At 68.1% G+C, this 54,090-nt stretch carries 64 protein-coding genes and 1 tRNA gene (2 of these 65 only partly in view); 38 read left to right on the plus strand and 27 right to left on the minus strand.

All coding sequences use genetic code 11. The features are described 5' to 3' along the window. The 4 genes in view from arsC to aroQ are tightly spaced (at most 60 nt apart) and all read right to left on the minus strand, a layout consistent with a single transcriptional unit that may run on beyond the window. Positions 1-267, minus strand: the 5' portion of a protein-coding gene (gene arsC, locus KF780_07545; GenBank protein ID MBX3561654.1) for an arsenate reductase (glutaredoxin). 75 nt of this gene lie to the left of the window's left edge; only the first 267 of its 342 coding nucleotides appear in the window; its start codon is at positions 265-267; the stop codon falls past the left edge of the window. Continuing rightward, positions 264-1,622 carry an acetyl-CoA carboxylase biotin carboxylase subunit gene (gene accC, locus KF780_07550; GenBank protein MBX3561655.1) on the minus strand — a complete coding sequence of 453 codons (1,359 nt, stop codon included), beginning with the start codon at positions 1,620-1,622 and terminating at the stop codon, positions 264-266. Before accC ends, arsC begins: the two co-directional genes overlap by 4 nt. Beyond that, complete coding sequence (accB, locus tag KF780_07555; GenBank protein MBX3561656.1) at positions 1,619-2,107, minus strand: acetyl-CoA carboxylase biotin carboxyl carrier protein; 489 nt, start codon at positions 2,105-2,107, stop codon at positions 1,619-1,621. Before accB ends, accC begins: the two co-directional genes overlap by 4 nt. Positions 2,108-2,167: 60 nt before the next feature. After that, the gene (aroQ, locus tag KF780_07560; GenBank protein MBX3561657.1) at positions 2,168-2,608 is read right to left on the minus strand and encodes a type II 3-dehydroquinate dehydratase; all 441 of its coding nucleotides are present in this window, start codon (positions 2,606-2,608) and stop codon (positions 2,168-2,170) included. Between aroQ and thiS the strand changes: the two genes are divergently transcribed. From thiS to KF780_07585, 5 genes are all read left to right on the plus strand, one after another. Beyond that, complete coding sequence (gene thiS, locus KF780_07565; protein ID MBX3561658.1) at positions 2,607-2,882, plus strand: sulfur carrier protein ThiS; 276 nt, start codon at positions 2,607-2,609, stop codon at positions 2,880-2,882. The two genes, aroQ and thiS, sit on opposite strands and share 2 nt — an antisense overlap. A 3-nt stretch (positions 2,883-2,885) precedes the next feature. Next, positions 2,886-3,656 (plus strand): thiazole synthase, encoded by a 771-nt coding sequence (locus tag KF780_07570; protein ID MBX3561659.1) that lies wholly within the window; start codon positions 2,886-2,888, stop codon positions 3,654-3,656. Between the two features lie 35 nt (positions 3,657-3,691). Continuing rightward, positions 3,692-3,844, plus strand: coding sequence for a hypothetical protein (locus KF780_07575; protein ID MBX3561660.1), 153 nt, complete (start codon positions 3,692-3,694; stop codon positions 3,842-3,844). Between the two features lie 302 nt (positions 3,845-4,146). Then, entirely contained in the window at positions 4,147-4,770 is a 624-nt protein-coding gene (locus KF780_07580) for a protein-L-isoaspartate(D-aspartate) O-methyltransferase (protein ID MBX3561661.1), read from the plus strand. 86 nt (positions 4,771-4,856) lie between these two features. Next, positions 4,857-5,027, plus strand: a complete 171-nt coding sequence (locus KF780_07585) for a CsbD family protein (GenBank protein ID MBX3561662.1) — start codon at positions 4,857-4,859, stop codon at positions 5,025-5,027. A 62-nt stretch (positions 5,028-5,089) separates the two neighbouring features. Here KF780_07585 and KF780_07590 read toward each other — a convergent pair whose 3' ends face one another. Together KF780_07590 and KF780_07595 are read right to left on the minus strand one after the other, a co-directional pair. Further along, positions 5,090-6,751: a thiamine pyrophosphate-binding protein gene (locus KF780_07590; protein MBX3561663.1), complete on the minus strand. Its 1,662-nt coding sequence runs from the start codon at positions 6,749-6,751 to the stop codon at positions 5,090-5,092. A 9-nt stretch (positions 6,752-6,760) separates the two neighbouring features. Continuing rightward, positions 6,761-7,450 carry a hypothetical protein gene (locus tag KF780_07595; GenBank protein ID MBX3561664.1) on the minus strand — a complete coding sequence of 230 codons (690 nt, stop codon included), beginning with the start codon at positions 7,448-7,450 and terminating at the stop codon, positions 6,761-6,763. Between the two features lie 196 nt (positions 7,451-7,646). On the opposite strand from KF780_07595, the gene KF780_07600 reads away from it, so the two are divergent. Beyond that, on the plus strand, positions 7,647-8,018 hold the full coding sequence (locus KF780_07600) for a hypothetical protein (protein MBX3561665.1): 372 nt from the start codon (positions 7,647-7,649) through the stop codon (positions 8,016-8,018). 131 nt (positions 8,019-8,149) lie between these two features. After that, entirely contained in the window at positions 8,150-8,455 is a 306-nt protein-coding gene (locus tag KF780_07605) for an SCP2 sterol-binding domain-containing protein (GenBank protein ID MBX3561666.1), read from the plus strand. A gap of 9 nt (positions 8,456-8,464) precedes the next feature. On the opposite strand, the gene KF780_07610 is transcribed toward KF780_07605, so the two are convergent. Beyond that, positions 8,465-9,517 carry a hypothetical protein gene (locus tag KF780_07610; GenBank protein ID MBX3561667.1) on the minus strand — a complete coding sequence of 351 codons (1,053 nt, stop codon included), beginning with the start codon at positions 9,515-9,517 and terminating at the stop codon, positions 8,465-8,467. A gap of 80 nt (positions 9,518-9,597) precedes the next feature. After that, positions 9,598-9,801, minus strand: coding sequence for a hypothetical protein (locus tag KF780_07615; protein ID MBX3561668.1), 204 nt, complete (start codon positions 9,799-9,801; stop codon positions 9,598-9,600). Between KF780_07615 and KF780_07620 the strand changes: the two genes are divergently transcribed. The 11 genes from KF780_07620 (at position 9,800) to grxD (ending at position 17,646) form a co-directional block, all read left to right on the plus strand. Continuing rightward, positions 9,800-10,537, plus strand: coding sequence for an isoprenylcysteine carboxylmethyltransferase family protein (locus KF780_07620; protein MBX3561669.1), 738 nt, complete (start codon positions 9,800-9,802; stop codon positions 10,535-10,537). The two genes, KF780_07615 and KF780_07620, sit on opposite strands and share 2 nt — an antisense overlap. A 76-nt stretch (positions 10,538-10,613) precedes the next feature. After that, a complete protein-coding gene (locus tag KF780_07625) occupies positions 10,614-11,321 on the plus strand; it encodes a CoA transferase subunit A (GenBank protein MBX3561670.1) in 708 nt (235 codons plus the stop codon). After that, complete coding sequence (locus tag KF780_07630; protein MBX3561671.1) at positions 11,321-11,584, plus strand: hypothetical protein; 264 nt, start codon at positions 11,321-11,323, stop codon at positions 11,582-11,584. The genes KF780_07625 and KF780_07630 overlap by 1 nt, the downstream gene beginning before the upstream one ends. Next, a complete protein-coding gene (locus KF780_07635; protein MBX3561672.1) occupies positions 11,584-12,240 on the plus strand; it encodes a CoA transferase subunit B in 657 nt (218 codons plus the stop codon). Before KF780_07630 ends, KF780_07635 begins: the two co-directional genes overlap by 1 nt. Beyond that, complete coding sequence (locus KF780_07640) at positions 12,237-13,868, plus strand: STAS domain-containing protein (protein ID MBX3561673.1); 1,632 nt, start codon at positions 12,237-12,239, stop codon at positions 13,866-13,868. Before KF780_07635 ends, KF780_07640 begins: the two co-directional genes overlap by 4 nt. Beyond that, positions 13,865-14,830, plus strand: coding sequence for an NAD(P)-dependent oxidoreductase (locus KF780_07645; GenBank protein ID MBX3561674.1), 966 nt, complete (start codon positions 13,865-13,867; stop codon positions 14,828-14,830). The genes KF780_07640 and KF780_07645 overlap by 4 nt, the downstream gene beginning before the upstream one ends. Positions 14,831-14,853: 23 nt before the next feature. After that, positions 14,854-15,687, plus strand: a complete 834-nt coding sequence (locus KF780_07650; GenBank protein MBX3561675.1) for an N-acyl homoserine lactonase family protein — start codon at positions 14,854-14,856, stop codon at positions 15,685-15,687. After that, positions 15,684-16,682, plus strand: coding sequence for an NADPH:quinone oxidoreductase family protein (locus KF780_07655; protein ID MBX3561676.1), 999 nt, complete (start codon positions 15,684-15,686; stop codon positions 16,680-16,682). Before KF780_07650 ends, KF780_07655 begins: the two co-directional genes overlap by 4 nt. Positions 16,683-16,745: 63 nt before the next feature. After that, a complete protein-coding gene (locus KF780_07660) occupies positions 16,746-17,072 on the plus strand; it encodes a DUF1476 domain-containing protein (GenBank protein MBX3561677.1) in 327 nt (108 codons plus the stop codon). 4 nt (positions 17,073-17,076) lie between these two features. Continuing rightward, entirely contained in the window at positions 17,077-17,310 is a 234-nt protein-coding gene (locus KF780_07665) for a BolA family transcriptional regulator (protein ID MBX3561678.1), read from the plus strand. A gap of 12 nt (positions 17,311-17,322) precedes the next feature. After that, positions 17,323-17,646 (plus strand): Grx4 family monothiol glutaredoxin, encoded by a 324-nt coding sequence (gene grxD / locus KF780_07670; GenBank protein MBX3561679.1) that lies wholly within the window; start codon positions 17,323-17,325, stop codon positions 17,644-17,646. Between the two features lie 165 nt (positions 17,647-17,811). Here the strand turns inward: grxD and KF780_07675 are convergent, their stop codons facing one another. Then, the gene (locus KF780_07675; protein ID MBX3561680.1) at positions 17,812-18,216 is read right to left on the minus strand and encodes a hypothetical protein; all 405 of its coding nucleotides are present in this window, start codon (positions 18,214-18,216) and stop codon (positions 17,812-17,814) included. Positions 18,217-18,323: 107 nt separating this feature from the next. Between KF780_07675 and KF780_07680 the strand changes: the two genes are divergently transcribed. The 6 genes from KF780_07680 to nadA all read left to right on the plus strand — a co-directional run bounded on the left by KF780_07680 (position 18,324) and on the right by nadA (position 23,748). Further along, a complete protein-coding gene (locus tag KF780_07680; protein MBX3561681.1) occupies positions 18,324-19,106 on the plus strand; it encodes a helix-turn-helix transcriptional regulator in 783 nt (260 codons plus the stop codon). A gap of 255 nt (positions 19,107-19,361) precedes the next feature. Beyond that, the gene (locus tag KF780_07685) at positions 19,362-19,730 is read left to right on the plus strand and encodes a BlaI/MecI/CopY family transcriptional regulator (protein MBX3561682.1); all 369 of its coding nucleotides are present in this window, start codon (positions 19,362-19,364) and stop codon (positions 19,728-19,730) included. Continuing rightward, positions 19,727-21,088 carry a hypothetical protein gene (locus KF780_07690; GenBank protein ID MBX3561683.1) on the plus strand — a complete coding sequence of 454 codons (1,362 nt, stop codon included), beginning with the start codon at positions 19,727-19,729 and terminating at the stop codon, positions 21,086-21,088. The genes KF780_07685 and KF780_07690 overlap by 4 nt, the downstream gene beginning before the upstream one ends. A gap of 67 nt (positions 21,089-21,155) precedes the next feature. Beyond that, a complete protein-coding gene (locus tag KF780_07695) occupies positions 21,156-22,022 on the plus strand; it encodes an MBL fold metallo-hydrolase (GenBank protein ID MBX3561684.1) in 867 nt (288 codons plus the stop codon). After that, positions 22,004-22,750 carry a DUF4230 domain-containing protein gene (locus KF780_07700; protein ID MBX3561685.1) on the plus strand — a complete coding sequence of 249 codons (747 nt, stop codon included), beginning with the start codon at positions 22,004-22,006 and terminating at the stop codon, positions 22,748-22,750. The genes KF780_07695 and KF780_07700 overlap by 19 nt, the downstream gene beginning before the upstream one ends. After that, the gene (nadA, locus tag KF780_07705) at positions 22,747-23,748 is read left to right on the plus strand and encodes a quinolinate synthase NadA (GenBank protein MBX3561686.1); all 1,002 of its coding nucleotides are present in this window, start codon (positions 22,747-22,749) and stop codon (positions 23,746-23,748) included. The genes KF780_07700 and nadA overlap by 4 nt, the downstream gene beginning before the upstream one ends. A 43-nt stretch (positions 23,749-23,791) precedes the next feature. Here the strand turns inward: nadA and KF780_07710 are convergent, their stop codons facing one another. The 8 genes from KF780_07710 to KF780_07745 form a co-directional block, all read right to left on the minus strand. After that, on the minus strand, positions 23,792-25,171 hold the full coding sequence (locus KF780_07710) for an FAD-containing oxidoreductase (protein MBX3561687.1): 1,380 nt from the start codon (positions 25,169-25,171) through the stop codon (positions 23,792-23,794). 7 nt (positions 25,172-25,178) lie between these two features. Further along, on the minus strand, positions 25,179-25,649 hold the full coding sequence (locus tag KF780_07715; protein ID MBX3561688.1) for a DUF4126 domain-containing protein: 471 nt from the start codon (positions 25,647-25,649) through the stop codon (positions 25,179-25,181). 130 nt (positions 25,650-25,779) lie between these two features. Continuing rightward, positions 25,780-25,855, minus strand: a tRNA-Lys gene (locus KF780_07720). An 83-nt stretch (positions 25,856-25,938) separates the two neighbouring features. Next, positions 25,939-27,057: a rod shape-determining protein RodA gene (rodA, locus tag KF780_07725; protein MBX3561689.1), complete on the minus strand. Its 1,119-nt coding sequence runs from the start codon at positions 27,055-27,057 to the stop codon at positions 25,939-25,941. Continuing rightward, positions 27,057-28,985 (minus strand): penicillin-binding protein 2, encoded by a 1,929-nt coding sequence (gene mrdA, locus KF780_07730; protein MBX3561690.1) that lies wholly within the window; start codon positions 28,983-28,985, stop codon positions 27,057-27,059. The genes rodA and mrdA overlap by 1 nt, the downstream gene beginning before the upstream one ends. Continuing rightward, positions 28,982-29,497, minus strand: coding sequence for a rod shape-determining protein MreD (gene mreD, locus KF780_07735; GenBank protein MBX3561691.1), 516 nt, complete (start codon positions 29,495-29,497; stop codon positions 28,982-28,984). Before mreD ends, mrdA begins: the two co-directional genes overlap by 4 nt. Next, the gene (gene mreC, locus KF780_07740) at positions 29,494-30,501 is read right to left on the minus strand and encodes a rod shape-determining protein MreC (protein MBX3561692.1); all 1,008 of its coding nucleotides are present in this window, start codon (positions 30,499-30,501) and stop codon (positions 29,494-29,496) included. Before mreC ends, mreD begins: the two co-directional genes overlap by 4 nt. A gap of 17 nt (positions 30,502-30,518) precedes the next feature. Then, positions 30,519-31,562 (minus strand): rod shape-determining protein, encoded by a 1,044-nt coding sequence (locus tag KF780_07745; GenBank protein ID MBX3561693.1) that lies wholly within the window; start codon positions 31,560-31,562, stop codon positions 30,519-30,521. A 153-nt stretch (positions 31,563-31,715) separates the two neighbouring features. Between KF780_07745 and mutL the strand changes: the two genes are divergently transcribed. Then, entirely contained in the window at positions 31,716-33,527 is a 1,812-nt protein-coding gene (mutL, locus tag KF780_07750) for a DNA mismatch repair endonuclease MutL (GenBank protein ID MBX3561694.1), read from the plus strand. Between the two features lie 2 nt (positions 33,528-33,529). Here mutL and KF780_07755 read toward each other — a convergent pair whose 3' ends face one another. Genes KF780_07755 through miaA form a run of 3 tightly spaced genes read right to left on the minus strand, consistent with a single transcriptional unit; the run spans position 33,530 to position 36,006 of the window. After that, entirely contained in the window at positions 33,530-34,078 is a 549-nt protein-coding gene (locus tag KF780_07755; GenBank protein MBX3561695.1) for a GNAT family N-acetyltransferase, read from the minus strand. Continuing rightward, a complete protein-coding gene (ilvC, locus tag KF780_07760) occupies positions 34,075-35,058 on the minus strand; it encodes a ketol-acid reductoisomerase (protein MBX3561696.1) in 984 nt (327 codons plus the stop codon). The genes KF780_07755 and ilvC overlap by 4 nt, the downstream gene beginning before the upstream one ends. A 9-nt stretch (positions 35,059-35,067) precedes the next feature. Next, on the minus strand, positions 35,068-36,006 hold the full coding sequence (miaA, locus tag KF780_07765; protein ID MBX3561697.1) for a tRNA (adenosine(37)-N6)-dimethylallyltransferase MiaA: 939 nt from the start codon (positions 36,004-36,006) through the stop codon (positions 35,068-35,070). Here miaA and serB point away from each other — a divergent pair. After that, a complete protein-coding gene (gene serB, locus KF780_07770) occupies positions 35,999-36,868 on the plus strand; it encodes a phosphoserine phosphatase SerB (protein ID MBX3561698.1) in 870 nt (289 codons plus the stop codon). The two genes, miaA and serB, sit on opposite strands and share 8 nt — an antisense overlap. On the opposite strand, the gene KF780_07775 is transcribed toward serB, so the two are convergent. Then, a complete protein-coding gene (locus KF780_07775) occupies positions 36,865-37,146 on the minus strand; it encodes a hypothetical protein (GenBank protein MBX3561699.1) in 282 nt (93 codons plus the stop codon). The two genes, serB and KF780_07775, sit on opposite strands and share 4 nt — an antisense overlap. A 103-nt stretch (positions 37,147-37,249) precedes the next feature. Further along, positions 37,250-38,194 carry an SEL1-like repeat protein gene (locus tag KF780_07780; protein ID MBX3561700.1) on the minus strand — a complete coding sequence of 315 codons (945 nt, stop codon included), beginning with the start codon at positions 38,192-38,194 and terminating at the stop codon, positions 37,250-37,252. Between the two features lie 237 nt (positions 38,195-38,431). Here KF780_07780 and KF780_07785 point away from each other — a divergent pair, with 237 nt between their 5' ends. The 5 genes from KF780_07785 (at position 38,432) to KF780_07805 (ending at position 43,101) form a co-directional block, all read left to right on the plus strand. Next, positions 38,432-39,151 (plus strand): ParA family protein, encoded by a 720-nt coding sequence (locus KF780_07785; protein MBX3561701.1) that lies wholly within the window; start codon positions 38,432-38,434, stop codon positions 39,149-39,151. 14 nt (positions 39,152-39,165) lie between these two features. Continuing rightward, positions 39,166-39,714 (plus strand): hypothetical protein, encoded by a 549-nt coding sequence (locus KF780_07790; GenBank protein MBX3561702.1) that lies wholly within the window; start codon positions 39,166-39,168, stop codon positions 39,712-39,714. Positions 39,715-39,736: 22 nt separating this feature from the next. Then, positions 39,737-41,167 carry an SPOR domain-containing protein gene (locus KF780_07795; GenBank protein ID MBX3561703.1) on the plus strand — a complete coding sequence of 477 codons (1,431 nt, stop codon included), beginning with the start codon at positions 39,737-39,739 and terminating at the stop codon, positions 41,165-41,167. Positions 41,168-41,513: 346 nt separating this feature from the next. Beyond that, complete coding sequence (locus KF780_07800; GenBank protein ID MBX3561704.1) at positions 41,514-42,155, plus strand: hypothetical protein; 642 nt, start codon at positions 41,514-41,516, stop codon at positions 42,153-42,155. Between the two features lie 166 nt (positions 42,156-42,321). Continuing rightward, positions 42,322-43,101, plus strand: a complete 780-nt coding sequence (locus KF780_07805) for a hypothetical protein (protein ID MBX3561705.1) — start codon at positions 42,322-42,324, stop codon at positions 43,099-43,101. A gap of 94 nt (positions 43,102-43,195) precedes the next feature. On the opposite strand, the gene KF780_07810 is transcribed toward KF780_07805, so the two are convergent. The 5 genes from KF780_07810 to KF780_07830 all read right to left on the minus strand — a co-directional run bounded on the left by KF780_07810 (position 43,196) and on the right by KF780_07830 (position 48,725). Beyond that, on the minus strand, positions 43,196-44,179 hold the full coding sequence (locus tag KF780_07810; GenBank protein ID MBX3561706.1) for an aspartate carbamoyltransferase catalytic subunit: 984 nt from the start codon (positions 44,177-44,179) through the stop codon (positions 43,196-43,198). Between the two features lie 108 nt (positions 44,180-44,287). After that, positions 44,288-46,231, minus strand: coding sequence for a S9 family peptidase (locus KF780_07815; protein ID MBX3561707.1), 1,944 nt, complete (start codon positions 46,229-46,231; stop codon positions 44,288-44,290). Between the two features lie 76 nt (positions 46,232-46,307). Beyond that, complete coding sequence (gene ruvX / locus KF780_07820; GenBank protein MBX3561708.1) at positions 46,308-46,772, minus strand: Holliday junction resolvase RuvX; 465 nt, start codon at positions 46,770-46,772, stop codon at positions 46,308-46,310. After that, positions 46,769-47,908, minus strand: coding sequence for a DUF3089 domain-containing protein (locus tag KF780_07825; protein MBX3561709.1), 1,140 nt, complete (start codon positions 47,906-47,908; stop codon positions 46,769-46,771). Before KF780_07825 ends, ruvX begins: the two co-directional genes overlap by 4 nt. Before the next feature lie 46 nt (positions 47,909-47,954). Next, the gene (locus KF780_07830) at positions 47,955-48,725 is read right to left on the minus strand and encodes a helix-turn-helix transcriptional regulator (protein ID MBX3561710.1); all 771 of its coding nucleotides are present in this window, start codon (positions 48,723-48,725) and stop codon (positions 47,955-47,957) included. Positions 48,726-48,781: 56 nt separating this feature from the next. Between KF780_07830 and KF780_07835 the strand changes: the two genes are divergently transcribed. From KF780_07835 to KF780_07865, 7 genes are all read left to right on the plus strand, one after another. Continuing rightward, a complete protein-coding gene (locus KF780_07835; protein MBX3561711.1) occupies positions 48,782-49,165 on the plus strand; it encodes a VOC family protein in 384 nt (127 codons plus the stop codon). 75 nt (positions 49,166-49,240) lie between these two features. Beyond that, a complete protein-coding gene (gatC, locus tag KF780_07840) occupies positions 49,241-49,528 on the plus strand; it encodes an Asp-tRNA(Asn)/Glu-tRNA(Gln) amidotransferase subunit GatC (protein ID MBX3561712.1) in 288 nt (95 codons plus the stop codon). Between the two features lie 181 nt (positions 49,529-49,709). Beyond that, entirely contained in the window at positions 49,710-51,191 is a 1,482-nt protein-coding gene (gene gatA, locus KF780_07845) for an Asp-tRNA(Asn)/Glu-tRNA(Gln) amidotransferase subunit GatA (GenBank protein ID MBX3561713.1), read from the plus strand. After that, complete coding sequence (locus tag KF780_07850) at positions 51,188-51,787, plus strand: hypothetical protein (GenBank protein MBX3561714.1); 600 nt, start codon at positions 51,188-51,190, stop codon at positions 51,785-51,787. Before gatA ends, KF780_07850 begins: the two co-directional genes overlap by 4 nt. Next, entirely contained in the window at positions 51,784-53,253 is a 1,470-nt protein-coding gene (gatB, locus tag KF780_07855; protein MBX3561715.1) for an Asp-tRNA(Asn)/Glu-tRNA(Gln) amidotransferase subunit GatB, read from the plus strand. The genes KF780_07850 and gatB overlap by 4 nt, the downstream gene beginning before the upstream one ends. A gap of 106 nt (positions 53,254-53,359) precedes the next feature. Next, the gene (locus tag KF780_07860; protein MBX3561716.1) at positions 53,360-53,749 is read left to right on the plus strand and encodes an SRPBCC family protein; all 390 of its coding nucleotides are present in this window, start codon (positions 53,360-53,362) and stop codon (positions 53,747-53,749) included. A gap of 210 nt (positions 53,750-53,959) precedes the next feature. Further along, on the plus strand, positions 53,960-54,090 hold the 5' portion of the coding sequence (locus KF780_07865) for a porin family protein (protein ID MBX3561717.1). Its footprint extends 541 nt past the window's final position; 131 of the gene's 672 nt are visible here — the first part of the coding sequence; it begins with the start codon at positions 53,960-53,962; its stop codon lies off the right edge, out of view.

Raw genomic sequence — 54,090 nt, forward strand, 5'->3', positions numbered from 1 at the left:
GATCAGGATCGGATCGGCGATCATCGCATCGAGGATCGCATCGTCCGAAACATTGTCGGCGACCAGCGCCCTGGCGCGGTCCTCGCGCATCCGCAGCCCCTCGCGCGGGGTGATGCCGGCGGCGGCGTAGAGGCGCTTCAGCTCGTCGTGCGCGGGCGAGGTCTTCAGATATTCGATCACCGTCACCTCCACGCCTTCATCGCGCAGCAGATCGAGCGTCTTGCGCGAGGTGGAGCATTTCGGATTGTGCCAGATCGTCGCCTTCACGCCTCCGGCTCCTCGCGCGCCAGCCATTCCTCCAGCCACTTGATCGTATATTTGCCCTCCTGGAATTCGGGATCGTCGAGCAGCTTCTGGTGGAGCGGGATGGTGGTCTTCACGCCCTCGATCACGAACTCCTGCAGCGCGCGCCTGAGACGGCGCATCGCGCCCTGGCGGGTGGTACCGTAGACGATCAGCTTGGCGATCATGCTGTCGTAGTAGGGCGGCACGCGATAGCCGGAATAGAGCCCGCTATCGACGCGCACGTTCATCCCGCCCGGCGCGTGGTAATGGCTGACCAGGCCCGGCGAGGGCGCGAAGGTGACGGGGTCCTCGGCGTTGATCCGGCATTCGATCGCATGGCCGCGGAACACCACGTCCTGCTGGCGCAGGGTGAGCGGATGGCCCTCGGCGATGCGGATCTGCTCGCGCACCAGATCGAGGCCGGTGATCGCCTCCGTGACCGGATGCTCGACCTGGAGGCGGGTGTTCATCTCGATGAAGTAGAACTCGCCGTCTTCCCACAGGAACTCGATCGTGCCGGCGCCGCGATAGCCCATTTCGGCCATCGCCCTGGCGACGAGGCTGCCCATCCGCTCGCGCTCCTCGGTGGAGATGATCGGGGAGGGGGCTTCCTCCAGCACTTTCTGGTGGCGGCGCTGCAGCGAGCAGTCGCGCTCGCCCAGATGGATGGCATTGCCATTGCCGTCGCCGAAAATCTGAAATTCGATATGGCGCGGATCGCCGAGATATTTCTCGATATAAACGGTGGCGTCGCCGAAGGCGGCCTTGGCCTCGGAGCCGGCCTGCTTCATCAAAGTCTCGAGCTGGTCCTCGCTCGTGCAGACCTTCATGCCGCGCCCGCCGCCGCCGGATGCGGCCTTGATGATGACGGGATAGCCCGCTTCGGCGGCGATGCGCTTGGCCTCCGCGACATCCTCGACCGGGCCGTCCGAGCCGGGGACCAGTGGCAGGCCGAGCTTGGCGGCGGTGCGCTTCGCCTCGATCTTGTCGCCCATCGTGCGGATATGCTCGGGCTTGGGACCGATCCAGGCGATGTCGTGCCGCTCGACGATCTCGGCGAAACGGGCATTCTCGCTGAGGAAGCCGTAGCCCGGATGGATCGCGTCGGCGCCGCTGATCTCGGCCGCCGAGATGATGTTGGGGATGTTGAGATAGGAGTCGGCGGCGGGCGGCGGGCCGATGCAGATCGCCTCGTCGGCGAGGCGGACGTGCATGGCATCGGCATCGGCGGTCGAATGGACCGCGACCGTCTTGATGCCCATCTCGTGACAGGCGCGATGGATGCGAAGGGCGATCTCGCCGCGATTCGCGATCAGAACCTTGCTGATCGCCATTATTCGATGACGACCAGCGGCTGATCGAACTCGATCGGCTGCGCGTCCTGGACGAGGATTTGCTTGACGGTGCCGGCCTTGGGCGCGGTGATCGGATTCATCACCTTCATCGCCTCGATGATCAGCAGGGTGTCGCCGGCATTGACCTGGGCGCCGGCGGCGATGAACGGCGCGGCGCCCGGTTCGGCCGAGAGATAGACGGTGCCGACCATCGGCGATTTGACCGCATCGGCCGGCGCGGCGGCGGCGGGCGCTTCGGCGGCGGGAGCCGCTGCGGCGGGGGCCGGAGCAGCGGCCGGAGCGGCGGGCGCGGCGACATAGGTGGCGGGCGCGGCGGCGGCGTTCAGCTTGCGCTTCACGACGATGCGGCGGTCGTCATCCTCGACCTCGATCTCGCTCAGATCCTTCTCGGTCAGCAGATCGGCGAGCTGCCGGATCAGGTCGGTATCGACCCGAATCGGCGTGCCGCTATCCTTGTCTTCGCTCATCGGAACCTCGATTTTCCGCCCCGTTTCCGGGGCGCCCCACTGAAAAAAGGCGCTTCTGTGTCAGAGACGCGCCGCCGCGTCCAGAGCCAGCTCATAGCCCGTGGCGCCGAATCCGGCGATGGTGCCGACGGCAACGCTCGCCACCCGCGAACGGTGCCGGAAGCTCTCGCGCGCCTGCGGATTGGACAGGTGCACCTCGATCACCGGCACGGCGACGGCCTTGATCGCATCGTGCAGCGCGACCGAACTGTGCGTGTAGCCGCCGGCGTTCAGGATCACCGCCTTGGCGCCGCGCCCCTGCGCCTCGTGCAGCCAGTCGATCAGATGGCCTTCATGGTTGGACTGGCGCATGTCGATGGCGAGGCCGAGCGCCTTCGCCTTGTCCTCCAGCCGCGCGGCGATGTCGTCGAGCGTGTCGGCCCCGTAAATCTCCGGCTCGCGCGTGCCGAGCAGATTGAGGTTGGGTCCGTTGAGGACGTAGATCAAAGGTGGCGTCGCCATGGCGGACCCCTATATGACGCTCGCGCGCAGGCTGCAAAGGCAAGGTTTCGATGGCATGAGCGAAGACGGCACGATCACGATCCGCGTCAATGGCGGCCATCGCCGCATCCGCGACGGCATGACGATCGCCGACCTGGCACTGGAGCTCGGGCTGGAGCCGACCAAGGTGGCCGTGGAGCGCAATCTGGAGATTGTGCCCCGCTCGACGCTGCGCGATGTCGTGATAGAGGACGGCGACGATTTCGAGATCGTGACGTTCGTGGGCGGAGGCTGAGTTTTGGACGACAATTGGACAGTCGCGGGCAGGACCTTCACGTCGCGCCTGATCGTCGGCACCGGCAAGTATAAGAGCTACGAGCAGAATGCGGCGGCGCTGGCGGCGTCGGGCGCGGAGATCGTCACGGTCGCGGTGCGGCGGGTGAACGTCTCCGATCCGGGCCAGCCGCTGCTGACCGATTTCATCGACCCGAAGACGTTCACCTATCTGCCCAACACGGCCGGCTGCTTCACCGCCGACGATGCGGTCCGCACGCTGCGGCTGGCGCGCGAGGCCGGCGGCTGGGACCTGGTGAAGCTGGAGGTGCTGGGCGAGGCGAAGACGCTTTATCCCGACATGCGCGAGACGCTGAAGGCCACGGAGACGCTGGTCAGGGAAGGCTTCAAGCCGATGGTCTATTGCGTGGACGATCCGATCGCCGCGAAGCAGCTGGAGGAGGCCGGCGCGGTGGCGATCATGCCGCTGGGCGCGCCGATCGGCTCCGGGCTCGGCATCCAGAACCGGGTGACGATCCGGCTGATCGTCGAGGGCGCGGGCGTGCCGGTGCTGGTCGATGCCGGGGTCGGCACCGCCTCCGACGCCAGCGTGGCGATGGAGCTTGGCTGCGACGGCGTGCTGATGAACACCGCGATCGCCGAGGCGAAGGATCCGATCGCGATGGCGCGGGCGATGAAGCTGGCGGTCGAGAGCGGCCGGCTCGCCTATCGCGCCGGGCGGATGGGGCAGCGACGCTATGCCGATCCGTCAAGCCCGCTTGCGGGGCTGATCTGAGGGAACGCTGCATCTTGCCCGGCCGTTGACGCGGCATGGACAAGGTTTCCGCCCCCAAGGCCAAGCCCGATCCCGCTGCCCATCACAAGATCGGCGACGACAAGGGCGAGGGCGGCCAGCGCGACATCCCCGTGGACAAGGTGGAAACCGGGCAGGCCGGCGACGGCGGCGCGCCGGCTTCTCCTTGACAGGCGCGCGGCCGCATGATGCCCTTCGCGCTCCTTGGTCGTGAAGGAGGGTGAGTCGATGAGTGACAAGCAATCAGGCGAGAAGAAACCGGGCGAGTGGGCGCCGGACACCGCGCCCGCCGATGGCAAGGGCGTCGGCTCCAAAGGCGACGCGCCCGCCGACAGCGGTCCGCCGCCGGGCAAGAAGTAACGGACCGCCGGACCTTCCGGCGCGTCGATGAAGGGGCCGCCGCCGGCTTGCCGGCTGCGGCCCTTTTGCATGAGGAGGGGCGGTGCGCGATTTCGCGGCCCTGCGCGAGGAGATGGTCGCCCGGCAGATCGCGGCGCGCGGCATAGTCGAGCCGCATCTGCTCGCCGCGATGCGCGCCGTGCCGCGCGAGGCGTTCGTGCCGGCGGAGATGGCCGATCTCGCTTATGAGGACGGGCCGCTGCCGATCGGCGCCGGGCAGACCATTTCCCAGCCCTATATCGTCGCGCTGATGATCGAAGCGGCCGGCGTGAAGCCGGGCGACCGGGTGCTCGAGATCGGCGCGGGCTCCGGCTATGCCGCGGCCGTGATGGGGGGGATCGCGGCCGAGGTGATCGCGATCGAGCGGCATGGCGAGCTGGCCGGGCAGGCGGCGGAGCGGCTGCGGCGGCTGGGCCACGCCAATGTCGAGATCGTCGAAGGCGATGGTTCGGCGGGCTGGCCGGCGCGCGCGCCCTATGACGCGATCCTGGCGGCGGCAAGCGGGCGCCATGTGCCGCCGGCGCTGCGCGACCAACTGGGCGTTGGCGGGCGGCTGGTCATGCCGCTCGGCGCGCCGGGCGAGGCGCAGGAACTGGTCCGGGTGGAGTGCGTCGGCATAAGCGAGTTCCGGCAGGACAGCCTGGGCGCGGTCCGCTTCGTGCCGCTGATCGGCGCGGCGGGCTGGCGGGAGGATTGAGCGGAACCCGCACGGCGCGGTTTCGTTTCTGCTTCAACGGCTTGAAGGCACCCAATTCGGGTGCCGCGCCTTGCAGGAGACCAGTCATGGGTGAGCTCACCGACAAGATCAAAGGCAATGTCAACGAGGCGATCGGCAAGGCCAAGCAGCACAGCAAGGACCCCGAGACCCGCGACGAGGGCAAGGCCCAGGAATTGAAGGGCAAGGGCCAGCAGTTCACCGGGAAGGTGAAGGGCGCGCTCGGCGACGACATCTGATTTCCCAAGAGCTGGGAAGGGAGGCCGCTCCGGTTCGCCGGGGCGGCCTTTCGTTTGGGCGGTCAGCCCTTCGCCTTCTTCCGCAGCGCCGCGATCGTGGTCGCGTTGGTGATCTGCTCGACGTCGGTCCTGAGGTGGAGGAGGCGGAGGCCCGTTTCGGCCAATGCGCGGTCGAGGGCGGGGGCGAAATCGGCGGTGGCGGTCACCGTTTCGGCCCAGCCGCCATAGGCGCGGGCCAAAGCGGCGAAATCGGGATTGACGAGCTGCGTGCCGGAGATGCGCGTCGGATAGTCGCGCTCCTGATGCATGCGGATCGTGCCGTAGCTGCCATTGTCCACGACGAGCACGATCAGATTGGCCTGGTGCCGGATCGCGGTGGCCAGCTCCTGCCCGTTCATCAGGAAATCGCCGTCGCCGGCGACCGCGACGACCATGCGCTCCGGGAAGCGCAGGGCGGCGGCGATGGCGGCGGGCGGGCCGTAGCCCATCGAGCCGTTGGTCGGGGCGAGCTGGCTCGGGCAGGGTCCGTAGCGCCAGAAGCGGTGCCACCAGCCGGAGAAATTGCCGGCGCCGTTGCAGACGATCGTGTCGGCCGGGAGCTTCTCGCGCATCGCGGCGACGCACTGGGCGAGATCGAAGGTGGCGCCCTCGCGGGGCTTCGGCGTCGCCCAGGCCTGCCATTCGGCATGGGCCTCGGCCCCCGCGCCGAAATGGATGACCTCGTCGTCCCAGTCGGCGCAGAGCTCGGCGAATTCCATCACGTCGGCGCAGATCGGCAGATCGGTGCGATAGACCCGGCCCAGCTCCTCCGGATCGGGATGGACGTGGACGAGGATCTGGCCGGGATGATCGGGCGTGATCAGGGTGTAGCCATCCGTCGTCGCCTCGCCGAGCCGGGCGCCGACGGCGAGGATCAGATCGGCGTTCCTCACCCGCTCGACCAGCTTCGGATTCGGGCCGTAGCCGAGATTGCCGGCATAGACCGGGCTGTCGTTGGGGATCGAATCCTGCCGGCGGAACGCGACCGCGACGGGCAGACCGATCCGCTCGGCCCATTCGGTGAAATGATGGGCGGTGCCCTTGCACCAGCCCGCGCCGCCGACGATTGCGACGGGCGCGGCGGCGTCCTTGAGCAGGTCCATCAGCGCATTGACGGCGAGCGGATCGGCGGCCTGGGCGAAGCGGGGGTTGCGCGGCCGGTCTTCGGCCTCGACCTCGTCCTTCAGCATGTCCTCAGGCAGGACCAGCACGACCGGGCCGGGGCGGCCGGCCATGGCGGTGGCCCAGGCCCGGGCGACATATTCGGGGATGCGGCGGGCATCCTCGATCCGCTCGACGCGCTTGGCCAAAGGACCGAACATCGCGCCGAAATCGACCTCCTGAAAGCCCTCCCGGTCGCGGTCGCCGCGCGCCACGTCGCCGATCAGCAGCAGCATCGGCGTCGAATCCTGATGCGCGACATGGACGCCGACCGCGGCGTTGGTCGCGCCCGGCCCGCGCGTGACGAAGGCCACGCCCGGCCGCCCGGTCATCTTGCCGTCGGCCTCCGCCATATAGGCGACGCCGCCCTCCTGCCGGCAGACGACGAGATCGATCGCCGGACTGTCGTGGAGGGCGTCCAGCGCGGCGAGGAAGCTTTCGCCCGGGACGGTGAAGATGCGGTCGCAGCCCTGCGCCAGCAGATTGTCGATCAGGATGCGGCCGCCGGTGCGCTTGCTGGTCATGGACACACCCTAGGGCTCTTCCGCGCGGCGGGGAAGATTCGGATCGGAAGTTGACGAACCTGACGCCCCGTCGGGGAGGGGCGCCCCCTCCGCGACGCGGGCGCATTCGGGCCGATCCTCCTCCCCGAAGGGGTCGTCCGCGTCGAGATCATCCCCGTCGCCCGGCTTCCGGAAATGGCGGAAATCCTCCCAGCCGTCATCGTCGTCGGGATCGGGAATATTGTCGAAGGTCAGGCGCGGGCGGCCCGCTTCCTCGTTCAGCGCGTCGCTGCGCACCCATGCGAGCAAGTCGCGCAGGTCGAGGGCGATGCGCTCCGGATTGCCGGCGCGCGCGACCCGGTCGAGATGCCGGCCGTAACGGCCCGGATCGCGATAGCGCATCAGGAACATGGCGAGCCCGTCATTGTAGCGGCGATGCTCGCCGACCTGCTCGCCCTTGTAGAAATGCGGGACGGCGACGCCGTGAATGCAGCGGTTGAACGCCTCGTCGGAAATGCGGCGCACGGCGTTGTCGAGCGCGTTGTCCCAGGCATAGCGGAAGCTTTGCGCCTCCGGCCGCCGGGCCAGCGCATAGGCGCTTTCCGGCGACATGCCGACGCGGCGGCAGGCATCGCGCACGCAGCCGCATTCCGCGAGGACGCGGATGAAATCGGTCTGGCGCTCCGGCGTCCACCCGTCGCGGCGGGAACGGAGTGGCACGGGGGCGAAGCGGGAAGCGGGGTGCGCCTTCTTGCCGGCGCGAGGCGATCGTTTCGTGGTCATCCGCGGATTAGAACATATACGGTATGCTGTAGGAAAGTATTTTTACCGATTTGGTTTAAAAATGGATCGTGGACTGGTGTGATAATGCCCGTTCAGGGTGGATTGCGGACGGCAGAGGTGGCAAAATGGGACGATGAGATCACGGTCCGAAAAGCTCCCGAAAGGACGCAGCTACCCGCTCAAGCCTTCGCTATTGGAAGCGGCAGTGGCGGATAGCGGGCTTTCCCTGCCGGTTGAGCTCACCCAATGGGATCGGTTCGATCATGCGTTCCAGGCCGACTTTCTGCCCAATGGATGGCCGAAGCGCGCTGAGCATGAGCTCATTTGGGTGCATTGCCGTGCCGTGCCGTCCGAGCGCGCGGCGGAATCGCGGGCCAAGATGGAGCAGGAGATCATTCCGCGCTTCATTCAGTGGGCCCAAGATATAGAAGCCCACGATTTGGCTTCCCCGGTTCGGCGAGAAAAGCAGATTTTTCGGGCGTCACTCGACGATTGGCTGCGCTAGCGCCCACGGCCGCAACGGGTCGAACGCAGGCAAACCATAGCGAGAACGGCGCATCATATTGACAACAATGTAAGTCCTTGACCTGTATCGCGGCCGGGCTAAGGCTTGGCGGCGAACCTCAAGGGAGAGCGATGATGACGACCAAGAGCGAGATGGCGACCAAGCTCAACGCGGCCGGCGCCTATCTGCCGGGCAAGAAGGTGAAGCTCGACTTCGGCGACGAAGGCGCGGTTATGCTCGACGGCATGGCCGGCAATGTCAGCGAAGATGCCGGCGATGCCGACACGACGATCAAGGTCGCCTGGTCCGACTGGCAGGACATGGCCGACGGCAAGCTCGACGGCATGACCGCCTTCATGCAGGGCAAGCTGAAGGTCGAGGGCGACATGTCCAACGCGATGCAGCTCCAGGGCGTGCTGGCGAAGATCCGGTCCTGACGGACCGCTTCATTCATCGTCCCGCGTCGCCGGCTCGTCGGCGGCGGCCGGCTGCGGTTGAACGGCATCCTCGGGCGCCGCCCAGCCCCCGAATCTGAGCCTCGGCGAGAAGGTCAGTTCCCGGCACGCTTCGTAACGCGCGCGGATTTTACCGGCGGCGACGTTGTTCGTGCCCGTCGTCGGAATCGCACTGGCGATTTCGATGTCGATGGGCAACAGGCCGCAGGACGTACGGATGATACCGTACAGGACGCGGAACGGGGCCTGCCCTATCCGATCCGGAAACCGGACAAGGCCTTCGTTGGGATTGTCGAACAAGGATGTCCTTGACAGCCCCAGGCAATCGACGGCGTTCTCGACGGTGCGGATGGAAGTTATCGTACCGCTCGGCCCGGGCGCGCATGCGGGCCCTTCGGGGGCTTGCGCTTCCGACAGAATGGTGAGCGCAAGTACCTCCTGGCTCGAACGATAGACCGCCGCGCCGCGATGCAGGCCGTCGATCGACGCGGCGGCGAGTCGCAGGAAATGCCACGCCGCCGATGCCAGGTTTCCCGACCTGGCCGATCGGGCGAATTGCGCGGCATGCTCCCGCGGCAAGGCCGCCAGCACCAATCGCGCGACCTTGTATTCCAGTTGCGGCAGATCGGATTCGAACAAAGCCGCATAGGTGTCGCAATTCTGGTCCGCGTCCTCGGGCCAATCTGCGCCGCGGACCGAAGGGGCCAGTTCGGAACAAATATTCCATTCATTGTCGCCGGTTTCATCGCGGTCATATAGATGAGCTGCCAAATAGTTGATTTCGCTGGATGCATTTTGCAGATAGCTGATGAACGCATCGGCCTCTTTTCCATCCTGGATGGTCGCGTTGCCGACCCGCGACGCCAAGGCGACGATCATGGTAAGACGAAGCAGTTGCAGCTGTTTGGAATTGCTTGCATCGAAGAGACGGCGGTCCATCAGTTGACCTGGATAGCCGCCGCTGTGACGCAGCTCTCTCAAAGGTATGGTGCAGGCCTGTGCCAAAAGCGCGGCAATGATGATCATCCCTGCCCGGAATTTCATGATGATTCTCCCCCGCCATCCAGAATATCATGAAAATACGCAGTGAAAACACATCTTGTCAGGCGAAAAGACTATTGCCTTCATTTCCGACGAGTTTGACTTCGGTTCTCCCTGTCTTGGGAGGAGAGGAAGGAAGGTTGTTGCCGCAATGCGGCGGCATATGCCGGGCGAAGCATGTCGCGGGGACGAGTTGGCGAAATCGGAATATGTGCCGCCGGTATCGCTTTTTCCGTCAGCTTCATTTTGATAAGATCGCCATTCTCCAGGCGAAGGAACGATGCCATGACTCGTGGCCTCTATCTGCTGTTCGCGGTGGTTGCGTATTCCGTCTTCTTTGCGACGTTTCTCTATCTGATCGGGTTCGTCGGCAATCTTCCCCAGTTGCCGCGAACGGTCGATCACGGGCCGGCAAGTCCCCTGGCCATGGCGGCGATGGTCAATATCGCCCTCATCGCCTTGTTCGGCCTTCAGCACAGCGTGATGGCGCGTCAGGGTTTCAAGCGGGCCTGGACACGGATCGTGCCCGAGCCGATCGAGCGCAGCGTCTATGTGCTGCTCGCCAGCGCCGCCCTGATCCTGCTGTTCTGGCTGTGGCGGCCGATGCCGGCGGAGGTGTGGCGGGTCGAGAATGGGGCGGTCGCGGCCGTGCTGTGGGGCCTGTTCGGCCTGGGCTGGCTGATCGTGCTGCTCAGCACCTTCCTCATCAACCATTTCGAGCTGTTCGGGCTGCAGCAGGTCTACCTGCACGCGCGCGGCCGGACGGGGCAGGCGCCGCGCTTCCGCACGCCCTTCTTCTACAAGGCGGTGCGTCACCCGCTTTATGCCGGCTTCTTCCTCGCTTTCTGGGCGACGCCGGCGATGAGCCAGGGCCATCTGCTGCTCGCGCTCGGCATGTCGGCCTATATGCTGATCGCCATCCGCTACGAGGAACGCGACCTGGTCGGCCTGTTCGGCGCGGATTACGAGACCTACCGGCGCGACGTGGGGATGCTGACGCCCCGGCTGCGCCGCCGGACCTGAAAGCCGGTTCGACTTCCCTTGACCGGACCGGGCGGCGCTGACTATCGCGAAGGTCCGGTTCAAGGGAGCGCGATCCATGAAGAAAATCTATCCCGACGCGGCGGCGGCGCTGGACGGGCTGCTGTTCGACGGCATGACGATCTGCGCGGGCGGCTTCGGCCTGTGCGGCATTCCCGAGCGGCTGATCGACGCGATCCAGGCGAGCGGCGTCAGGGATCTCACCATCGCCTCCAACAATGCCGGGATCGACGGCGAGGGGCTCGGCAAGCTGCTCCGATCGCGCCAGGTGAGGAAGATGATCTCGTCCTATGTCGGCGAGAACAAGGAGTTCGAGCGGCAATATCTGGCCGGCGAGCTGGAGGTGGAATTCTGCCCGCAGGGGACGCTGGCCGAACGCTGCCGCGCGGGCGGCGCGGGCATTCCCGGCTTCTACACCAGGACCGGCGTCGGCACGCAGGTCGCCGAGGGCAAGGAGGTCAAGACTTTCGACGGGCAGGATTATATCCTGGAGCGCGGCATCCGCGCGGACCTTTCGATCATCAAGGGCTGGAAGGCGGACGAAAGCGGCAACCTCATCTTCCGCAAGACCGCGCGCAACTTCAACGCGCCGATGGCGACGGCGGGCAAGATCTGCGTGGCGGAAGTGGAGGAGATCGTGCCGGTCGGCAGCATCGATCCCGATCACGTCCATTTGCCCAGCATCTATGTCAAGCGCCTGATCCTCGGCGCGCCCTACGACAAGAAGATCGAATTCCGACTGACCCGCGAAAGGGAGGCCGCCTGATGGCTCAGCCGTGGTCCCACTATCAACGCGTGATCATCGAAACCTACAAAGCGAGAAAAGCTGGGAAGTCATCGCTGATCCACGCGCGCCCGATCGGGGGTCAACCCTTTCCTACCGACATGGATGTCGAATGTTCTCGTGAAATGAGGAAGCGTCATCCCGTTGGCACAAAGTTTCGCATTTATGCGAAAGAGACTGATCGCGAAGGTGGAAAGCCGTTTCTTTATACTCACTTTAGCTGGCCATATGAGGTGGTAGAATAATGCCCTGGGACCGCAACCAGATGGCCGCGCGCGCGGCGAAGGAGCTGCGCGACGGCTATTATGTCAATCTCGGCATCGGCATCCCGACGCTGGTGGCGAACAACATTCCCGCCGGCATGGAAGTGACGCTGCAGAGCGAGAACGGGATGCTCGGCATCGGACCCTTCCCTTATGAGGACGAGGTCGATGCCGACCTGATCAACGCCGGCAAGCAGACGATCAGCCAGCTGCCGTCGTCGTCCTATTTCGGCTCCGACCAGAGCTTCGCGATGATCCGGGGCGGGCATATCGACCTCACCGTGCTCGGCGCGATGGAGGTCGCGGAAAATGGCGACATCGCCAACTGGATGATCCCCGGCAAGATGATCAAGGGCATGGGCGGCGCGATGGACCTGGTCGCCGGCGTCAAGAAGATCATCGTGGTGATGGAGCACACGTCCAAGAACGGCGATCCCAAGTTCATCCCGGAATGCACGCTGCCGCTCACCGGCAAGAATGTCGTGGACATGATCGTCACCGATCTCGCCGTGTTCCAGCGGCCGGACCATGACAGCCCGTTCCGGCTGATCGAGCTGGCGCCGGACGTGACCGCCGAGGACGTCGCGGCCAAGACGACCGCCCGCTACGCGCCGCTCGCCGCCGCAGCCGACGCATGATGGCGGCGGAGGACTTCACTCCGAAGCTCCTCACCACGTTACGCGAAGGCTATGGCGCGGCGCGGCTGCGCGCCGATCTGGTCGCGGGCCTGACCGTCGCCATCGTCGCGCTGCCGCTCGCCATGGCGCTCGGCATCGCCAGCGGCGCGAGCCCGCGCGAAGGGCTCGTGACCGCGATCGTCGCCGGTTTCCTGATCTCGGCGCTCGGCGGCTCCCGGGTCCAGATCGGCGGGCCGACCGGCGCCTTCGTCGTCATCGTCGCCGGCGTGATCGCCATGCACGGTTATGCCGGGCTGGTGCTGGCGACGCTCATCGCTGGGCTGATCCTGATCGCGGCGGGCTATTCGGGGGTCGGGCGGCTGATGCGCTTCGTGCCCATGCCCGTCATCACCGGCTTCACCGCCGGCATCGCGGTCATCATCGCCTCCAGCCAGGTCGGCGACTTTTTCGGGCTCGACGCGGGCGAGGTGCCGGCCGAATTCGTCGAGAAATGGATCGCCTATGCCCGCGCGCTCGGCACGCTGAACTGGGCCGCGCTCGGCATCGGCGCGGGCACGCTGGCGTTGATCCTCGCGCTCCGGCGCTTCGCGCCGCGCGTTCCCGCCTATCTGGCGGCGATCATCGCCAGCGCCGTCGCGGTCTGGGCATTCCATCTGCCGGTCGAGACGGTGGGCAGCCGTTTCGGCGCGATGCCGGTCGGCCTGCCCTGGCCGCGCCTGCCCGATCTGTCGCTGGCGATGATCCGCGACGTGCTGCCGAGCGCCTTCACGATCGCCTTCCTCGCCGGGATCGAGGCATTGCTCTCGGCGTCCGTCGCCGACGGCATGACCGGATACCGCCACCGGCCGGGGCAGGAGCTGGTCGGCATGGGCGCCGCCAACATCGCCTCCGGCCTGTTCGGCGGCCTGCCCGCGACCGGCGCGATCGCGCGCACCGCCACCAATATCCGCGCCGGCGGGCAGACGCCGATGGCGGGCATTTTCCACGCCATCTTCCTGTTCCTCTTCTTGCTGATCGCCGCCAGGGCGATCGGCCATGTGCCGATGGCGGCGCTGGCCGCCGTGCTGCTGATGGTCGCCTGGGGGATGAGCGAAAGCGAGCGCTTCGCCGCGCTGCTGCGCAGCGATCCCGGCGAGCGCGCGCTGCTGCTGCTCACCTTCGCGCTCACCGTCTTCGTCGACCTGACCGTGGCAATCGGGGTGGGGGTCACGCTGGCGGCGCTGTTCTTCATGCGCCGGATGAGCGAAACGGCGGGCCTCGTCGCGGTCGATCCGGACGAGGATCCGCAGCAGCGGGCCAGGCTGCCGGAGGGAGTCGAGGTGTTCCGCTTCACCGGGCCGATCTTCTTCGGGGTGGCGAGCGAGATGCTGGAGGCGTTCCGGCGGATCGGCCGTAGCCCGCGCGCCGTGATCCTGCGGATGGAGGAAGTGCCCTATATCGACGCGACCGGCGCTTCGGCGCTGGAGACGTTCGTGCGCCAGGCGAAATGGTCGGGGACGGAGGTCTGGCTGTGCGGCCTGAGGCGCGGGCCGCTCGACTTCCTGGCCCGGATGGAGCCCCGATATGCCGGTGCGCGGCGCACGCTGACTTACGCAGGCGCGATCAGGCGGCTAAGCGCGGCAGCGTGAAACTATTGCTGACAGGCTCGTCCGGCTGGCTCGGCCGGTTCCTGGCGCCGCGATTGCGGCGGGACGGCCATGCGGTCGTCGGCCTCGACGTGGCGCCCGGCGCGGACACCGACATCCTGGCATCGGTCGCCGACAAGGCGGCGGTGGAGCGCGCCTTCGGCGAGCATGGCATCGAGGCGGTGATCCATGCCGGCGCGCTGCACAAGCCGGACATCGCGCGCTATCCGGAACAGGCGTTTATCGACGTCAACGTGAGCGGCACGCGCAACCTGCTCGAAGTGGCGGTGGCGGCCGGGCACGACCGCTTCGTCTTCACCTCGACGACCTCGCTGATGATCTGCGAGGCGATCCGCGCCGGCAAGGCGGGCGGCGCGACCCGCGCGGCCTGGCTGACCGAGGAATTCGGCCCGTTGGAGCCACGCAACGTCTACGGCGTCACCAAGCGTTCGGCCGAGCAGCTCTGCGCCATGTTCCACCGCGAGCACGGCATCGCCGTCGCGGTGCTGCGCACGGGGCGCTTCTTTCCCGAGGAGGACGACACGCTGCGCGATCTTGCCGGGCCGAACGTCAAGGCGAACGAGTTCCTCAACCGCCGGCTCACCGTCGAGGACGCCGCCGAGGCCCATGTCGCCGCGCTGGAGCAGGCGCCGGCATTGGGATTCGACACCTTCATCCTGTCCGCGCCGCCGCCCTTCGGCGAGGCGGAGGCGGAGGAGCTGGTGCGCGACGCCCGCGCCGTCATCGCCCGGCACTTTCCCGAGGCGCAGGAGGTTTACGCGCGGCGTGGTTGGACGCTGCCGGCCCATATCGACCGGGTCTACGATCCCTCTCGCGCCGAACGACGGATGGGCTTTCGCTGCCGCACCGACTTTCGCGCGGTGCTGAACGCCGTGGAGCGGGACGGGCAATTGCCCTTCGTTCACGATCCCTCTTATGTCTCGCCCAAGGAATCGGTGGGCTGAACCGTCCGGCAGGGAGGAAACGGATGCACAGGATCATGTTCAACCTGGCGGCGGCCGGCGCGATGGGAATGGCGGCGCCCGTCGCGGCGCAGGAGGCCGGGCCGGAAATCTGGCGGCTGGATTGCGGCGAGATCCATGTCACCGATCTCAACGCCTTTTCCGACGCCTTCCTTTATACCGGCCTGGAAAAGACGCTGACGTCGAGCTGCTACCTCATCCGCCATGGCGACCGCTATCTGCTGTGGGACACCGGCCTTTCCGCTGACATGCTCGGCACCACGGTCGAGAGCGGGCCGTTCCGGATGACGCTGCGCGAGCGGATCGTGCCGCAGCTTGAGCGGATCAATGTGCGGCCCGACCAGATAAGCTTCGTCGGCATCAGTCATTACCATTTCGATCATACCGGCCAGCTCGCCGACTTCCCCGGCGCGACCCTCCTGATCGGTCAGGGCGACTGGGACGTGCTGCGCGCCGGCCAGGGGCCGGCCAATCTCGCCACGCCGTTCCGTCGCTGGATCGACGGCGGCGGCGAGGTCCAGCCGGCGGCGCGCGACCATGACGTGTTCGGCGACGGCAGCGTCGTGATGCTGAACCTGCCCGGCCATACGCCCGGTCATCACGGCCTGCTCGTGCGGCTGGCCGGCGGGCGCAACATCCTGCTCTCCGGCGACCAGCTCCACTTCCTCGAGCAGATCGGCAATGCCGGCGTGCCGCCGTTCAATACCAACCGGGCCGATACGCTCGCCTCTACGGTCCGGCTGCTCGCCATCGCCGACAGCCTGGAGGCCGAGTTGATCATCCAGCACGAGCCGGCGGACATCGCCAAGCTTCCCGCTTTTCCGGCATCGGCGCGATGAAGACGTTGCTGTCGCGCGCCCCGGGCGGCCCGGAGACGCTGGAGCTGGCGGATGTCCCCGATCCGGCCGCGGGTGCGGGCCAGTTGCTCGTCGCGGTGAAAGCCTGCGCGATCAACTATCCCGACGTGCTGATCATCGAGGACAAATATCAGTTCCGCCCGGAGCGGCCCTTCGCGCCGGGCGGGGAGATCGCCGGCGTGGTGGAAGCGGTGGGCGAGGGCGTTTCCGGCTGGGCGCCGGGCGACCGGCTCATCGCGATGCTGGGCCATGGCGGGCTGGCGGAGAAGATCGTCGTCGATGCCGCCAAGGCGATCCCGATGCCGGAAGGGCGCGACTTCGCGGCGGCCTCCGCGCTGATCCTGACCTATGGCACGACGATCCACGCGCTGCTCGACCGGGGCAAATTGCGGGAAGGCGAGACGTTGCTGGTGCTGGGCGCGGCCGGCGGCGTCGGACTGGCGGCGGTGGAGCTGGGCAAGGCCTTCGGCGCGCGGGTCGTCGCGGCGGTGTCGTCGGAGGAGAAGGCCGAAGCCGCGCGCGCCGCCGGGGCGGACGCGACGATGATCTATCCGCGCGGGCCGTTCGACAGAGACGGGGCGAAGGCGCTGGCCCGGCAGTTCAAGGACGCGGTCGGCGGCAACGGGGCCGACGTGATCTACGATCCGGTCGGCGGCGATTATGCCGAGGCCGCCTTGCGGGCGATCGGCTGGGAAGGGCGGTTCCTGGTGGTCGGCTTTCCGGCCGGCATTCCCAAGCTGCCGCTCAACCTCACTTTGCTCAAGAGCTGCGACGTGCGCGGTGTTTTCTGGGGGGCCTTCGCGGCGCGCGACCCGAAGGCCAATGCGGCGCATATCGCGACCCTCTTCCGCCTGTGGGACGAGGGCAGGATCGCACCCAAGGTCAGCCGCACCTGGCCGCTGGCCGAGGGCGGCGATGCGATCGCGCACATGGCGGCGCGGCAGGCGGTGGGGAAACTGGTGGTCACGATCGGCTGACTTGTTGCGCCGGGCGGGCCGCGCGCCTATCTCGGCCCCGACATTTGCAGCCAAGGGATTGCCATGACCAGCTTCGACGACCGGCAGCGCGCTTTCGAGACCAAATTCGCGCGCGACCAGGAAATGCAGTTCAAGATCGTCGCGCGGCGCAACCGGCTGCTCGGCCAGTGGGCGGCGAAGAAGATGAACCTGACCGAAGCCGAGGCCGACGCTTATGCCAAGGACGTGATCCGCGCCGATTTCGAGGAAGCGGGCGACGAGGACGTGATCCGCAAGCTGCTCGGCGACCTGACCTCGGCCGGGGTCGAGATCGACGAGGCTGAGATCCGTGCCCAGATCGAGCACAAGACCGCCGAGGCGCGCCGCCATTTCATCGAGACGATGGACTAAGCCGATGCCGATGGCCGCGGACGTGATCGAGGCGCTGATCCGGGAGGGGATTCCGGACGCGACGATCGAGATCGTCGATCTGGCCGGCGATGGCGATCATTACGAGGCGCGGGTGGTTGCGGAGAGCTTCCGGGGCCAGCCGCGCGTCAGGCAACACCAGCGCGTCTATGCGGCGCTGGGCGGCCGGATGGGCACGGAGCTGCACGCGCTGAAGCTCAGCACCGCAATTCCCGAATGAAGGATGAGTGAGATGAGCGACGCCAACACCCGCATCGACGAGATCGTGAAAGCCAACCAGATCGTGCTGTTCATGAAAGGCACGGCGCTCTTCCCGCAATGCGGCTTCTCGTCGCGGGCGATCGCCATTCTCGATCATCTCGGCGTCGCGTTCGAGACGGTCGACGTGCTGCAGGACGCGGAGATCCGCCAGGGGATCAAGGATTATTCCGACTGGCCGACCATTCCGCAGCTCTACGTGAAGGGCGAGTTCGTCGGCGGATCGGACATCATGATGGAGATGTTCCAGGCCGGCGAGCTGCAGGAGCTGGTCGCCGGCCTGGCCAAGGTGGATTGAATCCCGGAAAATCTTACCGCTCATCCTGAGTAGCCGTTGAGCGAAGTCGAAACGGCGTATCGAAGGACGTAGGAAGTCTCCTTCCGGTCCTTCGATACGGGACTTCCCCCGGATCAAGTCCGGGGTCAGTCCCTACTCAGGATGAGCGGGTTTGGGGTTTTCACCTCACGTCATCGAGGCGACGGCGACGCCGATCAGCGCGCGGCGCAGGCCGATGCGCTCCAGCAGCGCCATCGCCAGTACCACGGCGGCCTGCACCAGCACGAAGGCGATGCCGAGCGCGGTGATGCCGGCGAAGACGAAGATCACCGCCACGCTCTTCGCCACCCACAGGAAATTGCCGATAATCACCAGCCAGACGAGCGCCGGCGCGGCGGCGTTGCGCGTCGCCAGCCAGCCCATGAACAGGCCGCACGGGATCAGGAGCGCGCCCGCGGCCATCAGCAGGGCCGGCGACAGGCCGAGCGGTCCGGACAGCAGGTTCGCGCCGGGAATCAGCAACGCCGCCATGCCGAGGCAGCTCGCCGCGTCGAGGAGAAGCACGCGCTTCAGGAAGGGAGTCATCTGCATATCGTCCTCCGTCATTTGGTGGGGCGGATATGCTCCCTGAGAGGGAAGGCCGTCGATTACCCGGAAAGTAATGGCGGTTTTCGCTGGAGGAGCGCAGGACGGGGGGCATGAGCACGATCGCCGCCGATCCGCCGTCTTTCGGGGACCAGCTTCGCCAGTGGCGCGGCCAGCGTCACATGAGCCAGCTCGATCTGGCGCTGGAGGCGGAAATCTCCTCCCGCCATCTGAGCTTCGTCGAGACGGGCCGCTCGAAGCCGTCGCGCGACATGGTGCTGCGCCTCGCCGAATGCCTCGGCGTGCCGCTGCGCGGCCGCAACGCGCTGCTGCTCGCGGCGGGCTATGCCCCGGTCTATTCCGAAAAGGGCATCGACACGGCGGCGATGGAGACGGCCCGCACGGTCATCTCCCATGTGCTGAAGGCCTATGAGCCCTTTCCGGCGCTGGCGATCGACCGGCACTGGAACATGATCGAGGGCAACCGCATCGTCTTCGCGCTGATGGAGGGGGTGGCGCCGCATTTGCTGGAACCGCCGATCAACGCGGTGCGGATCAGCCTGCACCCCGAGGGCGTTGCGCCCCGGGTCGTCAACCTGCCCGAATGGCGCGGCGCGCTCTTTTCCCGGCTGCGCGACCAGATCGCGACGAGCGGCGATCCGGTGCTGGCGGAGTTCCTGGCGGAGCTGCGCGCCTATCCCGGCGGCGAATCGAGCGCGGTGGCCGGCTATCCGCTCGCCATTCCGCTGATCGTCGACACGCCGCTCGGTCGGCTCTCGCTCCTGACGATGAGTTCGGTCTTCGGCTCGCCGGTCGATGTGACGCTGTCGGAGATCGCGATCGAGTCGCTGCTGCCAGCCGACGAGCAGACGCTCGAAGCTTTGCGCAAGCTCTGAAAAAAGCGAAGGGCGGGCCGCGCGACCGGAAAAGTGCGCTGGCCCGCCCGGAGTTTGGAACCGTGGACGCACGAAGAGATACATAGGCCGTGCCAGAGCGCGCGAAGCACGCAAATCCGCCGCTTTTCACGGTAAACGGGATTTAACCCTGTTCGCCGGCTGTAAGAACCACCGACACTTTGATGCTTCCGCCCGTTCATCCGTCGTTCATCGGAATGACTACACTCGTAATCGTCAGTCGCAACGGGGTGGGACATGGCCGAACGCATATCCGCGGCCGAGCATGAGATCATGGAAGTGCTGTGGCGCGATTCGCCGCTGACGGCGGCCGAAGTCGCCGAACGCGCGCCGGCCGAACGCGGCTGGAGCATCCGCACCGTGAAGACCCTGCTGTCGCGCCTGCTCGCCAAGGGCGCGCTGGTGCATGAAGAGGAAGGCCGGCGCTATCTCTACCGCCCGGCGGTGGCGCGCGCGGATTATGTGGCGCGCGAATCGCGGGCGCTGCTCGACCGGCTGTTCGGCGGCAGCGTCAGCCCGCTCGTCGCCCATCTCGCCGAGCGCGACGATCTCAGCCAGGCGGACATCGCCGAGATCGAGACGCTGCTGAAGGCGCTGAAGCCGTGACCGGCTGGTTCTTCGCCAATATGGGCTGGGCGAGCGTGCTGATGCTCGCCGTGCTGCTCATCCGCCGGCCGTTCGCGCGGGCGTTCGGCGCCGGGCCGGCTTATGCGCTGTGGCTGCTGCCGGCGTTACGCCTCGTCATGCCGCCGCTGCCCGCCTGGCCGGCGGATGTCCAGAACCTGCTTGCGTCCCAGACAGTGATCCTGTGGGCGGAGGAGGCCACCGCGCCCATCTCGCCGGACGGCGGAGCCGGGCAGTGGGTGCCCATCCTGCTCGCGATCTGGGCCCTGGGCGCGGCCGCCCTGCTCGGCTGGCAATGGCTGGCCTATCGGCGCTTCCTGACCGCCTTGTCGGCCAGCGCGCGCGGCATCGGCGCGCATCTGGGGCTGCCGCTGATCGAAAGCGATGCGGTGACCGGCCCGCTGGCGCTCGGCCTGCTCGACAGGCGGATCGTCGTGCCGGCCGATTTCGCCACCCGCTACACGCCCGCCGAACGCGCCCTCGCGCTGGAACATGAGACGGTCCACCATCGGCGCGGCGATATCTGGTGGAACCATGCCGCGCTCGCGATCCTCGCCCTCAACTGGTTCAACCCTGTCGCCTGGCTCGCCTTCCGCGCCTTCCGCGCCGATCAGGAACTGGCCTGCGACGCTGCCGTCACCGCGTCGGCCGACGCCGGGGCACGGCGCGATTATGCCCAGGCTCTCGTCAAATCCGCGAGCCGTCCCGGCCTGATCGCGGCCTGCCCGCTCAACCACGCCGATCAACTGAAACGGAGACTGAGGATGATGAACGACCACAGACGCAGCCGCATGCGGCTGATCGGCGGCGCGACGGCGCTGGCGCTCCTCGCCGGAATGGGGCTGAGCGCGGGCGTGCCGAGCCTCGCCCAGCAGGGCGAGCAGCAGAAAAGCGAGCAGCGCACCGAACGGCGCGAGGAGAGGATCGTCATTCGCACCCATCGCGAGGGGGACGGCGGCGAGACCCGGATCGAGCGGCGCGGCGGTGATGGCGACGTCCAGGTCCGCGAGCGTCGCAATGTCATTGTCATGATGGACCGCGAGGGCAGCGGCGCCGAAAGCGAGGTCCGCAACTTCCGGCTGGAAGGACCGGGCGGCGCGGAGATCAGCCTGCCCGAGGATTGCGAGGGCGACCGGGCGACGGCCAGCGAGGAAACAGTCGGCAATCGCCGCACCAGGGTCGTGCTGTGCAGCCGGGGCGGCGGCACGCCGGCCGAACGCGCCGAGCGGCTGCGATCCGCCCGCGATCGGCTCGCGGCGAGTGACCATCTGAGCGCCGAATCGCGCGAACGGGTGCTGGCGGCGATCGATCGCGCCATCACGGATCTCGGCGCCCAATAATCCGCAAGCCTGGCCGGCGGGCGCGAAATGCCCGCCGGTCCTTCATTTTCGCGGGCCGCGATGCCACATGGCGGGCATGGACAATTGGCCCACCGGCAGGATCGAGCAGGTGCATCCCAAAGTGCGCCGTCTGCTCGCCGCCAATCCTTCACCCTTCACCTATACGGGCACCCAGACCTACCTGATCGGTGCGGGCGAGGTGGCGGTGATCGATCCGGGCCCCGATTTGCCCGAGCATGTCGAGGCGATCCTGGCCGCGACCGCGGGCGAACGGATCGTCGCCATCATGTGTACCCACACCCACCGCGACCACAGCCCGGCGAGCCGGACGCTGGCCGAGGCCACGGGCGCGCCGGTCGTCGGCTGCGCGCCGCTCGCGCTGGCCGATGACGGCCCCCGCGCCGATGCCGCCTTCGATTTCGATTATGCGCCGGACCGGGTGCTGGCGGACGGCGAGACGGTGAGCGGGCCGGACTGGACGCTCAGTGCGGTGGCGACGCCGGGCCATACGTCGAACCACCTCTGCTTCGCGCTGGAGGGCGAGGGCCTGCTCTTCACCGGCGATCATGTGATGGGCTGGTCCACCACGGTGATCGCGCCGCCGGACGGCGACATGAGTACTTATTTCGCGAGCCTGGACCTGCTGCTCCAGCGCGACGACAGGACCTACCTGCCCGCGCACGGCCCGGCGATCGACAAGCCGCACCGTCATGTCCGCGCGCTGATCACGCACCGGCGGATGCGCGAGAAGCAGATTCTCGACCGGCTCGGCAAGGGCGAGGAGCGTATCCCGGAGATAGTGGCGCACATGTACCGCGACATCGACCCCAGGCTGCACGGCGCGGCGGGGCGTTCGGTGCTCGCCCATCTCGTCGATCTGCAGCGTCGCGGGCGGGTGCGCGGAGAGGGCGAGCGGTGGACCCTGGCCGCCTGAAACCCTACGCGCCGCTCGCCGCCGCGGGGGCCGCGCTGCTGCTCGCCGGGCTGCTCCTCGGTTATGCGCTGCGCCCCGCCGTCGCTCCGCCGCCCGCGCCCGACGCGATGCGGGTCGCCGATGCGACCCTGCTGTCGGTGCGCGAGCAGGGGCGGCTGACCCTGTTCGAGGCGCGCTTCGTGGCGGTGGAAACGTCGAGCGAGACGCGGCTCGGCCTGACCGCGCGCAAGACGCTGATCATGCCGGGCGACGTGCGCTACGGCGTCGATCTGTCGCGGCTGCGGCGCGAGAATCTGGGCTGGGACGCGGCGACGCGCACGCTCGCCGTGACGCTGCCGCCGCTCGAGATCGCCGGGCCGCGCATCGATCCCGACCAGGTGCGCGAACATGCCGAAGGCGGCATCCTGATGGCGCTGACCGACGCGGAGGAGGTGATCGACGATGCCAATCGCCGCCGCGCGCAGGAGGAATTGATGCGTCAGGCGCGCGAGGACCGGCCGATGGCGCTGGCTCGTCAGGCCGCGATGCGATCGGTGGCGCGCAGCTTCGCCATGCCATTGCGCGCGGCGGGGATTGACGCCAGCGTTATGGTGCGGTTCGTGGACCCGTCCGGCGCTGAGGTGGCTGCCTTCCTCGACCGACCGCGCCGGACCGAGGATATCATCGACGACCGGCGGGCAGGTCCGCCGCCGGCCAATGCCAACGGGCAGGGAGAGGCCCCGCAATGAACGCACCCAATGTTTCGCTGCAGGGGCTGGACCTGCGCGCCGAGATCGACCGGCTGCGCAAGGAGCGCAACGCCGTCATCCTGGCGCATTATTACCAGACGCCTGAGATCCAGGACCTGGCCGATTTCGTCGGCGACAGCCTCGATCTGTCGCGCAAGGCGCAGGCGACCGACGCGGATGTGATCGCCTTTTGCGGCGTGCGCTTCATGGCGGAGACGGCGAAAATCCTCTCGCCGGAAAAGATCGTCATCCTGCCCGACATGGACGCCGGGTGCAGCCTGGAGGACAGCTGCCCGCCCGAGCAGTTCGCCGCGTTCCGCGCGGCCCATCCGGACCATATCGCGCTCACCTACATCAATTGCTCGGCGGCGGTGAAGGCATTGAGCGACATCATCGTCACCTCCTCCTCCGCCGAGACGATCCTGGCGCAGATCCCCGAGGACCAGAAGATCATCTTCGGCCCCGACAAGCATCTCGGCGGCTATCTGGCCCGGCGGATCGGGCGGGACATGCTGCTCTGGCCCGGCACCTGCATCGTCCACGAATCCTTTTCGGAGACGGAGCTGCTGAAGCTCAAGGCACAGCATCCCGGCGCGCCGGTGCTCGCCCATCCGGAATGTCCCGGCCACATCCTCGACCATGCCGATTATGTCGGCGCGACCTCCGGCATCCTCAAATATGCATTGGAGAGCGAGGCGGAGCTGCTGATCGTCGCGACCGAGCCGCACATCATCCACCAGATGGAGAAGACCGCGCCGCACAAGACCTTCATCGGCGCGCCCGGCGCGGACGGCAACTGCAACTGCAACATGTGCCCCTATATGGCGCTCAACACGATGGAGAAGCTCTACGTGGCGCTGCGCGACCTGGCGCCGCGCATCGAGATCGAGGAGGGGCTGCGCGTGAAGGCCAAGCAGAGCCTGGACCGGATGCTGGAGATGGCCGGCAACACGGTCGGCAAGGGCGACGTGGGAAAGCCGCATATTTCGGGGGACTGAAGCCGCGATCGTGGCCGGTCGAACCGCGCGCGGCGCGCAGACCTCAGCGTGCCGGCGCGAGACCGAGGATCAGGGTGGGGAGCAGCTCCGACACGGTCGGGTGGATCGGCACCGCCCAGCGCAGATCGTCGAACGTCGCGTCCACGTTCATCATGTCGAGCACGCCGTGGATCGCCTCGTCCCCGCCGGTGCCGAGGATCGCGGCGCCGAGGATGCGGCGGGTCTCGGCGTCGGCGACGAGCTTCATCAGGCCCTTGGTCTCGCCCTTCTCGATGGCGCGGCCCACCTTGGTCATCGGGCGCGTCGAGACGAGCAACGGCCGGCCGGTCCTGCGCGCCTCCGCCTCGCTCATGCCGACCCGGCCGAGCGGCGGATCGGTGTAGAGCGCATAAGCGGGGATGCGCTCGCTCAGCGACCGCTCCTCGCCGTCGATCAGATTGGCGGCGACGATCTCGAAATCGTTGTAGGAGGTGTGGGTGAAGGCGCCGCGCCCGTTGCAATCGCCGATCGCCCAGATGCCGGGCACATTGGTTTCGAGCTTGTCGTCGACCGTTATGTAGCCGCGCGCGTCGGTCGCGACCCCGGCGGCGTCGAGCCCGAGATCGTCGGTATTGGGCCGGCGCCCCACCGCGAGCAGGATGTGGCTGCCGACCACTTCCGGCGGACCCTCATGGCAGTCCAGGCCCACCGCCGGACCGTCGGGATGGGACAGGAGGCGAATGCACTCGGCATGGGTGCGCACCGCGATGCCCTCATCCTCCAGCGCCGCGCGGATCGCGTCGGAAATCTCCGGATCCTCGCGGCCGATCAGCCGCTCGCCCTTTTCGACGATGGTGACCTCGGCGCCCAGGCGGCGGAAGATCTGGCCGAATTCCAGCCCGATATAGGAGCCGCCGACGACGATCAGATGGCGTGGCAGTTCCTCCAGATCGAGGATCGAACTGTTGTTGAGGAAGGGCACGTCGCCGACGCCGGGAAAGTCCGGCACATTGGCGCGGCCGCCGACATTGAGGAAGATTTTGGGCGCGGTGATCCGTTCCGCGCCGACACGGATCGTGCCCGGGCCTTCGAACCGCGCATGTTCGCGATAGAGGGTGAGCCGATCCATGCCGGCCAGCCACTTCTCGTTGTTGGCGCGCGCGTTCAGCGTCACCTGGCGGGCGCGGGCGTGGACCTTGGCGTAATCGACGCCGACCTCCGGCACCACCAGGCCGTAATCGGCGGCGCGGCGCGCGACGTGCGCGGCATAGGCGCTGGCGACCAGCGCCTTGGTCGGCATGCAGCCGGTATTGACGCAGGTGCCGCCGATCAGGTGACGCTCGGCCAGCGCCACCTCCATCCCTGCCGCGGCCAGCCGCCCGGCCAGCGACGGGCCGGCCTGGCCGGCGCCGATCACGATCGCGTCGAAGCGCCGGGCGCTCACCGCGCGTTCACAGGGGCCGGGCGAGCGCGAGAACGATCAGAGCCGCGCCGCCGATCGCGACCGCGTCCTCGATCAGGGCCGCCGGCCGGTCGCGGCCGAAACCGCGCGCCAGCGTAGCGCGTGCCGCCGCGCCGGCATAAGTGCCGATCACCGCGCCGACCATGCCGGCGATGAGGCCGGGGACGAGCATGTCCGCCATCGCCCCGATCGCCGCGCCGGTGACGCCGCCCATGAGCAGGCGGGTGCCGAACTGGACCGGCACCTTGCGGCTTGGCGTGGCGGGAAGCTGATCGCTGACCAGCTCGCCCACGGCGAGCAGGCTGAGAATGCCGACCGCCCAGATCGAACCCAGAAAGGCGAAGGGCGTGGCGGCGAGCGAGATGCAGCCGAGCCAGGCGCCCCAGGCCAAGGCGGCGGGCGCGGTCATCGCGCGCAGGCCCGCGACGACGCCGATCAATGCGGCGAGCAGATAGATCATCCTTCCGTTCCTTTCCCGTTTGGAGAAAAGGTGGATGCAGGCGAAGCGCGACAGTCCGGCGCCACCGGGGCAGAGAGTGCCGTGCGGCGGGGAGTCGGTCAATCGGGGACGGAGACGCCGGAACGAAAAGTGGTGGACGCACTAGGGCTCGAACCTAGGACCCGCTGATTAAGAGTCAGCTGCTCTACCAACTGAGCTATGCGTCCATTGCCATGCGGCAGTCCGCGGGCGGCCTGGGCGGCCCGGCGAAGGCGCCATTTAGGGGCGGCGCGCGGGGATTGCAACCGTCTTAGAGCCCGCCTCCGCCGCGGCGCGGATCGCGGCGGGTCTGGCGGTCGATCGACATCAGGAGGCCGATGCAGATCATCACCGTCATCATCGCCGATCCGCCATAGGAGACGAGCGGCAGCGGGATGCCGACGACGGGGGCGAGACCCATCACCATCATGAGATTCACCGCGATGTAGAAGAAGATGGTGAGCGTCAGGCCCGCCGCCGCCAGCCGCTCGAACCGGCCCCTGGCGTCGACCGCGACCTTCATCCCCCAGCGCAGCAGCAGGAAGAAGAGCGCGATCAGCACCAGCCCGCCGACCAGCCCCCATTCCTCGGCGAAGGCGGAAAAGATGAAGTCGGTATGCTGCTCGGGCAGATATTGGAGATGGCTCTGCGAGCCGTTGAGGAAGCCCTTGCCGAACAGTCCGCCCGAGCCGATCGCGATCTGCGACTGGGTGATGTGATAGCCGGCGCCGAGCGGGTCCTCCTCCGGATTGAGGAAGATCAGCACGCGCGCCTGCTGGTGCGGCATCATCAGCGAATAAGCGATGGGCACCATCGCCGCGACCGCCGCCGCCCCGCCCAGGAACCAGGAGAGCGGCAGCCCGGCGAGGAACATGATCCCGATCGCCGAGAGGACGAGCAGGGCGGCGGTGCCGAGGTCCGGCTGAATGAGGATGAGCAGGGTGGGCACGGCGAGCAAAGCGAGCGCCGGCCACAAAGCCGACCAGCGGCCGATCTCGCGCGGCGGCACCATCGCGTAGAAGCGGGCGAGGACCAGCATCATCACCGGCTTGGCGAGCTCGGAAGGCTGGATGCGGATCACGCCGAGATCGAGCCAGGAGCGCGCGCCGCCGGCGATCGCGCCGAAGGCGAAGACGGTGATGAGCAGCAGAATGATGCCGGCATAGGCGAGGTGGACCGTCTCCTCGAACAGCTTGGGCCGGATGTAGGAGAGCGCGATCGCCATGGCGAGGAAGGTGGCGAAACGCACCGCATGGGGCAGCGCCCAGGGCATCAGCGAACCGCCCGCCGCCGAATAGAGGCTGAGCATCCCGGCCCCGGCGAGCGCGATGACGATCCACATCACCCGCCAGGGCAGCTCGGCGATCTGTTTCGGAACGACCAGCGCCATCAGGGGGCCTCGGCCGGAGGCGGGGCGGCGGCCGCGGCGGCGCGGGCGGCTTCCCATTGGGTCGTGCGGCGCGCCATCCGTTCGCCGATATTGCCGCCCCATTCGCGCTCCAGCGGCTCCAGCGCTGCCATCGCCCGGTCCTTGTCGAACAGATAGGTGAGCACGTCGCGGGCGACCGGCGCAGCGGCGCGCGATCCGCCCATGCCGTGTTCGATCACCACCGCGCCGGCATAAAGCGGGCGGTCCACCGGCGCGAAGAAGACGAACAGGCCATGGTCGCGGAAGCGCCGCGCCACGCCCGCGCCGCCGCGCGATCCGCTGGAAATGGCGCGGACCTGCGCCGTGCCGGTCTTGCCGCCCATCAGAATGTCGGGGAAGGGGAGGCGGCTGCGCCCGGCCGTGCCGGCGCCGTTCACGACTTCCGACATCGCCCGGCGGATCCGTTCGAAATGGGCGGGATCGTATGCGAAATCGGCCGGCGCCGGCCCCTCGCCCGCGATCAGGCGCGGGCGCACGCGCCTGCCCGACGCGAGGCACGCCGACATGGTCGCGAGCTGGAGCGGATTCACGATCACATAGCCCTGACCGATCACCGCGTTCAGCGAGTCCGAATGGCTCCAGGCCTGGTCGAAGCGGCGGCGTTTCCAGGCGGCGTCGGGAATGGTGCCGTAGCTCTGGCTGACCACCGGCATGTCGAAGCGCTCGCCAAGGCCCAGCGCGCGCGCCATCGATGCGATGATCTCGTAACCGTGACGGTGCGCCATCGCGTAGAAATAGGTGTTGCAGCTGCGCGCGATGGCGCGGTGCATATTCATCGGCCCGTGCCGGCCGAGGCAACGGAAGACGCGGTTGCCGAGCCGGTAGCCGCCACCGCAGCTCACGACATCCTCGGGATCGACGCCCGCCTCCAGCAGCGCCATCGCCGCCATCGGCTTCAGCGTCGATCCGGGCGGATAGAGCGCGTTCAAGACCTTGTTGAGCAGGGGCCGGCGCTCGTCCTCCGACATCATCGCCCATTCGGACCGGCTGATCCCGTCGGAAAAGGCGTTGGGATCGTAAGCGGGCATCGAGGCCATGGCGAGCAGGTCGCCATTGTTGCAGTCCATGATGACGCAGGCACCCGATTCATCGCCGATCCGCCGCGCCGCATAGCTTTGCAGGCCGGCGTCGATCGTGGTGCGCAGCGGCGCGCCGCTGACGTCGGGCAGGGTGCGCAGCTCGCGCACCAGCCGGCCGCGTGCCGTCACCTCGACCCGCGCCGCGCCCGGCCGCCCGCGCAGGCGCTGCTCCACCACCTTCTCCAGCCCCTCCTTGCCGATCTTGAAGCCGGGGGTGAGCAGCAGGGGGGAGCGGTTCTCCGCTTCATACTCGTCGCGATTGGGCGTGCCGACATAGCCGATCAGATGGCCGACGGCGGCGCCCTCGGGATAGAAGCGGGCGAAGGCGCGCAACGGCGATACGCCGGGCAAATCGGGCAACCGCACCGTCACCTCGGCGAATTTCTCGAAAGAGAGATGCTCGGCGACCGGCACCGGCTGGAAACCGGCGGCCGCGGCCAGATCCTCGCGGATCTTCTCGACCGCCTCCGGCGTCAGCGACAGGATGCGCGTCAGCTCGGCGATCACGCGATCGGCATCCTCGATCTGGTCGGGGATGAGATCGACGCGGAAATCGCTGCGGTTGGAGGCCATGGGCTGGCCGTGCCGGTCGACGATCCAGCCCCGGCGCGGCGGAATCAGCCGGGTCTGGATGCGGTTGGAATCGGCGAGATCGGAATAACGCTGGTTCTGCGCGATCGCGACATAGCCCATCCGCCCGGCCAGCACCGCGGCGAGCGCCGCCTGCCCCGCGCCGATCAGCATCGCGCGGCGCGAGAAGCTGGCGGCGATGCCGGCCTCGGTGGGCGGGGGGCGATAACGCTTCTTCATCGCCCGAGCCGCCAGCGATCGAGCGCCAGCACGATCCGCGCGGCGACCGGATAAGCGAGGATGCCGACAATCATTTGCGGCACCACGACCGTGAAGGCGACGTCGCTCTTCATCAGCAGAGCGACATACCAGGCGCCGACAGTGTGCAGTGCGATAAGCGCGGCGGCGATCAGCCAGTCCATCATATAGTCGCGAAAGCCGAGCCGGCTGTCGATGAAATCGAGCGCGAGGAAGGCCGCCGTCCACAGCAGCATCGACTGGCCGAGCGGGTTGCCGGCGACGAGATCGTTCAGGAGGCCGAGCGCGAGAGCGGTGTTGGCGCTCCAGATTTCCGGCCGCAGCAGCCGCCAGGTGATGAGCAAGAGGAAGCCGAGATCGGGCACCAGCGGCGTGGCGGCCACGAAGGGCAGCAGCACGAGCAGGATCGCGACGATGGTCGAGATGGTCGGCACGAAACGGTTGCGCAGGTCGCGGATCGCGACTTCGGTGCTGGAGCCGGCGATCCGGCTCATCGCGGCGCCTCGGCGGGAGTCGGTTGCGCCTGCTGCAGCGCCGGCTGGTAGCGCGGGTCGCGCTGACGGTCGGCGTTGGCGGCCGGCGCGGCGGGACCCGGCGGAGCCGCCACCGGCGGCGCGCGGTGCTGTTGCGGCGCGTCGGCGAGCGTGCCGTCCACCGCCGGCTGGTAGGCGCGCTGGACGATCGCGAAATCGGCGCGGGCCGGATCGGCCATCGGCCGCGCGATCGCGGTGTCGCCCTCGATCCGGATCACCCGCGCGACCGGCACGTTGGGCGGGAAGATGCCGCCGATGCCGGACGTGACCAGCACGTCGCCGGAGCGGAAAGGATTTTCGCCGACCTCCAGCGTGCGCAATTCGATCGTGCCGTCGCCGCGCCCGGCGGCGATCGCCGGCGTGCCGTCGCGCACCAGCCGCACCGGCACGTTGCTCGACGCATCGGTGACGAGCAGCACCCGCGCCGCCCAGCGCCCGGTCTCGATCACCCGGCCGATCAGCCCGTCGGACGAGCGCACCGGCATCCCGGCGGCGACGCCCGATCCGGTGCCGGCCGAAAGCGTCGCGAGCCGGCGCGGCGACTGGAAGGAGGAGCCGACGATCCGCGCCACCGTCACTTCGTCGGTGACGTCCTGCGCCAGGCCCAGCATCGCGGTCAGCCGCCGGTTTTCGGCCTCGGCCGCCTGCGCCGCGACCAAGGCGCGGCGCGTTTCCGCAAGCTCGGCCCGAAGCTGCGCGTTCTGCGATCCGGCGCGAAAATAATCGGAAATGGCGCTGCCGAGACCGCTGAAGAAGCCGGTGACGGAGCGCCCGCCCGAGCTGACCGGCGCCGTCGCGTCCAGCGCCGCGCCCCTGATCGCCGCGAAGCCGCGCGGATCGATCGCCGCGACGATCAGCAGCAGGACGGCGATCAGCATCCCCGCCACGGCCACGACATAGCCGAGGAACAGGCCATATTGCGCCTTGCGGGAGAAACCCGGACGCCGTTTCGCGGGCGGCGCCATGCTGCGCGTCCCCCTAACTAGGCGGTCTGCAGCACGCCGCGGAAGACGTCCTCCTCCATCGCGCGGCCGGTGCCGAGCGCGACGCAGGTGAGGGGGTCGTCGGCGACGGTGACGGGAAGGCCGGTTTCGTCGCGCAGCACTTCGTCGAGGCCCTTGAGCAGCGCGCCGCCGCCGGTGAGCACGATGCCCTGATCGACGATGTCGGCGGCCAGCTCCGGCGCGGTATTCTCCAGCGCGATGCGCACGCCCTCGACGATCGTGCCGACCGGTTCGCTCAATGCCTCGGCGATCTGCCGCTGGTTGATCGTGATCTCCTTGGGTACGCCGTTGACCAGGTCGCGGCCCTTGATGTGGACGGTCTCGCCGTCCTCGCCATTGGCAGGCGGCTTGGCGATGCCGACCTGCTTCTTGATCCGCTCGGCCGTGGCCTCGCCGATCAGCAGGTTGTGGTTGCGGCGGACATAGGAGCTGATCGCCTCGTCCATCTTGTCGCCGCCGACGCGCACCGAGGTGGTGTAGGCGAGGCCGCGCAAGCTGAGCACCGCGACTTCCGTCGTGCCGCCGCCGATATCGACGACCATGGAGCCGATCGGCTCGGTCACCGGCATGTCGGCGCCGATCGCGGCGGCCATCGGCTCCTCGATCAGATAGACCTGCCGCGCCCCGGCGTTGGAGGCGGCGTCGCGGATCGCGCGCCGCTCGACCGAGGTGGAGCCCGAAGGCACGCAGATCACGATCTCCGGCCAGCGCGGGAAGCGGCGGCGGCCGTGCACCTTGGCGATGAAATATTTGATCATCTGCTCGGCGACGTCGATGTCCGCGATCACGCCGTCGCGCAGGGGGCGGATCGCCTCGATCTGGTCCGGCGTCTTGCCCATCATGAGCTTGGCGTCGTCGCCGACCGCCTTGACGCGCTTGACGCCGTTGATCGTCTCGATCGCGACCACGGACGGCTCGTTGAGCACCACGCCGCGGCCGCGCACATAGACCACCGTATTGGCGGTACCGAGGTCGATCGCCATGTCGTGGGAGGGGAGGCGGAAAAGATTGAAGAAGGACATGAACGGCCTTGTCGTCTGGAGGCTTTGGGCATGGGCGGGAGACTCCCGGTCGCGCCCGAAAAATGTCTATAGGATGCTCCCGCCTCGCCGGTCCACAACAGATATGCGCAACGCGGCTCGCGAGCCGCCGCCGCTTCGTATAGAGCTTCCCTCATGTCAATACGGCGCCTTCCCGAGCATCTGGTCAACCGCATCGCCGCGGGCGAGGTGGTGGAACGGCCGGCCAGCGCGCTGAAGGAGCTGGTCGAGAACGCGATCGACGCCGGCGCGAGGCGAATCGCCGTGACGCTCGCTGGCGGCGGCGTGGACGGGATGAGCGTCACCGACGACGGGTGCGGCATGGCCCCGGACGAGATCGCGCTGGCCTTGGAGCGGCACGCCACGTCCAAGCTCCCTGACGACGCCATCGAGAATGTCGCCACCCTGGGCTTTCGCGGCGAGGCGCTGCCGTCGATCGCCAGCGTCGCCCGGCTCACCATCGAAAGCCGCCCCCGGGGCGCCGACGGCTGGTCGCGCGCGATCGACAACGGCAAGCTGGCGGGAGAGGGGCCGGCCGCACTGCCGCCCGGCACCCGCGTCACGGTGGCAGGGCTGTTCGACAAGGTCCCCGCCCGGCGCAAGTTCCTGCGCTCCGCGCGCAGCGAATATGCCGCCTGCCTCGATGTCGTGAAGCGTCTCGCCATGGCGCGGCCCGATATCGGTTTCACGCTGGAGCATGACGGGCGCCGCACCCTCCAGGTCCAGCCCGGCGAGGACCGCCCCGCCCGGGTCACGGCGCTGACCGACCGGGAGCTCGCCGCCAACAGCCTGGCGATCGATTATGCCCGCGGCTCCGCCCGGCTCGGCGGCGTTGCCGGCCTGCCGACCTTCAACCGGGGCGTGGCGGACCATCAATATCTGTTCGTCAACGGCCGCCCGGTGAAGGACCGCGTGCTGATCGGCGCGGTGCGCGCCGCCTATCAGGATCTGCTGGCCCGCGACCGCCACCCGGTCCTGGCCCTCTTCATCGATCTCCCCGCCGACGAGCTGGACGTGAACGTCCACCCGGCCAAGACCGAGGTCCGCTTCCGCGATCCCGGCAATATCCGCGGCCTGATCGTCGGCGGCCTGCGCCACGCCCTCGACGAAGCCGGCCACCGCTCCGCCCAGCGCCCCAGCGCGGCGGCGCTGGGCAATTGGCAAAGCGAACCCACCCCCAACCGTCATTCCCGCGAAAGCGGGAATCCCGCTTCTTCCTTCTTTTACCCTCGTCAAGAAAGCTGGACCCCCGCTTTCGCGGGAGTGACGGGGGAGGGGGCAGATGGGAGCCTTCGCGACCGCGCCCACGATTTCGCCCCCCAGGCCCGCGCCGAAATCGCCGCCGAAGCGCCGCCGGAATCCGCGCGCCATCCGCTCGGCGTCGCGCGCGGCCAGGTCGCCGCGACCTATATCGTCGCCGAGGCCGAAGACGGCCTCGTCCTCGTCGACCAGCATGCCGCGCATGAGCGCCTGGTGCTGGAACGGATGCGCCGGGCGATGGCGGCGGGCGGCGTCGCCGCGCAGGCCCTGCTGCTGCCCGAAGTGGTCGAGCTGGACGAGCCCGCCTGCGACCGGCTGGAGGCGCGCATCGCCGAGCTGGCCGAACTGGGCCTGGAGATCGAGCGGTTCGGCCCGCGCGCCATGCTGGTCCGCGCCATGCCCGCCATGCTGGGCGCGAGCGACGCCAAGGGCCTCGTCACCGACCTCGCCGACGATCTGGCCGCCTTCGACGGCGCGCTGTCCCTCAAGGAAAAGCTCGACCATGTCGCCGCGACCATGGCCTGCCACGGTTCGGTCCGCGCCGGCCGCCTCCTCTCCGTCGCCGAGATGAACGCATTGCTGCGCGAGATGGAGGTGACGCCGCACAGCGGCCAGTGCAACCACGGCCGCCCGACCTGGGTGAAGCTGGCCCATGGTGACATCGAGAAGCTGTTCGGGCGGAAGTAGCCTCAGCCGCGCCAGTCTTTTGCGAGCAAGGCGAAATAGAGGTCGTCGATCCAACGGCCGTCGCACAGGAAGGCTTCGCGGAAATGGCCTTCCTGGTGGAAGCCGAGCGCGCGGATGATCTTTACGGAGGCGATGTTCTCGGCCGTGGCGACCGCCACGAAGCGATGGACGCGATGCGCGTCGATCAGCCAGGGGATCAGGGCCGTCAACGCCTCGCGAACATAGGCCTGGCGTTGATGAGCGGGGAGGATGCGGTAGCCGAGCTCGACCTGCCGTTCGCCGGGCACGTCGAAACCGACGCCAATGTCGCCGACCACCGCGCCATCCGCGCGGCGGGCGAGGACGAACTGATACCAGGGGCCGCCCGGTTCGATCGCGCCGGGTTGTTTCGCCTGCATGTCGGCGATCAGCTGCCTGAGGAAGGCGCGCGGATCGTCGCGGCGGACGGTGTAGCGCGTCATCTCCGGGTCCGCCCAGGCGGGCATCAGCGCGTCCAGATCCGAATCGCGCGGACGGCGCAGGATCAGCCGTTCGGTCTCGATGAAGATCATTGCGATGGCTTCAGGTCGCGCAGTCCCTTGCCGATCGCCTCGATCGGATGGGCGGCGGCGCGGGCGCGGCTGGCTTTCAGGCGCGGATAGCCGGCCTCGGCGTCGGCGATCAGCTCCCTGACGAAGGCGCCGGAGCGGACTTCGCGCAGGATGCGGCGCATCTCGGTGCGGGTGTCGGCGGTGACGATCCTCTCCCCGCCTTTCAACGCGCCGAACTCGGCGGTGTTGGAAATCGCCTCGCGCATGCCGGCGATGCCACGCGCATGGATGAGATCGGCGATCAGCTTCACTTCGGCAAGGCATTCGAAATAGGCGATTTCGGGAGAATATCCGGCCTCGACCAAGGTGTCGTAGCCGCCCAGGATCAGCTCCGGGATCGCGCCCCAGAGCACGGCCGCCTCGTTGAACAGGTCGGCCTCGCATTCCTCGGCGAAGCTGGTCGGCAGGATTCCCGCTCGGCCGCTGCCGATCGCGGCGGCGTAAGACAGCGCCAGCGCCTGCGCGCCGCCGCTCGCGTCCTGCTCGACCGCGATCAGCCCGATCAGGCCGGCGCCGGCGAGATAGTCGTCGCGCAAGGCCGTGCCCGGCCCCTTGGGCGCGGCGAGGAAGATGTCGAGATCGGGACGCGGCTGGATCAGGCCGAAGCGGATCGACAGGCCGTGCGCGAAGCCCAGAGCGGCGCCGAGCTTCAGGTGCGGCGCCAGTTCCTCGGCATAGATGCGGCCATGATCCTCATCGGCGGCGAGCAGCATCGCCACGTCCGCCTGCGCGGCGGCCTCGGCTGACGGCATGACGTCGAACCCGTCGGCCCGCGCCTGTTCGCGGCGCGTGGAGCCTTCGCGCAGGGCGACCGTCACGGCGACGCCGCTGTCCCGCAGGTTCAGCGCCTGGGCGCGGCCCTGATTGCCGTAACCGACGACCGCCACCCGCCTGGCGCGAATGATCGAGAGATCGCAATCCTTATCGAACCAGGCCTGCATATGCGCGGCCTAGGTGAAGGACAGGGCTTCGACAAGCTCGGCCCGAACAATTGGGGTGTCGGGCGGGGCCATGAAACGCCGCCAGTCGGCCGGCGGCTGATGGCGGAACCAGGTATATTGGCGCTTGGCATATTGGCGGGTCGCGGCCTGCCCTGCCGCCAGCGCCTCGTCGTGGCCGAGATCGCCGCGCAGGAAGGCGGCGATCTCCGGCACGCCGATCGCGCGCATCACCGGGGCGGACGGCGATAATTCTCGCTCTAGAAGCGAACGAACTTCCACAATCCCTTCTTCTGAAAAGATTTCTTTAAAGCGCTTGTCGCAGCGCCGATGCAGCCAGTCGCGCGGGGGCAGCAGGATGAGGGGGCGCAATGCCACCTCCCCGCCGATCCCGCCGACCTTCTCGGTTTGCCAGTCCCGCAGGGTCCGGCCGGTCGATCGCACCACCTCCAGCGCCCGAGCGATGCGGGTGGTATCGCTCGGCCGGAGGCGCGCGGCCGCTTCCGGGTCCTCACGCGCCAGAGCGGCATGGGCGTCCGCCACGAGCAGCGCGCGGACCTCCGCGCGGATCGCGGGATCGATCTCGGGCACCGGCGCGATGCCGTCGAGCAGGGTGCGGATGTAGAGGCCGGTGCCGCCGGCGAGGATCGGCAGGCGTCCCTCGGCATGGACGGCGGCGATCTCGCGCCTGGCATCTCCGGCCCAATCGGCGGCGGAGCAGGTCTCCGCGCCGCTGCGATAGCCGTAGAGGCGATGCGGGGCGCGGCATTCGTCATCTTTCGATGGCCTGGCCGAAACGACTCGCAATTCCTTGTAAACCTGAGCGCTATCGGCGTTGATGATCGCCCCACCCGTCGCTTCGGCAAAGGCTAGGGCAAGCGCCGACTTGCCGCTGGCGGTCGGGCCTGCGATGAGCGCGAGCGGCGGCTTTCCAGAGGACCCCATGTTCATCGCGACCCTGATAGCAAAGGAGCGGCTGATGCGCGGCGATATTTCGGCCGCCCAGGACGCCGTGGGGGAGGTGCGTGGTTTTGCGTGGCTCGACGAGGGCCAGGCGGGGGATCTCGCGTTCGGCGGCGATCCCGGCGCGGCGCGGCGGGCGCTGGAGGGGCTGATCGGGGGCGTGGACGTGATCGTCCAGCCCGCCGCCCGGCGCCGCAAGCGGCTGATCGTCGCCGACATGGATTCGACGATGATCACCGTCGAGTGCATCGACGAGCTGGCCGATTATGCAGGGCTGAAGGCCGAGGTCGCCGAAGTGACCGAGCGGGCGATGCGCGGCGAGCTGGATTTCGCGGCGGCGCTGGACGCGCGGGTGGCGCTGCTCAAGGGGATGGACGCGGCGGTGATCGACCGCTGCCGGACCGAGCGGGTGCGGCTGATGCCCGGCGCGCGGACTTTGGTGCGGACGATGAAAGCCAATGGGGCGCATGCGCTGCTTGTCTCCGGCGGCTTCACCCGCTTCGCCGGGCCGGTGGCGGAAGAAATCGGTTTCGACGAGGCCATCGCCAATGTGCTGGAGATCGACGGGGATCGGCTGGCGGGGACGGTGACCCGCCCGATCGTCGGCGCGGCGGCGAAGCGCGAGGCGCTGATCGGGACGGCGGTCAGGCTCGGCCTCGCGCCGGAAGAGAGTCTGGCGGTCGGCGACGGGGCCAACGACATTCCGATGATCGAGGCGGCGGGGCTGGGCGTCGCCTATCGCGCGAAGCCAGTGGTGGCGGCGGCGGCGGATGCGCGGATCGAAGCGAACGACCTCACCGCCCTGCTCTACACGCAGGGCTATGCCCGCAAGGATTGGGTGGAGGGTTAGCCCGGCCGGCTCATGTCGGCGGCGATGGCGGCCAAGGCGAAGGCGACGGAGCGTTCGCCATAGTCGAAACCGAGCGCGACGCCGTCATCGCCGACGGCGCGGACCCGGGCGGCGATCGTGCCGGCGTCGGGATGCCTGAGCTCCACGGTGACGCCGATCAGCGGGCGGGCGGAGGTTTCCAGCGTGGCGCCGGTCGCGGTGATCTCGCGCAGCGCCGCCGGCGCGGCCTGATCGGCGACCAGCACGCACATCCGCCGCCGCCGCCAGCGCGACGCCATGCCCCTGCGATCGTCGAGATCGACTGCCTGCCCCATCTTCCCGTCCCTTGTTCTTGAAGGACGGTCATAACGGGGCCGCGCAAAGAAACGGTTAAACGACCTCCTACGGCGCGACCGGGAAGCAGGCCTGGCGCGCGGCGGCGCAGGCGCGGGTCGCGGCGGCACGATCGGCGAGCGGGCCGGCCTGGAGCCGGAAGACGGCGCCAGCGCGCACGATTTGCGGCTGAAGGCCGGGCAGGCGTCCGACAATGCCACTCCACGCGGCACGGGCATTGGCCTCGCTGGCGAACGCGCCGAGCTGGATGCGCCAGCGGCCGCCGGCGCTCGCCAGCGTCGCGCCAGGCGCGGGCGGACGCGCCACGGGCGCTCCAGGGCGGGGCGCAGGCGGTGCCGGCTCCGGCGGATTGGCGGCAGCCGAAGGCGGCAGCGCGGTCGGCGCGACGCTCGGCTGCCGCGCGGGCGGCGGCGGCACGGCTTCGGCCAGGGCGACGGCGGGCGGCGATGCCTGGCGCGCCATCGCTTCGGCCATCTCCCGGCCGCGCGCGACATCCTCCGACGCGATGTGCCGCTCCATCTCGACGAGCTGGGTGACGGCGGGGGCGAGGCCCTGGGCGGCGGCGCGGCTCATCATCGCATAGGCGCGCACCCAGTCGCGCGGGGCGAGATCGCCGTTGAAGAGCGCGGTGCCGTAGACATATTGCGCGCGCGGATCGCCGGCCTCGGCGCCGCGCTGGATGAACGGCATCGCCTCGGTGCGGCGGCCATTCTGGAACAGGATCACGCCGTACATGGCCTGCGCCTCCATATGGCCGGAGCGCGCGGCGCGCTCATACCATTGCTCGGCGAGGGTCAGATTTTGCGGCACGCCCCGGCCAAGCCGATAGGCATGGCCCAGATTGAACTGCGCATCGGCATCGCCGCGATCGGCCAGCGGGCGCCAGTTGCGCACCGCCGTGTCATAGTCGCCGGCCTGCCAGGCCGTGAAGCCGGCCTCGACGCTGGGGCCGACAAGGCCCTGTTGCGCGGCCAGGGGCGCGGCGAGCGCCATGGCGGCCACGATGGACAGGCTCGCTCGGCCGAAACGGATCGTCATTGTTCATCTCCACCGGACAACGGCTTCGCTCTAGCGGCGAATGTTTAATGGCGCTTTAGCATCGAAATCAGCGGTTTGCCTATGCGTCGACGCATCCGGAACGGTGCCGAACCCTGCCACGATGTTAACCGGATTTTAGCTTCGACGGCGCAAACCCGGCCTCCACGTGGGGAACCATCAAGGGATAATTGCATGCGCGTTCTGGCTCTTTCCTCGCAGAAGGGCGGATCGGGTAAGACCACCCTTTCCGGCCATCTCGCCGTCCAGGCGCAGCGCGCCGGCTACGGCCCCGTCTGCCTGATCGACATCGACCCGCAAGGCTCGCTCGCCGACTGGTGGAACGAACGCGAGGACGACATGCCCGCCTTCGCCCAGACCACGGTGGCGCGTCTCGGCGCGGACCTCGAGGTGCTGCGCCAGCAGGGCTTCCGCCTCGCCGTGGTTGATACCCCGCCTGCGATCACGATGGCGATCCAGAGCGTCATCCAGGTCGCCGAGCTGGTTGTCATTCCGACCAGGCCCTCCCCGCACGACCTGCGCGCTGTCGGCGCCACGGTCGATCTGTGCGAGCGCGCCGGCAAGCCGCTCATCTTTGTCGTCAACGCGGCGACGCCCAAGGCGAAGATCACCTTCGAGGCGGCGATTGCGCTGTCGCAGCACGGCACGGTCGCCCCGGTCACGCTCCACCACCGCACCGATTTCGCCGCCTCGATGATCGACGGCCGCACCGTGATGGAGGTCGATCCGAACGGCAAATCGGCCCGCGAGGTGGTCGAGCTCTGGGACTATGTCGCCGACCGGCTCGAGAAGAATTTCCGCCGGACCGTCTTTTCCGCGCCCGGCGGCCCGGTGCCGCATCCGGCCGCACAACGTCCCGCGCCCGGCTTCGGCCGCCGCGTGATGGGCCAGTGACGGAGGGCGCGCACATGAACGAAGCTCGCCCCTACGCCTCGCTCTCCTCGGGGCTGCTGGCCCGCAAGGGCGCCGCCAAGCCGGCGATGCGTCCGCAAGGCTATACCGGTTTCGAGGATCTCGGCTGGAACGACATGGGTCCGGCCGAGGCGCAGGTCGCCGATTTCGGCCCGGAACATGTGCCGAGCTCGATCTCGGCGCTGACTCCGTTGCCCAAGGGCGATGAGCCCGCGGTCGCCGCGCAGCAGCGCGCCATCGCCGAGCATTTCGACGCCGAGGACGATGCCGGATTTGCCGAGGTGGAAGCGCCCGTCGCGCCCGCGCCGCGCAAGGCCAAGGTGCTGGCGCTGCCCAAGCGACCCGCCGTGGCTCCCGCCGGCAAGAAGGCCGCCTTCACGCTTCGCCTCGATGCGGAGCGCCATCTCAAGCTGCGGCTCGCCTGCGCGGTCACCGGCCGTTCGGCGCAGCAGCTCGTCATCGGCGCGCTCGACGACTTTCTGGCCTCGCTGCCGGAAGTCGATGCGCTCGCCGGGCAGGTTCCCGCCAAAGCCAAGCGCAACTGACGTAACCGGAAGGATCGACGCGATGAGCAGGATCGCCTTCAAGATCGCCGCCTCGACGATGATCGTCAGCCTGACGATGACCTCCGGCACGGCCCTGTCCGGCCAGATACGTGGCCGTCCGGCCAGCGCGCCGGCCGACCGCGAGGCCGCCCGCGCCCATGAGCAAGGCGCCCGCGCGCTGCGCGAGAACCGGCTCGAGGACGCGCGCGAGGCGCTGGAGCGGGCAGTCGCCGCCGCGCCGCGCGACGCCGGCTATCGCCTGCTGCTCGCCGACATCTACCTCAAGGCCGGCCGCTTCGATTCGGCCCGCGCGACCTATGCCGACGTGCTGGAGCTCGATCCGTCGAACCGGCGCGCGGGGATGAGCTTCGCGCTGACCCAGATCGCTCTCGGCCGTCCCGCCGCCGCAGTGGCGCAGCTCGACCATCTCGGCGGCATCGCCTCCGACGCCGATCGCGGCCTCGCTTATGCGCTGGCCGGCCATCCCGAGCGCGGCCTCGCTTTGCTCGAGCCGCTGGCGCGCAGCCAGATGGCGACGCCCCGCGCGCGCCAGAATCTGGCGCTGGCGCATGCCCTGGCCGGCGACTGGCGCCGCGCCCGCGCGATCGCCGCGCAGGACATTTCGCCCGCCGACGTCGAGGCGCGGATGACGCAATGGGCGGCGCTCGCCCGGCCCGATGCGGGCATGACCCGGATCGCCGGCCTGCTCGGCGTCACCCCGGTCGCGTCCGATCCGGGCCAGCCGGTCCGGCTCGCTCTGTCCCGCCTGGCACCGGCGCCCGTGCAGGTCGCCGAAGCGGCGCCCGTCGTCGCGCCGCTGGTCAATCCGGGCGCCGCGCCCCGCCAGGTGATCGCGCTCGCGCCCGCCGCGCCGGCCTATCCTCAGGCGCCGGCCCCGGCCGCCAGTGGCGATTCCGACTGGGGCCTGCCCGCCGAAGCCCCCGTCCGGGTGGCCGAAGCGCCCTCCTATTATCTGCCCGTGCCGCAGCCGGAACCCGAAGCGCCGAGCGCCCGCGAGGTCCGGCAGGCGCTGGCCGTCCAGACGCTGAACCGGCCGAGCCCGGCAGTCGTGCCGGCCGCCGCCGTCTCCTTGCCGCCCGCGCCCCGCTTCAACCGCGCCGCGCCGCGCGTCGCGCAGGTCCGCGCCGGCGACAGCCGCTATGTCGTCCAGCTCGGCGCCTTCTCGAACGAGGCCAATGCCGAGCGCGCCTGGGTGGAGACGCAGGGCCGCCATGGCCTGACCCCCTACGCGCCGCTCACCGTCACGATCGACCACCAGGGCCGCACCCTGCACCGCGTCGCCGTCGCCGGCTTCGCGAGCGAGGCCGATGCGCGCCGCCTGTGCGGATCGATCCAGGCGCAGGGCGGCGAATGCTTCGTGCGCGAAAATGCCGGCGACGCCGCGATCCGCTGGGCCGCCCGCTACGCCAGCGAGACAACGCGCAACGCCTGAGCTTTCGGGAGCCTCAACCCTCCCTCTGGAAGGGCGGCCGGCGGCCAAGGCCGGCCGCCCTTTTTCATGGCGGCGATTCGCGATTTGGCGGCGAGAGGCGAAAGCGAAGGATTCGCCGCCAAACCACCCCGATTCGGCGCGCGGAAGTTGACGAAGTTGACGCCACGTGCGGGGGCATCGCCCCCAGCCCGGCGGGCCGAAGGGCTCCAAAGAGCCGCTCCGGCGCGAAAGGGCGACAGACTCGGGCATGCCGGGAGAGTGACAGAGCTTTTCCTACATTGGAAGCGGATGCCGAGGCGTCTTTTTTCGATCCATTGCGAACATTGCCGGCACATGCAATTTTCGGATGATGAAGCATTCGGCGCGCGCGGTCATGGTGCTTGCTTGCTTGCTCTGCTCGACCACGGCCGGGTCCGTGTTGGCTGGGCAGCAAACAGTTCGCGTTCCTGTTGCTCCGCCGCGCCTCGTCATCGTGCAAGAAGGCGAGCGGGAACCGAACTGGAGGGAGACACCGGTTGCTCCGCCGAACGAGATCATATTGGCCGATCCTGACGGAAACGGGATGCTGGGAGTGTCACCGTCGGATGGCATTCATGAGGCCGCTGAAGCTCTCGCCGCAGCGCTGCCCCCGGACTATCTCGCCAAGCTGATGCAAGACCATGGATATGAGCCGCGCCGCTCGACCGATTCGGACGATGCCAGCGAACGGGACGATCTGCGGCAAAGCGATCTGGCCGACTACCTGTTTGACGTATGGGTATTCCGCGCGCCCCACAGCCGACTGGCTCGGGAGTTTAGCTGTCTCAGTCCGGGTGAGCGCGGCATTACCCCATTCCTGGCGCTTCTGACCGGGCGTCTGTTCTACGTTAATGATGGCGCTTACCTCAGGGTCTCACCGGGGCGGGCGACGTCGCTTCCCCATGCCGCTTACATCGCCGCCAACGTCGCGACCCACGCATGTCAGCGGCTTGTCGAGGAAGCGCGATAGACCGCGACCCGATAGACGTGCTCGTGAATGTGCAACGTCGGCTTTCCACGCATAACGGACATCCCGCCTTGCCGGTTGCCCGGCTTGCCACCATCCCGGCGCCAAACTATCCCCGGTCTCCTTAGCCCCGGGTTCCGGTCCCGCGGACATCACCAGCGAAGACCCATTGTTGCAGCCGAGGCCCGTTCCAGTTCCGTCCTTCGTCCAGCGGATTCGCGCCGATGGCCGGCAGCGCGCGATCGGCGTCGGCCTGACCCTGCTGATCCAGCTCCTGCTCCTGTTCGTGCTGCTGTCGCTGGGCACGGTGCGGCTGCCCGGGGCAGACGATCAGCCCAACGTGGTCAGCCTGCGGGTCGAGGAGGTCAGGGAAGACGAGGACGAGGACGAGCCTCCGAGTCCGGAAGAAGAACAACAAGCGGAGGAGCGACCCGAGACACCGCGGCCGGAGCCCGAGGAGGCGCCGCCGCCGCAGCCCGCCGAACCGGTGGCCGCGCCCGTGCCGCCGCCCGTCGTGCCGCCGCTTCCGCAACCGTCCCCGTCGACCGCCCCGCCGCGCGCAAGCCCGCCCGCGCAGCCCCGGCCGGTCTACGGGCCACCGGACACGCGCAGCGCCGCCTCTCGCGACACGGAGCGGGTCGGCACGGCGCCCAATGGCGAACCGCTTTACGCGGCGGCCTGGTATCGCGAGCCGAGCGACGAGATGCTGCGGGGCTATCTGTCCACCGCCTACGGCCCGGGCTGGGGGCTGATCGCGTGCCGCACAGCGCCGGATTATCGCGTGGAGGACTGCGTCGGGCTCGACGAATATCCGAACGGTTCGCAGATCAACCGCGCGGTGCTCGCCGCGGCATGGGAATTCCGGGTGCGGCCGCCGCGGCGGGGCGGACGGTCACTGGTGGGCGCCTGGGTCAGGATCCGGATCGATTACGGCATCGAGCGGCGCTAGAATCCGGCCTACCGCGCATTGATGTCCGATCTACACCTCCCTCTCTCTCGAGGGAGAAGGATTGGAGTGTGGGCGATGGGGCCTGACGCCGCGCCTAGCCCCGCCGCTCCCTGGTCAACAGATCGAGGCAGGCCATGCGGATCGCGACGCCGAGCTCGACCTGGGCGAGGATGAGTGAGCGTTCGGGATCGTCCGCAACCTCGCCGTCGATCTCGACGCCGCGGTTCATCGGGCCGGGATGCATCACGACGGCATGGGGTGCGGCGCGGGCGAGGCGGGCACGGGTGAGACCGTAACGGGCGTGATAATCGCCGAGCGCGTCGGCAAGGCCCTCCTCCAGCCGCTCGCGCTGGATGCGCAGCATCATCACCACGTCGGCGCCCTCCAGCGCGGCGTCGAAATCGGTCGTGGCCGCGATGCCGGGCGGCAGCGTGGCAGGCAGCAGGGCGGCGGGCCCGGCGACCGTCACTTCGGCGCCGAGCAGGGGCAGCGCGCGCAGGTTCGATCCGGCGACGCGGCTGTGCGCGATGTCGCCACAGATCACGATCCTGAGCCCCGCGATCCGCCCGAAGCGGCGGCGGATCGCCAGCGCATCGAGCAGGGCCTGGGTCGGATGCTCGCCGCGCCCGTCGCCGGCGTTGATGACCGGGCAATCCATCACCGCCGCCACGTCGCGCGCGGCGCCGACCGCCTCGTGGCGGATGACGAGGATGTCCGGGCGCATCGCGTTCAGCGTCAGCGCGGTGTCGATCAGGCTTTCGCCCTTGCGCACGCTGGAGGCGGCGGGATGGAAGCCGGACACCTGCGCGCCGAGGCGCTTCCCCGCGATCTCGAACGAGAACATCGTGCGGGTGCTGTTCTCGAAGAAGGCGTTGATCTGGGTGAGGCCTTCCAGCCGCCGGTCCGCCTTGCGGGCGCCGCGGTTGAAATCGGCCCAGGCCTCGGCCTCGTCGAGAATGAGGGCGAGATCGGCGGCGGACAGCCCCTCGATGCCGAGGAGGTGCCGGTGAGGGAAGCGCGCGGAGGACATTGAAGCGGCGCTGTAGCGAGTGGGCCGGTGAGGCTCAAGCATTGCCATCCCTTTCCCCGTTCGGGCTGAGCCTGTCGAAGCCCTATGCTTCCCTTCCAGCGGTGGAGAAGAAAGGACAGTCCTTCGACAGGCTCAGGACGAACGGAATGGGGATGATCAACGGCGCAAATGCTGGTCCAGGAAGCGCAGATAGGCCTCCTGCGCGTCGATGCGGTTCTGCTTGCGCAGGAAGCCGTGGCCCTCGTCGGGGAAGAGGACATATTCGACCGGCACATTGTTGGCGCGCACGGCGGCGACCAGCTCGTCGCTCTCGACCTGGAGCACGCGCGGATCGTTGGCGCCCTGCACGACCAGCATCGGCCGGCGGATATTGGCGGCGTGGAAGAGCGGGGAGATCGCCCGGTGGCGTTCCGCGTCCACCGCCGGATCGCCCATCTCGTCGAACAAGGCGGTGCGCTGCGCCCCCCACCATGCGGGAATCGATTCCAGCGTGCGGACCCAGTTGGTGACGCCGAAGATGTTGACGCCGGCGTCGAACACCTCCGGGTGGAAGGCCAATGCGGCGGCCGTCATATAGCCGCCATAGGAGCCGCCCATCACGGCGACGCGGTCCGAAATCCAGTCCTGCCCGGCCAGCCAGTCGCGCGAGGCGACGACGTCCCTGAGATCGACATCGCCGTGGCGGCGATCGTCCAGGTGGAAGAAGGTCTTGCCGTAGCCGGACGAGCCGCGATTGTTGATCGCGTAGACGGCATAGCCGTGATTGACGAGATGCTGGACCATCGCGCTGTAGCCGCGCCGGCTCTGTCCGCCCGGCCCGCCATGGACCAGCACGATCGCCGGCACCGGATTGGCCGCGCTTGCCCCGTGCGGGCGATAGAGGATGCCGGGAATCTCCAGCCCGTCATAGGAGGGGAAGCGCGCCACGGTGGCGGTGACGAGATTGGCCTCGTCGATCGCCGGATTGAGCGCGGTGGTGAGGCGGCGGGCCTGGCCGTTCGAAAGATCGGCGACGAAGATGTCGGAGGGAGAAGTGTCCGACGCGACGGTGAAGGCGATCATCGTCTCGTCGCGGTTGAAGCGCACGCCGCCCAGGTCGCCCTCGGGCACGCCGGTGAGGCGCAGGGGCTGGTTGGAACGCGTGTCGGTGATGGTGAGCGCGCTGGAGCCGTCGGCATTGACGCCATGGACCCGGTAGCGGCCCGAGGGCGAATAGGAGACGAACATCACGTCCCAGTCGGCCGCGATCATCGGCCGCCGCGCGCCGCTGGCGAGATCGTAGCGGACCGCCTGCGAGAATTCGCTCGTCTCGTTGGTGCCGTAGACGAGCGCCGTGCTGTCCGGCGTGAAGCCGTAGACGCCGTGCGAGATATTGCCCTGATGCGGGGTGATGTGGCGCGGCGCGGCCTCGCCGCCCACCTCGTAAAGATAGACGTCGCTGTCGGCGCTGCTGTTCGCCTTGCCGAGCGCGACGAAGCGCCCGTCGCGCGACACGTCCGACGGGAAGAACTCGCCGCTATTCTGGAAGATCATCCGGCGTTCGTAGGTCTGTGCGTCATAGGCGTAGATATCGAAGGCGCGCGGATCGCGTTCGTTGCTGGAGATGTAGAAGGTGCGGCCGTCGCCGCTCCAGCCCATGAAACTCGCCTTCAGATTCTCGCCCGGGGTCAGGTCGCGCTCGGTGCCGTCGGGCAGGCGGACATAGACGTGATTGAGCTCGTTGCCGCCCTGATCGGCGGTGAACAGCACCCGCTCGTCATTGGGGAAATAGGACATGGCGAAAGTGGCGTTGCCGGATGAGCTGGTGATCGGCACCGGATCGCCGCCGGCCACGGGGAGCGCATAGGCGTTGAACACGCCGGTCCGGTCCGTATTGATCAGCAGGTGCCGCCCGTCGCGCGAGAAGGCGATGCCGTCCGCCGCGGCCATGCCGTAGCTGGTCGTCTCGAAGAATTGCTGCGCCGTGTAGCGCACCGGCGCCGGCCGTTCGGCGGTGGCGCCCTGGGCGGCATGGGCGGCATGGGCCTCGGCGGTCATATTGAAGGCTCCGAGCGTGAGGACGGTGGTGGCGAGCATCGCGGCGGCGATTCGAAGACGCATGGCATGTTTCCCCTGTAAGTGTGTTATTTCTATAACACGGTTTGTCGCGACAGTGTAGCGGTTTTTCGCGCGGCGCTCACGGCGCCATCGTCATCGCGTCGATCGCACCTTGCAGGATGTAGGCGGCGGCCATCTTGTCGACCAGCTCGGCGCGGCGCGCGCGGCTGGCGTCGGCGTCGATCAGCGCGCGCGTGACCGCCTGGGTGGACCAGCGCTCGTCCCAGAGCAAAGTCGGGCGGCCGAGCGGCGCGAGATTGCGGGCAAAGGCGCGGACCGACTGGGTGCGGGGGGAATCGCTGCCGTCCAGGCTGAGCGGCAGGCCGATGACGATGCCGCGCACGAGCTGGTCGGCGATCATCCCGCGCAGCGTTTCCATGTCCTTCGCGAATTTCGTGCGCCGAATCGTCTCGGCCGGCGAGGCGATCGTCCAATGGGAATCGCAAAAGGCCGTGCCGATCGTCTTCGTGCCCACGTCCAGTCCGATCAGCCGCCCGCCGGTGGGCAAGACGGTGCGGAAGGCGGGGGCGTCGGTGACGATCATCGGCCTTCGAACGCCGTGAGGCGGCGCGCGACATCGGCCCGGATATTCGCCCAGAACAGGGCGTAATCGTAGACGTGATAATTGTTGCCGGGCAGCGCGTAATTGCCCATGTCCGGCAGCGCCTCGACGGGGCCGACCAGCAGGAAGCCGCGCAGGTCGCAGCGCGCCGGGACGAGACCGGCGCGCAGCTCCGCATCGCTCATGTCCCCGTTGGGCACGAGCGTGCCGAGATTGGCGCCGGCGGGCGCCCCGCCGCCGCGCGCGCCGGTCAGCGGATTGGTGCAGACCATCGGCGATCCGGCGCGCGAGATGCCGGTCGGGCCGCTGGTCGCGTCATAGACCTCGGTCACCTGACTGGGATCGGCGGGCTCGGCAAAGCTCTGGTACGAGACGATGCAGCCCGCCTCGTCCCCTTGCTCACATTCCGGCAGCGCCATTTCGGGCAGGTCCGCGTCGCGCGAGACCGGCCAGCCGATCACATAGGCCGCCGCGACGCGCTGCGCCTCCGGCGCGCCGCGCAGCCGCTCCTGGAGGAGACGGATCAGGTGCAGGCTGCCCTGGCTGTGCGCGGCGAGGACGATCGGCCGGTCGGCGGGGGCCTGGCGAAGGAATTCCTCGAATGCCGCCAGCACGTCGGCATAGGCGAAATCGAACGCGCGCCGGGCATTGTCCTCGGTGGTGAGGAAAGCGCCGAACGTCGCCTGGCGATATCTGGGCGCCCAGATATCGCCGATATGATTGAAGGCGCTGGCCTGGCTGCGGACGAACAGCCGCGCCCGCTCCTGCGATTCCGCATCGTCCAGCGGCGCGTTCCAGGCCGAGGATTCGAGGAAGCTGGTCGGGTGGATGAAGAAGACCGAGGCCCGGGGCGCGTCAGTCGCGGCATCGGTGCCCGCGGGCACCCAGAGCGCGGGATTGCCGGGGATGTCCGGCCGCGCGATCCACAGATCGGCCTGCGCATAGCTCGAGCCTTCCGGCATCGGCACGTCCTGGAAAGCGACGCTCGGCACCAGCGCCCAGCGCATCAGCTCCTTTTCGAACAGGCGGTAGCCGAGCGCCCCCAGGAAAGTGAGCACGATCAGCGCCGCCACGATCCACAGGAAACAACCCGCCGGACTTTTTCTTCTTCTCGCCATTCCCGCCCTCAAGCCGATGTGCGGCGCGCTTGCAAGTGATGGCGGCCTATCCCCGCTGGAAGTATCGGCCGGGCGTAACCCCGAATTGCTTGCGGAAAGCGGCCACGAAGGCGCTTGGCGTCGCATATCCCGCCGAGGCCGCGACCGCTTTGATCGGGGCATCGCCGGCAAGCTTTTCGATGGCGGCGAGAAGATCGCGGTGCCGTCGCCAGCGGCCCGGGCTCATCCCGGTTTCGGCGCGGAACCGCCGCTCCAGCGTGCGCACGCCGACGCCGGCCATATGCGCCAGCCGCGTCATGCTCCGTGCTTCCGGCGCGCCCGCCGCGATCAGGGCGGCGGCGCGGCGTGTGGCCGGGCCGGTCGGCTGCGGCAATTCGAAGGGCGGCGCACGCGCCTGGCGGAACTCTTCGAGGATGAGAGTCGCGATCGCCAGGTCCACCGTTTCGCGGCGATCCAGCAAGCCGGTCCGTACCGCCTTCAGGATCAATTCCCGCAGCAGCGGTGAAACGGTGATCACCATGCACTGGTCCGGCAGCCGTCCGGAAAGGCCGGGCCTGAAATAGAGTGTCCTCAGCGCGCTTTCGCCGGCGAAACGAAGGCCGTGCTCGATCCCGGCGGGCACCCAGACCGCCCAATGGGGCGGCGCGATCCAGGAACCGCGCTCCGTCGAGACATGCAGCACCCCGGCCGAGGCGTAGATGAGTTGATGCCAGTCATGCCGGTGCGGCTGCACCGCCTGGCCCGCGCGGTGATCCGACGCGAGGGTTCGAACCGCCAGAAAGGGCTCGTCGGCGCGGGTGAGACGCTTTTTCGACATATTCTGTCGTTCTAGCGGGATTGCGGCAATGTCGCCAGCTGCGATATGTTTCTTCCATGCCGAACAACCTCGCCAGCTTCGCCATTCATGCCGACGATGTCGGGCGCGCCGCCAGCTTCTATGAAGCCGTCTTCGGCTGGCGTTTAGAGCCATGGGGGCCGCCGGACTTCTACCTGATCCATACCGGCGACGAGACATCGCCCGGGGTCATGGGGCTGCTCCAGAAGCGCCAGGAGCCGCGCTCGGGCACCGGCCTCAACGGCTTCGAATGCACCTTCTCCGTCGAGGATGTCGATGCGATCGCGGCGGCGGTGGAGGATAATGGCGGCCGGATCACTCTGACGAAATCGCCGATCCCGACTGTCGGCGAGCTGATCCGTTTCCTCGACACGGAAGGCAATGAGGTCGGTGCGATGCGCTACGAGACGCCGTCCCGCTAGCTGTCTTGCCGCACCGCGGCGGCGATGCTAGCGCGCCGTTCGGATCGTTTGCCGATCCGAACCAGCAGGAAAAGCATGTCCGTCGACGTCGAAACCGTCCGCCATATCGCCAGGCTCGCCCGCATCGCCGTCAGCGATGCGGAGCTCGCCGCGCTCGCCCCCGAACTCTCCGGCATCCTCGACTGGGTCGAGCAGCTCGGCGAGGTCGATGTGACGGGCGTCGCGCCGATGAATGCGGTGATCCCCAACCATCTGCGCCTGCGCGACGATGTCGTCACCGACGGCGGCATCCGGGAGGATGTTCTGGCCAACGCGCCGGCGGCCGAGCACGGATTTTTCGCGGTGCCGAAGGTGATCGAATGATGCGCGGCCTTGCCACCCCCGCCGTTCGCCCTGGTGAGCAGGCCGCCGAGCCCCCGGCTCGGCTTGGAACTGCCGGGGGCAGTTCCAACCTGTTCACTGTCGAAGGGCTGTCCTTTTCTTCTGTCCCGAGAATGAAGAAAGGGCAGGGCTTCGACAAGCTCAGCCCGAACGGGGAAGAGCTATGACCGCGCTCAACGATCTGGGCGTCGCGGCGATCCGCGACGGGGTGAAGGATGGCGCGTTCAGCGCGCGCGAGGTGGCCGAAGCGCATATCGCGGCGGTGGAGAGCGCACGTGCGCTCAACGCCTTCATCGTCGAGACGCCGGAGCGGGCGCTGGCCGCCGCCGATGCCGCCGACGCGGCGCGGGCGGCGGGCGATTTGAAGCCGCTGTCCGGCGTGCCGCTGGGCATCAAGGACCTGTTCTGCACCGAGGGCGTGCAGACCACGGCCGCCAGCCGCATTTTGGAGGGCTTCACGCCGACCTACGAATCCACGGTGAGCGGCAAGCTGCTCGGCGCGGGCGCGGGGATGCTCGGCAAGCTCAACATGGACGAATTCGCGATGGGATCGTCCAACGAGACCAGCGGCTTCGGCAACGTCATCTCGCCCTGGCGGCGCAACGACGGCGGCAATGCCGCGCTGGCGCCGGGCGGCAGCTCGGGCGGCTCCTCGGCGGCGGTCTCGGCGCGGCTCTGCCCGGGCGCGACGGGGACGGACACGGGCGGATCGATCCGCCAGCCCGCCGCCTTCACCGGCATTTCGGGCATCAAGCCGACCTACGGGCGCTGCTCGCGCTGGGGGATCATCGCCTTCGCCTCCAGCCTCGACCAGGCCGGGCCGATGGCGCGCGACGTGAAGGATTGCGCGATCCTGCTGGAGGCGATGGCGGGCTTCGATGCGAAGGATTCGACCTCGCTCGACCTGCCGGTGCCGGACTGGGAAGGCGCGCTCAGCGCCGATCTCAAGGGCAAGCGCGTCGGCATCCCGAAGGAATATCGCATCGACGGCGTGCCGGGCGAGATCGACGCGGTGTGGGACCAGGGCATCGCCTGGCTCAAGGATGCGGGCGCCGAGATCGTCGAGGTCTCGCTGCCGCACACGAAATATGCCTTGCCGACCTATTACATCATCGCGCCGGCCGAGGCCTCGTCGAATCTCGCCCGCTATGACGGCGTACGCTACGGCCAGCGGGTGCAGCCCGAGCAGGGCGGCCTTGCCGACATGTACGAGGCGACGCGCGCGGCGGGCTTCGGCGCGGAGGTGAAGCGGCGCATCATGATCGGCACCTATGTGCTGTCGGCCGGCTTCTACGACGCCTATTTCAACCAGGCGCAGAAGGTCCGCGCGCTGATCGCGCGCGATTTCGAGCGGGCCTGGGAAAGCTGCGACCTCCTGCTGACCCCGACCGCGCCGAGCGCCGCCTTCGGGCTGGGCGAGAAGACCGGCGATCCGCTGACCATGTATCTGAACGACGTGTTCGCCGTGCCGGCGAGCCTCGCGGGGCTGCCGGCCATGTCTGTCCCGGCCGGGCTGGACGGACAGGGCCTGCCGCTCGGCCTCCAGATCATCGGCAGGGCGCTGGACGAGCAGAGCGTGCTCAATGCGGGCTTGGCGATCGAGCAGCGGGCGGGGTTCATCGCGCGGCCGGAGGCATGGTGGTGAACGAGAACAGCACACCTCTTGAAGCGGGGGCAAGATCAACGGTAAATGTTGCGCAGGTATTCAATGTCGCCCTCGTCAGCGGCGTTTTTGCCGTTATGGCTTCGGAAATAGCAAACAACTTTGAAACTTTGAAAACAAGCTTATTTTCAAATTTTTTCAGCATATTTGCTATGTTATTGCCATTTTTCTGGTCAATTAAGATTTTTGTAGATGACCATAAACATTTTGAGAACGTAAAAAAAGGTGCAGACTTATTTATTACAGTTATATTCTCTATAGCTGTTTATTGTGGATTAATATCATCCATTAGCTCGTTTCCGGACATCGATTCAGGATTAATATTGCTGGCCATTTCCTTTGGCTCAATGTCACTCTGGACGATCATTAGCGTCGGAAGAGAAATGATATGGCCTCGAAGAAATACAGAAGAAGTAAAAAAACGTGTCCTGTGGTTGCTAATAAACCTCCTTTGTATGGCTTTGGTTATATTTAAAATCAATGGCATAACCTCGAATGTGGCATTTGCCATGTTGATGAGCATTCTATTTATCGCAGATATATTGCTGAGCGGTACGTTTGAGGCGGGTGAGCTATGAGCGATTATCGCATCCAGGGCGCCACGGGCGAATGGGAGGTCGTGATCGGCCTCGAGGTTCATGCGCAGGTCGTGTCGGAAGCCAAATTGTTCTCCGGCGCGGCGACCGCCTTCGGGGCGGAGCCGAACACGCAGGTCAGCCTGATCGACGCGGCGATGCCGGGGATGCTGCCGGTGCCGAACGCGGAGTGCATCCGGCAGGCGGTGCGCACGGGCCTCGCGATCGAGGCCGGGATCAACCAGTGGTCGCGCTTCGACCGGAAGAATTATTTCTACGCCGATCTGCCGCAGGGCTACCAGATCAGCCAGCTCTATCACCCGCTGGTCGGCGAAGGACAGGTAACGGTCGATCTCGACGGCGGTGCGACCAAGACGATCGGGATCGAGCGCATCCATGTCGAGCAGGACGCGGGCAAGCTGATGCACGATCAGCATCCCAGCTTCTCCTATGTCGATTTGAACCGTTCGGGTGTTGCGCTGATGGAGATTGTCTCCAAACCGGATATGCGCTCGCCGGAAGAAGCGGGCGCCTATGTCCGCAAGCTGCGCGCGATCCTGCGCTATGTCGGCTCGTGCGACGGCAATATGGAGCAGGGATCGATGCGCGCCGACGTGAACGTGTCGGTCCGCAAGCCCGGTGAGGAATTCGGCACGCGCACCGAGACGAAGAACGTCAATTCGGTGCGCTTCATCATGGCCGTGATCGAGCATGAGGCCCGCCGCCAGGTCGACCTGATCGAGGATGGCGGCGCGGTCGTGCAGGAAACCCGCCTCTACGATCCCGACCGGAACGAGACGCGGTCCTTGCGCTCCAAGGAGGACGCGCACGATTATCGTTACTTCCCCGATCCGGACCTGCTGCCGCTGGAGCTTTCGGACGCCTTCGTCGCCGAATGCCGCGCCAGCCTGCCCGAGCTGCCCGACGCCAAAAGGGCGCGCTACGAAAATGTGCTGGGCCTGTCCGCCTACAACGCCGACGTGCTGACCGCCGAGGTCGAGACGGCGCGCTGGTTCGAGGCGCTGCTGGCGGTGGGGCCGGGCGATGCCGGCTTCGCGCAGCGCGCCGCCAACTGGGTGATCTCCGACCTGTTCGGCGCGCTGAACCGGCTGGGCAAGGACATCGAGGAAAGCCCGGTCACGCCCGCCCAGGCCGCGTCCCTGCTCGGCCTCGTCGCCGACGGCACGCTCTCCGGCACGCTCGCCAAGCAGGTGTTCGAGATCATGCTGGAGACGGGCGAGGACCCGGACCGGATCGTCGAGGCGCGCGGGCTTCGGCAGACCAGCGACACCGGCGCGATCGAGGCGGCGATCGCCGAGGTGATGGCCGCCAACGAAGATAAGGTCGCCGAATATCGCGGCGGCAAGGACAAGCTGTTCGGCTTCTTCGTCGGCCAGACGATGAAGGCGATGGCCGGCAAGGCGAACCCGCAGGTGGTGAACGAGCTGCTGAAGAAGGCTTTGGACTAGGGTCCGCCGCACGCCCGCCCGCTTCCGCCGGCCGTTCGGCGGCATGAGCGACACATGCCGGGCTCGGCCGTTATGCTCCGCTCGGGCTCGGTTGCGGGAGGCAATGATGGCGTCGATTCGCCGGAGCATAGTCGTCGATGCGCCGGCAGAGCGCGTCTGGGAGAAGCTGCGCGAGGCCGGCCAGGTCGTCGATCTCTTTCCAGGCGTGCTGACCGCATCGCGGATGGAGGGCGCGTCCCGCGTCGTCACCTTCGCCAATGGCATGGTCGTGCGCGAATATATCGTCGATATCGACGATGACGGGCGCCGCATTGTCTATGCCGCGGTCGATGCGGGTTTCACCCATCACAACGGAGCGATGCAGATCGTGCCGGAAACCGGGACGACGAGCCGGTTCGTCTGGATCAGCGATTTTCTGCCCGACGAGGCCCGCGCCGGCGTGGAGCCGTTGATCGACCAGGGTACGGCCAGTTTCGCGGCGCGTTGGGCGCGCTGACGACGCGATTGCGGACGATGCGGGTTTCCCGCGGCGGCGGCGTCTGATCCACAGGCGCCGGCATCCCCCCAACATTGCCGGCGCTTCTCATTCGTGAGCCTTGTCGCGTGGCGGCCCTGCCGTTCCCGCGACGGGGAGTCGCGGCCCGGACACCGCCAGAGTCCGGGCCGCGATGCGGATGAGCGCAGTGACAATGTTCAGGAGTTCATCATGAAGATCAGTTTGTTCGCCGCCCTCCTCGCGGCCAGCGCCATCGCGGCCCCGGCTTATGCGCAGGACGCCAACTTCTCCGGCGTGCGCGGCGAAATCCGCGCCGGCTGGGACAATGTCCGCGTCGGCGC

Source organism: Sphingomonas sp. (assembly GCA_019635535.1).
Taxonomy (GTDB): Bacteria; Pseudomonadota; Alphaproteobacteria; order Sphingomonadales; family Sphingomonadaceae; genus Allosphingosinicella.

Bases quoted from the DNA above. Each gene is read 5' to 3' on its own strand.
- accB (MBX3561656.1), bottom strand. From the start codon at position 2,107: ATGAGCGAAGACAAGGATAGCGGCACGCCGATTCGGGTCGATACCGAC.
- thiS (MBX3561658.1), top strand. From the start codon at position 2,607: ATGGCGGACCCCTATATGACGCTCGCGCGCAGGCTGCAAAGGCAAGGT.
- aroQ (MBX3561657.1), bottom strand. From the start codon at position 2,608: ATGGCGACGCCACCTTTGATCTACGTCCTCAACGGACCCAACCTCAAT.
- KF780_07575 (MBX3561660.1), top strand. From the start codon at position 3,692: ATGGACAAGGTTTCCGCCCCCAAGGCCAAGCCCGATCCCGCTGCCCAT.
- KF780_07580 (MBX3561661.1), top strand. From the start codon at position 4,147: ATGGTCGCCCGGCAGATCGCGGCGCGCGGCATAGTCGAGCCGCATCTG.
- KF780_07585 (MBX3561662.1), top strand. From the start codon at position 4,857: ATGGGTGAGCTCACCGACAAGATCAAAGGCAATGTCAACGAGGCGATC.
- KF780_07590 (MBX3561663.1), bottom strand. From the start codon at position 6,751: ATGACCAGCAAGCGCACCGGCGGCCGCATCCTGATCGACAATCTGCTG.
- KF780_07600 (MBX3561665.1), top strand. From the start codon at position 7,647: ATGAGATCACGGTCCGAAAAGCTCCCGAAAGGACGCAGCTACCCGCTC.
- KF780_07605 (MBX3561666.1), top strand. From the start codon at position 8,150: ATGATGACGACCAAGAGCGAGATGGCGACCAAGCTCAACGCGGCCGGC.
- KF780_07610 (MBX3561667.1), bottom strand. From the start codon at position 9,517: ATGAAATTCCGGGCAGGGATGATCATCATTGCCGCGCTTTTGGCACAG.
- KF780_07620 (MBX3561669.1), top strand. From the start codon at position 9,800: ATGACTCGTGGCCTCTATCTGCTGTTCGCGGTGGTTGCGTATTCCGTC.
- KF780_07615 (MBX3561668.1), bottom strand. From the start codon at position 9,801: ATGGCATCGTTCCTTCGCCTGGAGAATGGCGATCTTATCAAAATGAAG.
- KF780_07625 (MBX3561670.1), top strand. From the start codon at position 10,614: ATGAAGAAAATCTATCCCGACGCGGCGGCGGCGCTGGACGGGCTGCTG.
- KF780_07630 (MBX3561671.1), top strand. From the start codon at position 11,321: ATGGCTCAGCCGTGGTCCCACTATCAACGCGTGATCATCGAAACCTAC.
- KF780_07635 (MBX3561672.1), top strand. From the start codon at position 11,584: ATGCCCTGGGACCGCAACCAGATGGCCGCGCGCGCGGCGAAGGAGCTG.
- KF780_07640 (MBX3561673.1), top strand. From the start codon at position 12,237: ATGATGGCGGCGGAGGACTTCACTCCGAAGCTCCTCACCACGTTACGC.
- KF780_07650 (MBX3561675.1), top strand. From the start codon at position 14,854: ATGCACAGGATCATGTTCAACCTGGCGGCGGCCGGCGCGATGGGAATG.
- KF780_07655 (MBX3561676.1), top strand. From the start codon at position 15,684: ATGAAGACGTTGCTGTCGCGCGCCCCGGGCGGCCCGGAGACGCTGGAG.
- KF780_07660 (MBX3561677.1), top strand. From the start codon at position 16,746: ATGACCAGCTTCGACGACCGGCAGCGCGCTTTCGAGACCAAATTCGCG.
- KF780_07665 (MBX3561678.1), top strand. From the start codon at position 17,077: ATGCCGATGGCCGCGGACGTGATCGAGGCGCTGATCCGGGAGGGGATT.
- grxD (MBX3561679.1), top strand. From the start codon at position 17,323: ATGAGCGACGCCAACACCCGCATCGACGAGATCGTGAAAGCCAACCAG.
- KF780_07675 (MBX3561680.1), bottom strand. From the start codon at position 18,216: ATGCAGATGACTCCCTTCCTGAAGCGCGTGCTTCTCCTCGACGCGGCG.
- KF780_07680 (MBX3561681.1), top strand. From the start codon at position 18,324: ATGAGCACGATCGCCGCCGATCCGCCGTCTTTCGGGGACCAGCTTCGC.
- KF780_07685 (MBX3561682.1), top strand. From the start codon at position 19,362: ATGGCCGAACGCATATCCGCGGCCGAGCATGAGATCATGGAAGTGCTG.
- KF780_07695 (MBX3561684.1), top strand. From the start codon at position 21,156: ATGGCGGGCATGGACAATTGGCCCACCGGCAGGATCGAGCAGGTGCAT.
- nadA (MBX3561686.1), top strand. From the start codon at position 22,747: ATGAACGCACCCAATGTTTCGCTGCAGGGGCTGGACCTGCGCGCCGAG.
- KF780_07715 (MBX3561688.1), bottom strand. From the start codon at position 25,649: ATGATCTATCTGCTCGCCGCATTGATCGGCGTCGTCGCGGGCCTGCGC.
- rodA (MBX3561689.1), bottom strand. From the start codon at position 27,057: ATGGCGCTGGTCGTTCCGAAACAGATCGCCGAGCTGCCCTGGCGGGTG.
- mrdA (MBX3561690.1), bottom strand. From the start codon at position 28,985: ATGAAGAAGCGTTATCGCCCCCCGCCCACCGAGGCCGGCATCGCCGCC.
- mreD (MBX3561691.1), bottom strand. From the start codon at position 29,497: ATGAGCCGGATCGCCGGCTCCAGCACCGAAGTCGCGATCCGCGACCTG.
- mreC (MBX3561692.1), bottom strand. From the start codon at position 30,501: ATGGCGCCGCCCGCGAAACGGCGTCCGGGTTTCTCCCGCAAGGCGCAA.
- KF780_07745 (MBX3561693.1), bottom strand. From the start codon at position 31,562: ATGTCCTTCTTCAATCTTTTCCGCCTCCCCTCCCACGACATGGCGATC.
- mutL (MBX3561694.1), top strand. From the start codon at position 31,716: ATGTCAATACGGCGCCTTCCCGAGCATCTGGTCAACCGCATCGCCGCG.
- KF780_07755 (MBX3561695.1), bottom strand. From the start codon at position 34,078: ATGATCTTCATCGAGACCGAACGGCTGATCCTGCGCCGTCCGCGCGAT.
- ilvC (MBX3561696.1), bottom strand. From the start codon at position 35,058: ATGCAGGCCTGGTTCGATAAGGATTGCGATCTCTCGATCATTCGCGCC.
- serB (MBX3561698.1), top strand. From the start codon at position 35,999: ATGTTCATCGCGACCCTGATAGCAAAGGAGCGGCTGATGCGCGGCGAT.
- miaA (MBX3561697.1), bottom strand. From the start codon at position 36,006: ATGAACATGGGGTCCTCTGGAAAGCCGCCGCTCGCGCTCATCGCAGGC.
- KF780_07775 (MBX3561699.1), bottom strand. From the start codon at position 37,146: ATGGCGTCGCGCTGGCGGCGGCGGCGGATGTGCGTGCTGGTCGCCGAT.
- KF780_07780 (MBX3561700.1), bottom strand. From the start codon at position 38,194: ATGGCGCTCGCCGCGCCCCTGGCCGCGCAACAGGGCCTTGTCGGCCCC.
- KF780_07785 (MBX3561701.1), top strand. From the start codon at position 38,432: ATGCGCGTTCTGGCTCTTTCCTCGCAGAAGGGCGGATCGGGTAAGACC.
- KF780_07790 (MBX3561702.1), top strand. From the start codon at position 39,166: ATGAACGAAGCTCGCCCCTACGCCTCGCTCTCCTCGGGGCTGCTGGCC.
- KF780_07795 (MBX3561703.1), top strand. From the start codon at position 39,737: ATGAGCAGGATCGCCTTCAAGATCGCCGCCTCGACGATGATCGTCAGC.
- KF780_07800 (MBX3561704.1), top strand. From the start codon at position 41,514: ATGATGAAGCATTCGGCGCGCGCGGTCATGGTGCTTGCTTGCTTGCTC.
- KF780_07810 (MBX3561706.1), bottom strand. From the start codon at position 44,179: ATGGCAATGCTTGAGCCTCACCGGCCCACTCGCTACAGCGCCGCTTCA.
- KF780_07815 (MBX3561707.1), bottom strand. From the start codon at position 46,231: ATGCGTCTTCGAATCGCCGCCGCGATGCTCGCCACCACCGTCCTCACG.
- ruvX (MBX3561708.1), bottom strand. From the start codon at position 46,772: ATGATCGTCACCGACGCCCCCGCCTTCCGCACCGTCTTGCCCACCGGC.
- KF780_07825 (MBX3561709.1), bottom strand. From the start codon at position 47,908: ATGGCGAGAAGAAGAAAAAGTCCGGCGGGTTGTTTCCTGTGGATCGTG.
- KF780_07830 (MBX3561710.1), bottom strand. From the start codon at position 48,725: ATGTCGAAAAAGCGTCTCACCCGCGCCGACGAGCCCTTTCTGGCGGTT.
- KF780_07835 (MBX3561711.1), top strand. From the start codon at position 48,782: ATGCCGAACAACCTCGCCAGCTTCGCCATTCATGCCGACGATGTCGGG.
- gatC (MBX3561712.1), top strand. From the start codon at position 49,241: ATGTCCGTCGACGTCGAAACCGTCCGCCATATCGCCAGGCTCGCCCGC.
- gatA (MBX3561713.1), top strand. From the start codon at position 49,710: ATGACCGCGCTCAACGATCTGGGCGTCGCGGCGATCCGCGACGGGGTG.
- gatB (MBX3561715.1), top strand. From the start codon at position 51,784: ATGAGCGATTATCGCATCCAGGGCGCCACGGGCGAATGGGAGGTCGTG.
- KF780_07860 (MBX3561716.1), top strand. From the start codon at position 53,360: ATGGCGTCGATTCGCCGGAGCATAGTCGTCGATGCGCCGGCAGAGCGC.